At 70.0% G+C, this 57,671-nt stretch carries 46 protein-coding genes, 5 pseudogenes and 1 riboswitch (2 of these 52 running past the window's edge); of the genes and pseudogenes, 26 read left to right on the top strand and 25 right to left on the bottom strand.

The window, feature by feature from the left end:
- Positions 1 to 896, top strand: the 3' portion of a protein-coding gene (gene cbiE, locus ACZ58V_RS32810) for a precorrin-6y C5,15-methyltransferase (decarboxylating) subunit CbiE (protein WP_471294616.1). 376 nt of this gene lie to the left of the window's left edge; only the last 896 of its 1,272 coding nucleotides appear in the window; the start codon falls outside the window, past its left edge; it ends in the stop codon at positions 894 to 896.
- Positions 893 to 1,642 (top strand): precorrin-4 C(11)-methyltransferase, encoded by a 750-nt coding sequence (gene cobM / locus ACZ58V_RS32805; protein ID WP_471294614.1) that lies wholly within the window; start codon positions 893 to 895, stop codon positions 1,640 to 1,642. The genes cbiE and cobM overlap by 4 nt, the downstream gene beginning before the upstream one ends.
- A 34-nt stretch (positions 1,643 to 1,676) precedes the next feature.
- On the opposite strand, the gene ACZ58V_RS32800 is transcribed toward cobM, so the two are convergent.
- On the bottom strand, positions 1,677 to 2,795 hold the full coding sequence (locus ACZ58V_RS32800; RefSeq protein WP_471294611.1) for a cobalt-precorrin-5B (C(1))-methyltransferase: 1,119 nt from the start codon (positions 2,793 to 2,795) through the stop codon (positions 1,677 to 1,679).
- Between the two features lie 18 nt (positions 2,796 to 2,813).
- Between ACZ58V_RS32800 and ACZ58V_RS32795 the strand changes: the two genes are divergently transcribed.
- Together ACZ58V_RS32795 and nicT are read left to right on the top strand one after the other, a co-directional pair.
- Positions 2,814 to 3,569 carry a cobalt-precorrin-6A reductase gene (locus ACZ58V_RS32795; RefSeq protein WP_471294609.1) on the top strand — a complete coding sequence of 252 codons (756 nt, stop codon included), beginning with the start codon at positions 2,814 to 2,816 and terminating at the stop codon, positions 3,567 to 3,569.
- A gap of 110 nt (positions 3,570 to 3,679) precedes the next feature.
- Positions 3,680 to 4,804 carry a Nickel transporter NicT gene (nicT, locus tag ACZ58V_RS32790; RefSeq protein ID WP_468195760.1) on the top strand — a complete coding sequence of 375 codons (1,125 nt, stop codon included), beginning with the start codon at positions 3,680 to 3,682 and terminating at the stop codon, positions 4,802 to 4,804.
- Positions 4,805 to 4,820: 16 nt separating this feature from the next.
- Here nicT and ACZ58V_RS32785 read toward each other — a convergent pair whose 3' ends face one another.
- From ACZ58V_RS32785 to cobG, 3 genes are read right to left on the bottom strand one after another with little or no spacing between them, the layout of a single operon-like run.
- A complete protein-coding gene (locus ACZ58V_RS32785; protein WP_471294606.1) occupies positions 4,821 to 6,311 on the bottom strand; it encodes a precorrin-2 C(20)-methyltransferase in 1,491 nt (496 codons plus the stop codon).
- The gene (locus tag ACZ58V_RS32780; protein WP_468195755.1) at positions 6,308 to 6,979 is read right to left on the bottom strand and encodes a precorrin-8X methylmutase; all 672 of its coding nucleotides are present in this window, start codon (positions 6,977 to 6,979) and stop codon (positions 6,308 to 6,310) included. The genes ACZ58V_RS32785 and ACZ58V_RS32780 overlap by 4 nt, the downstream gene beginning before the upstream one ends.
- A 5-nt stretch (positions 6,980 to 6,984) precedes the next feature.
- Positions 6,985 to 8,271: a precorrin-3B synthase gene (gene cobG, locus ACZ58V_RS32775; RefSeq protein ID WP_471294603.1), complete on the bottom strand. Its 1,287-nt coding sequence runs from the start codon at positions 8,269 to 8,271 to the stop codon at positions 6,985 to 6,987.
- 100 nt (positions 8,272 to 8,371) lie between these two features.
- A riboswitch (cobalamin riboswitch) is annotated at positions 8,372 to 8,447 on the top strand.
- Positions 8,448 to 8,537: 90 nt separating this feature from the next.
- Here cobG and cobN point away from each other — a divergent pair.
- Entirely contained in the window at positions 8,538 to 12,131 is a 3,594-nt protein-coding gene (gene cobN / locus ACZ58V_RS32770; protein WP_471294600.1) for a cobaltochelatase subunit CobN, read from the top strand.
- A gap of 11 nt (positions 12,132 to 12,142) precedes the next feature.
- On the opposite strand, the gene ACZ58V_RS32765 is transcribed toward cobN, so the two are convergent.
- On the bottom strand, positions 12,143 to 14,113 hold the full coding sequence (locus ACZ58V_RS32765; protein WP_471294597.1) for a potassium transporter Kup: 1,971 nt from the start codon (positions 14,111 to 14,113) through the stop codon (positions 12,143 to 12,145).
- A 355-nt stretch (positions 14,114 to 14,468) separates the two neighbouring features.
- Between ACZ58V_RS32765 and ACZ58V_RS32760 the strand changes: the two genes are divergently transcribed.
- From ACZ58V_RS32760 to ACZ58V_RS32735, 6 genes and pseudogenes are all read left to right on the top strand, one after another.
- The gene (locus ACZ58V_RS32760) at positions 14,469 to 18,746 is read left to right on the top strand and encodes a HAMP domain-containing protein (protein WP_471294595.1); all 4,278 of its coding nucleotides are present in this window, start codon (positions 14,469 to 14,471) and stop codon (positions 18,744 to 18,746) included.
- Positions 18,747 to 18,813: 67 nt separating this feature from the next.
- Positions 18,814 to 21,282: a SpoIIE family protein phosphatase gene (locus tag ACZ58V_RS32755; RefSeq protein WP_471294593.1), complete on the top strand. Its 2,469-nt coding sequence runs from the start codon at positions 18,814 to 18,816 to the stop codon at positions 21,280 to 21,282.
- Positions 21,283 to 21,447: 165 nt separating this feature from the next.
- Positions 21,448 to 21,686: pseudogene (locus ACZ58V_RS32750) on the top strand (diaminopimelate decarboxylase); the annotation flags it as partial.
- Between the two features lie 288 nt (positions 21,687 to 21,974).
- The gene (locus ACZ58V_RS32745; protein WP_468195741.1) at positions 21,975 to 23,000 is read left to right on the top strand and encodes a magnesium and cobalt transport protein CorA; all 1,026 of its coding nucleotides are present in this window, start codon (positions 21,975 to 21,977) and stop codon (positions 22,998 to 23,000) included.
- A gap of 64 nt (positions 23,001 to 23,064) precedes the next feature.
- Positions 23,065 to 24,162, top strand: a complete 1,098-nt coding sequence (locus tag ACZ58V_RS32740; RefSeq protein WP_468195739.1) for a magnesium and cobalt transport protein CorA — start codon at positions 23,065 to 23,067, stop codon at positions 24,160 to 24,162.
- A 56-nt stretch (positions 24,163 to 24,218) separates the two neighbouring features.
- On the top strand, positions 24,219 to 24,926 hold the full coding sequence (locus tag ACZ58V_RS32735) for a 2-phosphosulfolactate phosphatase (RefSeq protein ID WP_471294787.1): 708 nt from the start codon (positions 24,219 to 24,221) through the stop codon (positions 24,924 to 24,926).
- 24 nt (positions 24,927 to 24,950) lie between these two features.
- On the opposite strand, the pseudogene ACZ58V_RS32730 reads toward ACZ58V_RS32735, so the two are convergent.
- Positions 24,951 to 25,949: pseudogene (locus tag ACZ58V_RS32730) on the bottom strand (NADP-dependent oxidoreductase); the annotation flags it as partial.
- A gap of 64 nt (positions 25,950 to 26,013) precedes the next feature.
- Positions 26,014 to 26,649 carry a TetR family transcriptional regulator gene (locus ACZ58V_RS32725; protein ID WP_471294591.1) on the bottom strand — a complete coding sequence of 212 codons (636 nt, stop codon included), beginning with the start codon at positions 26,647 to 26,649 and terminating at the stop codon, positions 26,014 to 26,016.
- 141 nt (positions 26,650 to 26,790) lie between these two features.
- Between ACZ58V_RS32725 and ACZ58V_RS32720 the strand changes: the two genes are divergently transcribed.
- Both ACZ58V_RS32720 and ACZ58V_RS32715 read left to right on the top strand, forming a co-directional pair.
- Positions 26,791 to 27,642: an alpha/beta fold hydrolase gene (locus ACZ58V_RS32720; RefSeq protein ID WP_468195732.1), complete on the top strand. Its 852-nt coding sequence runs from the start codon at positions 26,791 to 26,793 to the stop codon at positions 27,640 to 27,642.
- Between the two features lie 159 nt (positions 27,643 to 27,801).
- Entirely contained in the window at positions 27,802 to 28,668 is an 867-nt protein-coding gene (locus ACZ58V_RS32715) for an alpha/beta fold hydrolase (protein WP_468195729.1), read from the top strand.
- Between the two features lie 79 nt (positions 28,669 to 28,747).
- On the opposite strand, the gene ACZ58V_RS32710 is transcribed toward ACZ58V_RS32715, so the two are convergent.
- Both ACZ58V_RS32710 and ACZ58V_RS32705 read right to left on the bottom strand, forming a co-directional pair.
- Positions 28,748 to 29,320, bottom strand: coding sequence for a TetR/AcrR family transcriptional regulator (locus tag ACZ58V_RS32710; protein WP_468195727.1), 573 nt, complete (start codon positions 29,318 to 29,320; stop codon positions 28,748 to 28,750).
- Between the two features lie 134 nt (positions 29,321 to 29,454).
- Positions 29,455 to 29,922 (bottom strand): winged helix-turn-helix transcriptional regulator, encoded by a 468-nt coding sequence (locus tag ACZ58V_RS32705; protein ID WP_471294587.1) that lies wholly within the window; start codon positions 29,920 to 29,922, stop codon positions 29,455 to 29,457.
- A 93-nt stretch (positions 29,923 to 30,015) separates the two neighbouring features.
- On the opposite strand from ACZ58V_RS32705, the gene ACZ58V_RS32700 reads away from it, so the two are divergent.
- On the top strand, positions 30,016 to 30,513 hold the full coding sequence (locus ACZ58V_RS32700; RefSeq protein WP_468195723.1) for a PaaI family thioesterase: 498 nt from the start codon (positions 30,016 to 30,018) through the stop codon (positions 30,511 to 30,513).
- 57 nt (positions 30,514 to 30,570) lie between these two features.
- Here the strand turns inward: ACZ58V_RS32700 and ACZ58V_RS32695 are convergent, their stop codons facing one another.
- On the bottom strand, positions 30,571 to 31,626 hold the full coding sequence (locus ACZ58V_RS32695) for an alkene reductase (RefSeq protein WP_471294584.1): 1,056 nt from the start codon (positions 31,624 to 31,626) through the stop codon (positions 30,571 to 30,573).
- Between the two features lie 342 nt (positions 31,627 to 31,968).
- Between ACZ58V_RS32695 and ACZ58V_RS32690 the strand changes: the two genes are divergently transcribed.
- A complete protein-coding gene (locus ACZ58V_RS32690) occupies positions 31,969 to 32,814 on the top strand; it encodes an LLM class flavin-dependent oxidoreductase (protein ID WP_471294582.1) in 846 nt (281 codons plus the stop codon).
- A gap of 54 nt (positions 32,815 to 32,868) precedes the next feature.
- Here ACZ58V_RS32690 and ACZ58V_RS32685 read toward each other — a convergent pair whose 3' ends face one another.
- The 11 genes and pseudogenes from ACZ58V_RS32685 to ACZ58V_RS32635 all read right to left on the bottom strand — a co-directional run.
- A complete protein-coding gene (locus tag ACZ58V_RS32685) occupies positions 32,869 to 34,635 on the bottom strand; it encodes a hydroxysqualene dehydroxylase (protein WP_471294579.1) in 1,767 nt (588 codons plus the stop codon).
- A gap of 255 nt (positions 34,636 to 34,890) precedes the next feature.
- The gene (locus ACZ58V_RS32680) at positions 34,891 to 35,997 is read right to left on the bottom strand and encodes an ABC transporter substrate-binding protein (RefSeq protein ID WP_471294577.1); all 1,107 of its coding nucleotides are present in this window, start codon (positions 35,995 to 35,997) and stop codon (positions 34,891 to 34,893) included.
- Between the two features lie 199 nt (positions 35,998 to 36,196).
- The gene (locus ACZ58V_RS32675) at positions 36,197 to 37,096 is read right to left on the bottom strand and encodes a TauD/TfdA dioxygenase family protein (RefSeq protein WP_468195714.1); all 900 of its coding nucleotides are present in this window, start codon (positions 37,094 to 37,096) and stop codon (positions 36,197 to 36,199) included.
- Positions 37,097 to 37,149: 53 nt separating this feature from the next.
- Positions 37,150 to 37,518, bottom strand: coding sequence for a 4Fe-4S dicluster domain-containing protein (locus tag ACZ58V_RS32670; RefSeq protein WP_468195712.1), 369 nt, complete (start codon positions 37,516 to 37,518; stop codon positions 37,150 to 37,152).
- A complete protein-coding gene (locus ACZ58V_RS32665; protein WP_471294573.1) occupies positions 37,515 to 39,119 on the bottom strand; it encodes an FAD-dependent oxidoreductase in 1,605 nt (534 codons plus the stop codon). Before ACZ58V_RS32665 ends, ACZ58V_RS32670 begins: the two co-directional genes overlap by 4 nt.
- Positions 39,116 to 40,471, bottom strand: a complete 1,356-nt coding sequence (locus tag ACZ58V_RS32660; RefSeq protein ID WP_471294571.1) for an LLM class flavin-dependent oxidoreductase — start codon at positions 40,469 to 40,471, stop codon at positions 39,116 to 39,118. The genes ACZ58V_RS32665 and ACZ58V_RS32660 overlap by 4 nt, the downstream gene beginning before the upstream one ends.
- Positions 40,472 to 40,524: 53 nt before the next feature.
- A complete protein-coding gene (locus ACZ58V_RS32655; protein ID WP_471294569.1) occupies positions 40,525 to 41,439 on the bottom strand; it encodes an ABC transporter permease in 915 nt (304 codons plus the stop codon).
- Positions 41,436 to 42,272 carry an ABC transporter ATP-binding protein gene (locus tag ACZ58V_RS32650; protein ID WP_468195704.1) on the bottom strand — a complete coding sequence of 279 codons (837 nt, stop codon included), beginning with the start codon at positions 42,270 to 42,272 and terminating at the stop codon, positions 41,436 to 41,438. Before ACZ58V_RS32650 ends, ACZ58V_RS32655 begins: the two co-directional genes overlap by 4 nt.
- Positions 42,273 to 42,278: 6 nt before the next feature.
- Complete coding sequence (locus ACZ58V_RS32645) at positions 42,279 to 43,295, bottom strand: ABC transporter substrate-binding protein (protein WP_468195701.1); 1,017 nt, start codon at positions 43,293 to 43,295, stop codon at positions 42,279 to 42,281.
- A 184-nt stretch (positions 43,296 to 43,479) separates the two neighbouring features.
- Complete coding sequence (locus ACZ58V_RS32640) at positions 43,480 to 43,563, bottom strand: putative leader peptide (RefSeq protein WP_471294784.1); 84 nt, start codon at positions 43,561 to 43,563, stop codon at positions 43,480 to 43,482.
- A gap of 156 nt (positions 43,564 to 43,719) precedes the next feature.
- Positions 43,720 to 43,923: pseudogene (locus tag ACZ58V_RS32635) on the bottom strand (acyl-CoA dehydrogenase family protein); the annotation flags it as partial.
- Between ACZ58V_RS32635 and ACZ58V_RS32630 the strand changes: the two are divergent.
- The gene (locus tag ACZ58V_RS32630) at positions 43,874 to 44,233 is read left to right on the top strand and encodes a hypothetical protein (RefSeq protein ID WP_471294566.1); all 360 of its coding nucleotides are present in this window, start codon (positions 43,874 to 43,876) and stop codon (positions 44,231 to 44,233) included. The pseudogene ACZ58V_RS32635 and the gene ACZ58V_RS32630 sit on opposite strands and share 50 nt — an antisense overlap.
- An 85-nt stretch (positions 44,234 to 44,318) precedes the next feature.
- On the opposite strand, the gene ACZ58V_RS32625 is transcribed toward ACZ58V_RS32630, so the two are convergent.
- A complete protein-coding gene (locus ACZ58V_RS32625; RefSeq protein WP_471294564.1) occupies positions 44,319 to 45,215 on the bottom strand; it encodes a helix-turn-helix transcriptional regulator in 897 nt (298 codons plus the stop codon).
- 191 nt (positions 45,216 to 45,406) lie between these two features.
- On the opposite strand from ACZ58V_RS32625, the gene ACZ58V_RS32620 reads away from it, so the two are divergent.
- From ACZ58V_RS32620 to ACZ58V_RS32580, 9 genes and pseudogenes are all read left to right on the top strand, one after another.
- Positions 45,407 to 46,168, top strand: coding sequence for a nuclear transport factor 2 family protein (locus tag ACZ58V_RS32620; protein ID WP_468195694.1), 762 nt, complete (start codon positions 45,407 to 45,409; stop codon positions 46,166 to 46,168).
- Positions 46,169 to 46,198: 30 nt separating this feature from the next.
- Entirely contained in the window at positions 46,199 to 46,522 is a 324-nt protein-coding gene (locus ACZ58V_RS32615) for a MoaF-related domain-containing protein (RefSeq protein WP_471294562.1), read from the top strand.
- Positions 46,523 to 46,648: 126 nt separating this feature from the next.
- Positions 46,649 to 46,852, top strand: a complete 204-nt coding sequence (locus ACZ58V_RS32610; protein WP_468195690.1) for a hypothetical protein — start codon at positions 46,649 to 46,651, stop codon at positions 46,850 to 46,852.
- On the top strand, positions 46,849 to 47,229 hold the full coding sequence (locus ACZ58V_RS32605) for a nuclear transport factor 2 family protein (protein ID WP_471294559.1): 381 nt from the start codon (positions 46,849 to 46,851) through the stop codon (positions 47,227 to 47,229). The genes ACZ58V_RS32610 and ACZ58V_RS32605 overlap by 4 nt, the downstream gene beginning before the upstream one ends.
- A 214-nt stretch (positions 47,230 to 47,443) precedes the next feature.
- A complete protein-coding gene (locus ACZ58V_RS32600) occupies positions 47,444 to 52,669 on the top strand; it encodes a family 43 glycosylhydrolase (RefSeq protein WP_471294557.1) in 5,226 nt (1,741 codons plus the stop codon).
- Positions 52,670 to 52,914: 245 nt separating this feature from the next.
- Positions 52,915 to 53,052: pseudogene (locus tag ACZ58V_RS32595) on the top strand (DeoR family transcriptional regulator); the annotation flags it as partial.
- Complete coding sequence (locus ACZ58V_RS32590) at positions 53,027 to 53,179, top strand: hypothetical protein (protein ID WP_471294792.1); 153 nt, start codon at positions 53,027 to 53,029, stop codon at positions 53,177 to 53,179. The pseudogene ACZ58V_RS32595 and the gene ACZ58V_RS32590, both read left to right, overlap by 26 nt.
- Before the next feature lie 97 nt (positions 53,180 to 53,276).
- On the top strand, positions 53,277 to 53,666 hold the full coding sequence (locus ACZ58V_RS32585; protein ID WP_468195682.1) for a hypothetical protein: 390 nt from the start codon (positions 53,277 to 53,279) through the stop codon (positions 53,664 to 53,666).
- 280 nt (positions 53,667 to 53,946) lie between these two features.
- Complete coding sequence (locus ACZ58V_RS32580; RefSeq protein ID WP_471294555.1) at positions 53,947 to 54,558, top strand: DUF6086 family protein; 612 nt, start codon at positions 53,947 to 53,949, stop codon at positions 54,556 to 54,558.
- Here the strand turns inward: ACZ58V_RS32580 and ACZ58V_RS32575 are convergent.
- Both ACZ58V_RS32575 and ACZ58V_RS32570 read right to left on the bottom strand, forming a co-directional pair.
- Positions 54,528 to 54,875, bottom strand: coding sequence for a hypothetical protein (locus ACZ58V_RS32575; protein WP_471294553.1), 348 nt, complete (start codon positions 54,873 to 54,875; stop codon positions 54,528 to 54,530). The genes ACZ58V_RS32580 and ACZ58V_RS32575 overlap by 31 nt on opposite strands.
- 544 nt (positions 54,876 to 55,419) lie before the next feature.
- A pseudogene (locus tag ACZ58V_RS32570) lies at positions 55,420 to 55,947 on the bottom strand (transposase family protein); the annotation flags it as partial.
- Between the two features lie 128 nt (positions 55,948 to 56,075).
- Here ACZ58V_RS32570 and ACZ58V_RS32565 point away from each other — a divergent pair.
- Entirely contained in the window at positions 56,076 to 57,014 is a 939-nt protein-coding gene (locus tag ACZ58V_RS32565) for a hypothetical protein (protein WP_468195678.1), read from the top strand.
- Between the two features lie 41 nt (positions 57,015 to 57,055).
- On the opposite strand, the gene ACZ58V_RS32560 is transcribed toward ACZ58V_RS32565, so the two are convergent.
- Positions 57,056 to 57,671, bottom strand: the 3' portion of a protein-coding gene (locus tag ACZ58V_RS32560; RefSeq protein ID WP_468195675.1) for a hypothetical protein. 86 nt of this gene lie beyond the right edge of the window; only the last 616 of its 702 coding nucleotides appear in the window; its start codon lies off the right edge, out of view; the stop codon is at positions 57,056 to 57,058.

Raw genomic sequence — 57,671 nt, 5'->3', positions numbered from 1 at the left:
CGCTGGAGGACGTCGAGGTCGTCACACTCGTCGGCCGGCCCGCCGCCCGTCTCGCCGCCGCCCTGCACGACGGTCGGCGGATCCTCGTCCTCAGCGCGGGCGCCGACACACCCGGCGAGGTCGCCGCCCTCCTGCGGGACCGGGGATTCGGCGCGAGCCGGATGCGGGTCCTGGAACAACTCGGCGGCGCGAAGGAGCACACGACCGCCGAGGCCACAGCGGACGACTGGCCGGACGCGCGGCCACCCGGCGACCCCCTCAACATCGTCGCCGTCACCTGCCACCGCGCCCCGGACGCCCCGCGCCTCGGAGCGGTGCCCGGCCTCCCGGACGACGCCTACGAGCACGACGGGCAGCTCACCAAGCGGCACGTGCGCGCCGTCACGCTCGGCACGCTCGCCCCCGCCCCCGGGGAACTGCTGTGGGACATCGGAGGCGGCTCGGGCTCGATCGCCATCGAGTGGATGCGCACCCACCCCTCATGCCGCGCGGTCACCGTCGAGCGGGACCCGGTGCGCGCCGCACGCATCACCCGCAACGCCGAGCGCCTCGGCGTGCCCGGCCTGCGGGTCGTCACGGGCGCCGCGCCCGCGGTCCTGGCCGAACTGCCCCCGCCCGACGCCGTGTTCATCGGCGGCGGCCTCACCGCGCCCGGCCTCCTCGACGCCTGCTGGGACGCCCTGCCGGCCGGTGGGCGGCTGGTCGCCAACACCGTGACACTGGAGTCCGAGGCGCTCCTCGCCGACGCCCACCGCCGGCACGGCGGCGAGCTGGTCCGGCTCGCGGTGGCGCACGCCGTGCCCGTGGGCGGATTCACCGGGTGGCGGCAGGCGATGCCGGTGACCCAGTGGGCCGCACAGAAGACCCTCGACACCCCTTCGGGAGCCAACAGATGACCGTGTACTTCATCGGCGCCGGACCCGGTGCCGCCGATCTGATCACCGTGCGCGGCGCCCGCACCCTCGGGGCCTGCCGGGTCTGCCTGTACGCGGGCAGTCTGGTCCCGCGCGAGCTGCTGGCCGAATGTCCGCCGGACGCCCGGCTGGTGGACACCGCGCAGCTCACCCTGGACGAGATCACCGCCGAGCTGGTCCGCGCCCACGAGGAGGGGCACGACGTGGCGCGCCTGCACTCCGGGGACCCGTCGGTGTTCAGCGCGGTCGCCGAGCAGATGCGACGCCTGGACGCGGCCGGAGTGCCCTACGAGGTGGTCCCGGGAGTCCCGGCCTTCGCCGCCGCGGCGGCGTCCCTGAAGCGGGAGCTGACCGTGCCGACCGTCGGCCAGACCGTGATCCTCACCCGCGTCGCCCAGCGTGCCACCGCCATGCCCGACGGGGAGGACCTGGCCACCCTCGGCCGCAGCGGCGCGCTGATCGTGCTGCACCTGGCCGCCGGCTACGTGGACCGTGTCGTCGACGAACTCCTCCCGCACTACGGCGCCGACTGCCCGGCCGCGGTCGTCGCCTACGCCTCCCGCCCGGACGAGGTGATCATCCGTGGCACCCTCGACGAGATCGCCGGGAAGACCAAGGAGGCCGGTGTGCTGCGCACGGCCGTGATCATGGTCGGGCGGACGCTGGGGGCGGAGGGGTTCCGGGACAGCCACCTCTACTCGGCGGAGCGGGAGCGTCACGTGTGCTGAGCGGCTCGGGTAGGCGCTTCCGGCGCCCGGCCCCTCAGGCCACGGAGCTGCGCCCCACCACCGTGCCCGCCCGGTCGATGCAGATCACGTCGACCGTGACCGGCGCACCGCGCAGCACGGCCAGTGCCTCGTCGCGAGCGGTCCTGGCGACCAGATCACCGAGCGGCACGCCGGCGGCCATGCACGACTGCAGAGCGGCCAGCCCGGTGTTGGCCTCGGCCACCTCGGCGCGCAACGCCTCGTCCGCGCCGCCCTGCCGGGCCAGTTCGGCGAGGAAACCCTTGTCGACCTGGGAGCGGGCGGAGTGCAGGTCGAGATGGCCGGCGGCGAGCTTGGACAGCTTGGCGAAGCCACCGCAGATCGTCAGCCGGTCGACGGGGTGGCGGCGGATGTACTTCAGCACGGCGCCCGCGAAGTCGCCCATGTCGAGCAGGGCGTCCTCGGGCAGCCCGTACTCGGCCACGACCGTCTTCTCCGACGTCGACCCGGTGCACCCGGCCACATGCGTACGGCCCGCGGCCCGCGCCACGTCCACACCCCGGCGGATGGAGTCGATCCACGCCGAGCAGGAGTACGGCACCACGACGCCGGTGGTGCCGAGGATGGACAGGCCGCCCAGGATGCCCAGCCGCGGATTCCACGTGGAGCGGGCGATCTCCTCGCCGTGGTCGACGGAGACGGTGATCTCGACGTCGCCGGTGCCACCGTGCCGGGCGGCGACCTCGGCCACGTGCTCGCGCATCAGCCGGCGGGGGACGGGGTTCACGGCAGGCTCGCCGACGGGCAGCGGCAGGCCGGGGCGGGTGATCGTCCCGACCCCGGGCCCCGCCTTGAAGACCACCCCGGCCCCGGCGGGCAGCCGCCGTACCGTGGCCCGGACCAGCGCGCCGTGCGTGACATCCGGGTCGTCGCCCGCGTCCTTGACGACGCCCGCCATCGCGAACCCCTCGCCCAGCTCCTCGGCCGCCAGCGCGAACGACGGTGTCTGCCCCTTGGGCAGGGTGATCGTCACCGGGTCGGGGTACTCCCCGGTCAGCAGCGCCGTGTACGCGGCCGTCGTGGCCGCCGTCGCACAGGCGCCGGTGGTCCACCCGTGCCGCAGGCCGGTGTGCTCCAGCTGGGCCCTGCGGCCACCCTTCACTTCGCTGCTCATGAACGGACCTGGACTTCCATGCACGTACTGATACTGGGCGGGACCACGGAAGCCCGCCGTCTCGCCGAACTGCTCCACGACACACCCGGCCTGACCGTGACCAGCTCCCTCGCCGGGCGGGTGGCCGGCCCCCGGCTGCCTCCGGGCGAGGTCCGGATCGGCGGCTTCGGCGGCGTGGAGGGGCTGACCGCGTGGCTCGCCGAGCACGCGGTGAACGCACTCATCGACGCCACCCACCCTTTCGCCGGGACGATCAGTTTCCACGCGGCACGTGCCGCCGCCACCGCCCATGTTCCCCTGCTCGCGGTACGGCGCCCCGGCTGGGTCCCGGTAGCCGGTGACGACTGGCGCGAGGTCGGCTCCCTGGAAGAGGCCGCGACGCTGCTGCCCACGCTCGGCCGCCGCGTGTTCCTCACCACCGGACGCATGGGCCTGGCCTCCTTCGCCGCCCTGGACGGCCTGTGGTTCCTCGTCCGATCCGTCGACGCGCCCGAGGCTCCCCACCCGCTCCGCATGGAGGTGCTGCTCGACCGCGGCCCCTTCACCCTCGACGGCGAGCGCGAGCTGCTGCGCCGCCATCGCGTCGACGTCGTCGTGACCAAGGACAGCGGGGGAGTCGCCACGGCACCGAAGCTCACCGCCGCGCGGGAAGCCGGGCTGCCGGTGGTCGTGGTCCGCCGGCCGCCGGTTCCCGAAGGGGTGCAGGTGGTGAGGGAGCCGGAGGAAGCGGTCCGGTGGATCAGGAGCCGGCGCACTTTCCCGGCTGCTGGCTGAAACCTGACGGGGCCTTTGCCGCCTTGGGCTTGTACCTGCAATTGCCTCGCAGAAGTCTGGAGGGCGCGACTGAGAACAGCCGACCGCCGACGAGTAAGGCCCACGCCTCCATGACCACCGCTCACGAATCCGTCCGCACCACGATGACCCGCAAGGAGTGGACGAGCCTCGGCGGAATGACCGCGTTCATCCTCGCGCTGCACGTCATCGGCTGGTTCACGCTCGTGGTGATCGTCGCCCCGGAGCACTACAGCCTGGGCGAGCGGACCTTCGGCATCGGGATCGGTGTCACGGCCTACACCCTGGGCATGCGGCACGCCTTCGACGCCGATCACATCGCCGCCATCGACAACACGACCCGCAAGCTGATGAGCGAGGGCCGACGCCCGCTGTCGGTCGGCTTCTGGTTCTCGCTCGGGCACTCCTCGATCGTCTTCGTGCTCGCCTTCCTGCTCTCCCTCGGCGTCAAGGCACTGTCGGGGCCGGTCGCGAACGACGACTCCGAACTGCACAGCGTCACCGGCTGGATCGGGACGACCGTCTCGGGAACCTTCCTCTACCTCATCGCGATCATCAACATCGTGATCATGGCGGGCATCTGGAAGGTCTTCCGCCGGATGCGCACCGGCGACTTCGACGAGGCCGCCCTGGAGGAACAGCTCGACAAGCGCGGCTTCATGAACCGGCTCCTGGGCCGCCTGACGAAGTCGATCACCAAGCCGTGGCAGATGTACCCCCTGGGCCTGCTCTTCGGTCTCGGCTTCGACACCGCGACGGAGATCGCACTGCTGGTCCTCGCCGGATCGGGCGCCGCGTCCGGCCTGCCCTGGTACGCGATCCTGTGCCTGCCGGTCCTGTTCGCGGCCGGCATGACGCTGCTCGACACCATCGACGGCTCGTTCATGAACTTCGCCTACGGATGGGCCTTCTCCAAGCCGGTGCGCAAGGTCTACTACAACCTCACCATCACCGGCCTGTCCGTCGCCGTGGCGCTGCTCATCGGCACGGTCGAACTGCTGGGCCTGATCGCCGAGCAGGCGGACCTGCACGGCCCGTTCTGGGACTGGGTGTCGGGCCTCGACCTGAACATCATCGGCTACGTCGTCGTCGGCCTGTTCGTCGTCACCTGGGCGGTGGCCCTGCTGGTGTGGAAGGTCGGACGGATCGAGGAGAAGTGGACGAAGGGCCTGGCCCAGCCCGCCCCGGCCCCCGCTTCGGTGGCCGAGGAGAGCTGAACCGGGCCCCACGTGCCTACGCCTCGGGATACCGGCGCGGAGTCCAGACGATCTCCTCGCCGTCCCCACGCCGGACGGCCCGCGTCTGCGAGGACCCGACCAGCAGGATCGTGCGCATGTCGACCTCGGCCGGGTCCAGATCGGCCAGCCGCACGATCCGGACCCGCTCACCGGAGCCGCCCACGTCCCGTGCCACCACCACCGGGGTGTCCGGCGCCCGGTGTTCCAGCAGCACTTCACGGGCCTTGCCCACCTGCCAGGTACGGCTGCGGGAACCGGGGTTGTACAGGGCCAGCACCAGGTCGGCCGAGGCGGCCGCGCTCAGCCGCTCGGCGATGACCTCCCACGGCTTGAGCCGGTCGGAGAGCGAGAGGGCGGCGTAGTCATGCCCGAGCGGGGCGCCCGCGCGGGCCGCCGCGGCGTTGGCGGCGGTCACACCCGGCAGCACCCGCACCGGCACGTCCGCGTACTCCTTCTGCGACGCGACCTCCAGAACGGCCGTCGCCATGGCGAAGACGCCCGGGTCGCCGCCCGAGACGACCGCGACCCGCCGCCCGCGCCGGGCCAGATCGAGGGCGAACTCGGCGCGCTCCGACTCGACCCGGTTGTCCGAGCCGTGCCGGACCTGCCCCGCCCGCTGCGGCACCCGGTCCAGATAGGTGGTGTAGCCGACCAGGTCGTCGGCGGCGGCCAGCGCACCCCGCGTCTCGGGCGTCAGCCACAGCGGACCGGCCGGCCCGGTCCCGACCACCACGACCTCGCCCCGTTCCCGGGCCTCGGGCCGCTCGGCGTCGACCTGACTGGGCAGCACGGCCACCGAGAAGTACGGCACCGACTCCGGGTCCACGTCCGCCAGTTCGGCGAGCCGCTCCCCGGCCATGGTGGCCCGCTCGACATAGCGGGCCTCGCCGAGCCGCCCCGAACTCTCCAGCGCGCCGCGCACCTTGGTGAAGGTCCGCCCCAGCTTCATCACCACGGCCACATCGGTCGCGGCGAGCCGTGCGGTCAGCTCCTCCTCGGGCAGCGTGCCCGGCAGGATCGTCAGCACCTCCTCGCCCTCGGCGAGCGGGGTGCCCAGCCGGGCCGCGGCGGCGGACACGGACGTGACGCCGGGGATGACCTCGGTGTCGTAGCGGTCGGTGAGCCGCTTGTGCATGTGCATGTAGGAGCCGTAGAAGAGCGGGTCGCCCTCGGCGAGGACCGCGACCGTCCGTCCCGCGTCCAGGTGCGCGGCGAGCCGGGCCGACGCCTCGGTGTAGAACTCCTCCATCGCGCCCTTGTAGCCGCCGGGGTGGTCGGTGGTCTCGGTCGTGACCGGGTAGACCAGCCGCTCCTCGATGTGGTCGGCGCGGATGTGCTTCGCCGCGATCGAGCGCGCGATGGAACGACCGTGCCGCGCACTGTGGTACGCGATCACGTCCGCCTCGGCGATGGCCTCCACGGCCCGTACGGTCATCAGGGACGGGTCACCGGGGCCGAGCCCCACCCCGTACAGCTTGCCGCTCACTCTTCCTCACTCGCGATCGCGTTGAGCGCGGCGGCGGCGATGGCACTGCCCCCGCGACGGCCGCGCACGACCAGGTGCTCCAGGCCCGACGGGTGCGCGGCCAGAGCGTCCTTGGACTCGGCGGCCCCGACGAAACCGACCGGGACACCGATGACGGCGGCCGGCCGGGGCGCCCCCTCCTCGATCATCTCGAGCAGCCGGAACAGGGCGGTGGGCGCGTTGCCGACGGCGACCACCGAGCCCTCCAGCCGGTCCCGCCACAGCTCCATCGCGGCGGCGCTGCGCGTGGTGCCGAGCTTCGCCGCCAGCTCCGGCACGGACGGGTCGGAGAGCGTGCACAGCACGTCGTTGTCGGCGGGCAGCCGCTTGCGCGTCACGCCGCTGGCCACCATCTGCACGTCGGTGAAGATGGGCGCGCCGGCGCGCAGGGCCTCGCGGGCGCGGGCGACGACGGCCGGCGTGTAGGCCAGGTCCCGTACGAGGTCGACCATCCCGCAGGCGTGGATCATCCGGACCGTGACCTGGCTGACGTCGGCGGGCAGGGCCGCGAGGTCCGCCTCCGCGCGGATGGTGGCGAAGGACTGGCGGTAGATGGCCGGGCCGTCCTTCTCGTAGTCGTACGTGGTCACGGTGTTCTTCTCGCTGCCTTCGGTCGTCATGGTCGTCATAGGGGTCATGAGGTGATCGCCGCCAGGGCGGCGGCGAGTCGGGCGGGGACGTCCATCGAGGCGGTCCGGGGTTCCTGACCGCTCACGGCGGTGGAGAGCAGATAGCCGCCTCCCGGAGCGGCGACCACGTCGACGCGGTCGCCCCGGGGGTGTCCGCAGCGGCGTTCGCACCCGGACCAGTACAAGGGGAGGCCGCTCGGCCCGATCGCGTCGAGGGCCTCGGCCGCGTCGGTCCGTACGTCCGCCCGCGACTTGGCGCATCCGGGACTGCCGATACAGGCACCGACACGGAGCCAGGGGGAGCCGGGGCCGGTGACCAGGCCGGTGGCGGCGAGGCGGGCGAGGGATTCGTCCGGGTCCGTTCCGTGTGTGGGAAGAACCACACCGCGCCACGGGGTGAGACGCAACTCACCGGCGGCGACGTGCGTCAGTTCCCGCCACTGGTGTGCCGAGAGCCGTCCCAGAGGAACGTGCACGGAGAGGCCGGCACCGAGAGCGCCCGGGGGCGGGCCGGCCGTGCGGCCGGTCGCCCGGTCCCGCCGCTCGTGACGGACGCCCTCGGCCCGCAGCCGCCGGCCGACCGCATCGAGCAACTCGTCGCCGGAAAGGGACAGCTCATCCACGCGCCAGACGCGGTCCCCGCTCGTCCGCGCCGCCTCCAGGAAGACCTCCGCGGCCACCAGCGCGGCCCGGGCCGCTTCCTCGACACCGACGTGCAGCGCCTGCCCGGCCGCTCCGAGCGCGAGTTCCGCGCCGCCCTCCACTGTCGCCCGTACCGTCACATCGGCATCGAGTCCGGCCACGTCGCCGCGTCCGTCGTCGAGCGTGAACAGGAAGCGTCCTGACAGGGCCCGCGCCGCCTCGCTCGCGCACAGTGCCGCGTCGAGGGCCGTCAGCCAGGGGCGTACGTCCAGCACGCCCCGCCCGTCGAGACCGGACAGCGGCGAGGCCACGATGTTGCGCACCCGCTCGTGCCCGCGCGAGGGCAGCAGCCCGGCCGCGTCCAGCGACTCGGCCAGCTCCCCGGCGCATCCGTCGGGCAGACCCCGCAGTTGCGCGTTGCCGCGCGAGGTCAGATGCAGGTCTCCGTCGCCCAGCCGTTCGGCCACGTCCACGAGCGTCTCCGCCTGCGGAACGGTCAGCACACCGCCGGGAATCCGCACGCGGGCCAGCGCTCCGTCGTCCGCCGCGTGCAGCCGCAGCGTCCCCGGACAGGCGTCACCGCGGTCGCGTGGGACCGCTGTGGCCTGGGTCGATGAGCGCTGGGCAGCCGTGGACATGGCGGCGAGCATACCTACCATCACACCTGGTGTATGCCGTGCCCTCTTCCCCTGGCACTTACTATGATCACGGCGGATCATCCGGTCCGCCATCGCCACGACGGCGACAGGGGAGGAAGCCCGGTGCGAGTCCGGCGCGGTCCCGCCACTGTGAGTCCGGCCCATGCGGCCGGGCGAGTCAGGAACTCCCTTCCCCGAGCGCTCGGCACCGCCCGAGCAGGGGAGACCCCATTTCGAACCACCCGGGGCGCGGACACCCCGAGGAAGGCCGACGCCGCATGATCCTTCTCCTGTCGACGTCCGACACCGATCTGCTCAGCGCCCGCGCGGCCGCGGGTCCGGTGCCCTATCGCTTCGCCAACCCCTCACGTCTCGCCCTCGACGACCTCCCCGGCCTCCTCGACGGGGCCGACCTGGTCGTGGTACGTCTCCTCGGCGGCATCCGGGCCTGGCAGGACGGCCTCGACCTGCTCCTGGCCGACGGCCGCCCGGTGGTCGTCCTCACCGGCGAGCAGGCCCCGGACGCCCAGTTGATGGAAGCCTCCACCGTCCCCGTCGGTATCGCCGCCGAGGCGCACGCCTACCTCGCCCACGGCGGCCCCGCCAACCTGGAGCAGCTCGCCCGCTTCCTCTCCGACACGGTCCTGCTGACCGGCCACGGCTTCGAGGCGCCGGCGGCGGCACCCACCTGGGGCCCGCTGGAGCGCACGCCCCGCGACGGCGCCGACGGTCCGACCGTCGCCGTGCTCTATTACCGGGCCCACCACATGAGCGGCAACACCGCCTTCGTCGCCGCCCTGTGCGACGCGGTCGAGGACGGGGGCGGCCGGGCCCTGCCCCTGTACGTCGCCTCCCTGCGCGCCCCCGAGCCCGAGCTGATCGAGGAGCTCCGCGCCGCCGACGTGATCATCACCACGGTCCTCGCCGCGGGCGGCACCAAGCCCGCCGCGGCATCGGCCGGCGGTGACGACGAGTCCTGGGACGCCGGCGCGCTCACCGAGTTGGACGTCCCGATCCTCCAGGCCCTGTGCCTCACGGGCTCGCGTGCCGCCTGGGAGGAGAACGACGAGGGCGTCTCCCCGCTCGACGCGGCCAGCCAGATCGCCGTCCCCGAGTTCGACGGCCGTCTCATCACCGTCCCGTTCTCCTTCAAGGAGATCGACGAGGACGGCCTGCCGGCCTACGTCGCCGACCCCGAGCGCGCGGCCCGCGTCGCCGGAATCGCCGTACGCCATGCCCGGCTCCGCCACATCCAACCGGCCGACAAGCGCCTCGCGCTGGTCCTCTCCGCCTACCCGACCAAGCACTCCCGCATCGGCAACGCGGTCGGCCTCGACACCCCCGCCAGCGCGGTGGCCCTGCTGCGGCGCCTGCGCGAGGAGGGCTACGACTTCGGCACGGACGCCGACGTGCCGGGCCTGGCCTCCGGCGACGGCGACGAGCTGATCCGCGCGCTGATCGAGGCGGGCGGCCACGACCAGGACTGGCTCACCGAGGAGCAGCTGGCCCGCAACCCGGTGCGCATCCCGGCGGCCGACTACCGCCGCTGGTACGCCACGCTCCCCGAGGAACTGCGCACGTCGGTGGAGGAACACTGGGGTCCGGCGCCGGGCGAGATGTTCGTCGACCGCAGCCGCAACCCGGAGGGCGACATCGTCCTCGCGGCCCTCCGCTTCGGTAACCTGCTGATCCTCATCCAGCCCCCGCGCGGCTTCGGCGAGAACCCCATCGCCATCTACCACGACCCGGACCTCCCGCCGTCCCACCACTACCTGGCCGCCTACCGCTGGATCGCCGCCCGCGCCGAGGACGGCGGCTTCGGCGCCGACGCGATGATCCACCTCGGCAAGCACGGCAACCTGGAGTGGCTGCCCGGCAAGAACGCCGGCCTGTCCGCCGCCTGCGGCCCCGACGCCGCCCTCGGCGACCTTCCCCTGATCTACCCGTTCCTGGTCAACGACCCCGGCGAGGGCACCCAGGCCAAGCGCCGCGTCCACGCCACCCTCGTCGACCACCTCGTCCCGCCCATGGCCCGCGCCGACTCCTACGGCGACATCGCGCGCCTGGAGCAACTGCTCGACGAGTACGCCCAGATCTCGTCCATGGACCCCGCCAAGCTCCCGGCGATCCGCGCCCAGATCTGGACCCTCATCCAGGCCGCGAAGCTCGACCACGACCTCGGCATGGACGACCGCCCCGACGACGACGGCTTCGACGACTTCCTGCTCCACGTCGACGGCTGGCTCTGCGAGGTCAAGGATGCCCAGATCCGCGACGGTCTGCACGTCCTCGGCAACCCGCCCACCGGCGCCGACCACGTCAACCTGGTCCTCGCCGTCCTGCGCGCCCGCCAGATCTGGGGCGGCACCACGGCACTGCCCGGCCTGCGCGAGGCGCTGGGCCTCGACGAGTCCGCCGCCACCCGTACGACCGCCGACGCGGCGGAGGAGAAGGCCCGCGCCCTGGTCCAGGCGATGGAAGACGCGGGCTGGGACCCGGCCGCCGTCCCCACCGGGCACGGCGAACAGGTCGCCGCCATCCTGGAGTTCGCGGCCCGCGAGGTCGTGCCGCGCCTCGCCGCGACCACCGCCGAGATCGACCACATGGTCCACGCGCTGGGCGGCGGCTTCGTCCCGGCGGGCCCGTCCGGCTCACCGCTGCGCGGCCTGGTCAACGTCCTGCCGACCGGCCGCAACTTCTACTCCGTCGACCCCAAGGCCGTCCCCTCCCGCCTCGCCTGGGAGACCGGCCAGGCCCTCGCGGACTCCCTGCTGGAGCGCTACCGCACCGACAACGGCGAATGGCCCACCTCCGTGGGGCTGTCGTTGTGGGGCACGAGCGCCATGCGCACGGCGGGCGACGATGTGGCCGAGGCCCTCGCCCTGCTCGGCATCCGCCCGGTCTGGGACGACGCCTCCCGCCGCGTGACCGGGCTGGAGCCCGTCCCCGCCGAGGAGCTGGGCCGCCCCCGCATCGACGTCACCCTGCGGATCTCGGGCTTCTTCCGGGACGCCTTCCCGCACACGATCGGACTGCTGGACGACGCCGTACGCCTGGCGGCGTCGCTGGACGAGCCGGCCTCGGTGAACCACGTCCGGGCCCATGTCAACGCCGACTTGGCCGAGCACGGCGACGAACGCCGCGCCACCACCCGCATCTTCGGCTCCCGCCCCGGCACCTACGGCGCCGGTCTGCTCCAGCTCATCGACTCCCGCGACTGGCGCACCGACGCCGACCTGGCCGAGGTGTACACGGTCTGGGGCGGCTACGCCTACGGCCGTGAACTCGACGGCCGTCCGGCCCGCGAGGAGATGGAGACGGCGTACAAGCGCATCGAGGTGGCCGCGAAGAACACGGACACGCGTGAGCACGACATCGCCGACTCCGACGACTACTTCCAGTACCACGGCGGCATGGTCGCCACGGTCCGCGCCCTGCGGGGCACGGCGCCCGAGGCGTACATCGGCGACTCGACCCGTCCCGAGACGGTCCGCACCCGCACCCTCGTCGAGGAGACCTCGCGCGTCTTCCGCGCCCGCGTGGTCAACCCCAAGTGGATCGAGGCGATGCGCCGCCACGGCTACAAGGGCGCCTTCGAACTGGCCGCCACGGTGGACTACTTGTTCGGCTACGACGCCACGACCGGCGTGATCGCCGACTGGATGTACGACAAGCTCACCGAGACGTACGTCCTGGACGAGACCAACCGCGAGTTCCTCCAGCAGGCCAATCCCTGGGCCCTGCACGGCATCGCCGAACGGCTGCTGGAGGCCGAGTCGCGGGGGATGTGGGAGAAGCCCGACCCGGCGGTGCTGGAGGGACTGCGGCAGGTGTACCTGGAGACGGAGGGGAACCTCGAGGGCGAGGACTGACGGCAGGCGCCCTACACCTCGATCTGCGAGCCCATGATGACCGTGCGGTCGCGGGGCAGGCCGAAGTACTCGGCGGCGTCGGCCGTGATGTAGGAGGTGGCGATGAACAGCCGCTTGCGCCAGGGCGCCATCGTCGGGGCCTCCCCGCGCCGCAGCTCGATCTTCGACAGGAAGTAGGACGCCTGGTCGAGCTGCAGCGGCCCTTCGGTGTCGGCCGGGTCGAGCAGGGCCAGGGTGCCGGGCACGTCCGGTGTCTCCATGTAGCCGAACCGGGCGGTGACGTGGATGATCCCGTCGTCGGCGTACCCGAGGTCGTCGACGGCGATCCGCTGGTCGGCCGGGACACGGGGCATGGGCTCGGTCCTGATGGCCAGGATCACGACATGGTCGTGCCGCATGTGGTTGTGCTCGACGTTGGCCACCATCGCCAGGGGCGCGGTCTCCTTCCCCCGGTTCAGGAAGACGGCCGTGCCGGGTGCCCGGACCGTCGGCTCCTGCCCCTCGCGGAGGTGTTCGATGAACTCGGGCAGCGGGCCTTCCCGGCGTGCCCGCTCCGCGGTGACGAGTTCCCGGCCGCGTTGCCAGGTCGTCATGACGGTGAACGCGGTGAGGCCGATCAGCAGCGGCAGCCACGCGCCGTGGACGAGCTTGGTCATGTTGGCCGCCACGAACAGCAGGTCCACGAAGAGGAGCACACCCGCGCCGACGGCGAGCAGCCAGCGGGGTGTGCCCCACTTGGCGCGGGCGACGTAGAAGAACAGCAGGGTGGTGATGGTGATGGTGCCGGTGACCGCCATGCCGAACGCGTAGGCCAGCGCCTCGGAGGCGCGGAAGGCGAAGACCAGCGTGAGGACCGAGACCATCAGGAGCCAGTTGATCCAGGGGACGTAGATCTGGCCGATGGTGGATTCGGAGGTGTGCGCGATGCGCAGCCGCGGCAGATAGCCCAACTGGGCCGCCTGGGAGGCGACCGAGTACGCGCCGGTGATGACCGCCTGGGAGGCGATCACGGTCGCGGCCGTGGCGAGCAGGACCATCGGCCAGCGTCCCCAGCCGGGCACGAGCAGGAAGAACGGGCTGCTGATGTTGTCCGCGTCGTCGAGGATCAGGGCGCCCTGACCCATGTAGCTGAGGACACAGGCAGGCAGCACGAGGAACAGCCAGCCCCGGGTGATCGCCCGGCGGCCGAAGTGCCCCATGTCCGCGTAGAGCGCCTCGGCGCCGGTGACCGCGAGGACGATCGCGGCCAGGGCGAAGAAGGCGGTACCCCAGTGGCCGAACAGGAAGCCCAACGCGTACGTCGGCGACAGCGCCTTGAGGATGTCCGGGTGGTCGGAGATGCCGACGACCCCGCACGCGCCGATGGCCAGGAACCAGGCGATCATGACCGGGCCGAACACCCGGCCCACCGCCGCGGTTCCCCTGCGCTGCACCAGGAACAGAAGCACGATGATCACCGCGGTGATGGGCACGACCGCGTCTTCCAGTGACGGCTGGACGACCTTGAGGCCCTCGACCGCGGACAGCACCGAGATCGCCGGTGTGATCATGCTGTCACCGAAGAACAGCGACGCACCGAAGATGCCGAGCGCGGCCAGTGCGGCGGCGGCCCGACGCCCACGCTGTGAACTCAGACGCCGCAGCAGGGTGATCAGCGCCATGATGCCGCCCTCGCCGTCGTTGTCGGCGCGCATGGCCAGCAGCACATAGGTGACCGTGACGATGATCATCACCGACCAGAACACCAGGGACACCACCCCGTACACGTTGTCCGTGCTGACCGGAACCGGGTGCGGGTCGCTCGGGTTGAACACCGTCTGGAGGGTGTAGATCGGGCTGGTCCCGATGTCGCCGAAGACCACGCCGAGAGCACCGATGACCACCGCGAGCCGCACCGAGTCGTGCGTGCTCGCCCGACGGGCCTCGAGTGCCGGCGACGCGGACTCGTCATCCGACGCGTTTCCCTGCCGGCGATCGGACATGGTGCTCCTCCTCGTGCGGGCGGTTGAGCCGCGGACCCGGGGCATCGGGGCGGACGATACCGATCCCCTGGAGCAACCGCCGGTAGGGGCGCCGCGTCGTTTCGCGCGGCGTCCGGCGGCGGTGACGGCCGGAGTCCCGGGGCCGGGCGAATCGCGGCCCGATCGATTACCGGAAGGCTTGGCAGTCGACCTTCGGCCGTTGTCGCGTGACAATACTTGCCGGAATCAAGTCGGGGCCGGCCGGGCCATACGATGTGACCGTTCGTAGCGGCCGGTGGGGGCGAGAATTCCGACAGTTGACGGCAGGTCTGCGTGTCGGAGCGAATGCCGCGGGGCGTTCGGGGAGAGGGAGAGCATGGACAAGGCGGGTACCGCGATCCAGGAGCCGAGCGCAGTGCCGGGGGAACCGGAGCTACGGCGGTTGCTGGCCGGGCTGACGGCGGTACGCGACGGCGACTTCGGCACCCGGCTGCCGGAAGAGGCCGGCGGCCTGCTCGGCGAGATCGCGTCCGTGTTCAACGGCATGGTCGACCAACTGTCGCTGTTCACCTCCGAGGTGACCCGTGTGGCACGCGAGGTCGGTACCGAGGGCACGCTGGGCGGCCAGGCCCAGGTACCCGGGGTTTCCGGAACCTGGGCCGATCTGACCGACTCCGTCAACGCCATGGCCGGCAACCTGACCACCCAGGTGCGTGACATCGCCCAGGTGGCCACCGCCGTGGCCAAGGGGGATCTGTCCCAGAAGATCGATGTCGACGCGCGCGGCGAGATTCTGGAGTTGAAGAACACCATCAACACGATGGTGGATCAGCTTTCGGCGTTCGCGGACGAGGTCACGCGTGTGGCGCGGGAGGTGGGGACCGAGGGCCGGCTCGGGGGGCAGGCGGACGTCAAGGGTGTGCGGGGTACCTGGCGTGACCTGACCGACTCGGTGAACTTCATGGCGGGGAACCTGACCGGTCAGGTGCGCTCCATCGCCCAGGTGGCCACCGCCGTCGCCAAGGGGGATCTGTCCCAGAAGATCACCGTCGACGCCCGGGGCGAGATTCTGGAGTTGAAGAACACCATCAACACGATGGTGGATCAGCTTTCGGCGTTCGCGGACGAGGTCACGCGTGTGGCGCGGGAGGTGGGGACCGAGGGCCGGCTCGGCGGGCAGGCCGACGTCAAGGGCGTGCGGGGCACGTGGCGTGACCTGACCGACTCGGTGAACTTCATGGCGGACAACCTGACCGCCCAGGTCCGCTCCATCGCCGAGGTGACCACGGCCGTCGCGCAGGGCGATCTGTCGCAGAAGATCCGCGTGGACGCGCGGGGCGAGATCCTGAAGCTGAAGGAGACCATCAACACGATGGTCGACCAGCTGTCGTCCTTCGCCGACGAGGTCACCAGGGTCTCCCGTGAGGTGGGCACCGAGGGCAACCTCGGCGGCCAGGCCACCGTGCGCGGGGTGTCGGGCACCTGGAAGGACCTCACCGACAACGTCAACGTGATGGCCTCCAACCTGACCGGGCAGGTCCGCTCCATCGCCCAGGTGGCCACGGCCGTGGCCCGCGGCGACCTGTCGCAGAAGATCACCGTGGAGGCCAAGGGCGAGGTCGCCGCGCTGGCGGGAACGATCAACACCATGGTCGACACCCTGTCCGCCTTCGCCGACGAGGTCACCCGCGTGGCCCGGGAGGTCGGCACCGAGGGACGCCTCGGAGGCCAGGCCCATGTCCCCAACGTCGCCGGCACGTGGAAGGACCTCACCGACAACGTCAACTCGATGGCGAACAACCTGACCGGGCAGGTCCGCAACATCGCGCTGGTGACCACGGCCGTCGCCAACGGCGACCTGTCCAAGAAGATCGACGTCGACGCGCGCGGCGAGATCCTGGAACTCAAGACCACGATCAACACGATGGTCGACCAGCTCTCGTCGTTCGCCGCCGAGGTCACCCGCGTGGCGCGGGAGGTGGGCAGCGAGGGCCGGCTCGGTGGTCAGGCCGAGGTCGAGGGTGTCTCGGGCACCTGGAAGCGGCTCACCGAGAACGTGAACGAACTGGCCGGCAACCTGACCCGGCAGGTACGGGCGATCGCCGAGGTGGCCAGTGCCGTCGCCGAGGGCGATCTCACCCGGTCGATCACGGTGGACGCCTCCGGCGAGGTGGCCGAACTCAAGGACAACATCAACGCGATGGTGGAGTCCCTGCGGGACACGACGCAGGCGAACCAGGAACAGGACTGGCTGAAGTCCAACCTGGCCCGGGTGTCCTCGCTCATGCAGGGGCACCGGGACCTGGACGTCGTCGCCGAGCTCATCATGGACGAGCTGACGCCGCTGGTCTCCGCGCAGTACGGGGCGTTCTACCTGGCCGAGGAGACCGGTACCGGCGTGGAGCTGCGGCTCATCGGCTCCTACGGCTATCCCGCCGACGGTGACCGCCTCGAGCGCATTCCCCTCGGCCACACCCTGATCGGCCAGGCGGCACGCAGCCGCCGCACCATCACCGTGGACGAGCTCCCGGCCGACTACGTGGCCATCTCGTCCGGGCTCGGCAGGACGACTCCGACTTCGTTGACGGTGCTGCCCCTCACCGTCGAGGAACAGGTGCTCGGCGTCATCGAGCTGGCCTCGGTCACCCGGTTCACCCAGATCCACCAGGACTTCCTTGAGCAGCTCAGGGAGACCATCGGCGTCAACGTCAACACCATCCTCGCCAACGCCCGCACCGACGAACTGCTCGGCGAGTCCCAGCGGCTGGCCGAGGAACTGCGCGTCCGCTCCGACGAGTTGCAGGTCCGCCAGGGCGAGCTGCAGCGGTCCAACGCGGAGCTGGAGGAGAAGGCCACCCTGCTGGCCACGCAGAACCGCGACATCGAGGCGAAGAACCTGCAGATCGAACAGGCCCGCCAAGAGCTGGAGGACCGGGCCAAGCAACTGTCGCTGGCCTCGAAGTACAAGTCGGAGTTCCTGGCCAACATGAGCCACGAACTGCGCACCCCGCTCAACAGCCTGCTCATCCTCGCCCAGCTGCTCGCCCAGAACCCCTCCCGGAACCTGACGCCGAAGCAGGTGGAGTACGCGGGCATCATCCACTCCGCCGGCTCCGACCTGCTGCAGCTCATCAACGACATCCTCGACCTGTCGAAGGTCGAGGCGGGGAAGATGGACATCGCCCCGGAACGCGTGCCGCTGCGCCGCCTCCTGGACTACGTCGAGGCCACCTTCCGGCCGATGACCACCCAGAAGGGCCTGACCTTCGCCATCACCAGGGCGCCGGGCGCGCCCGCCGACCTGGTCACGGACGACGCGCGGTTGCGCCAGGTGCTGCGCAATCTGCTGTCCAACGCGGTGAAGTTCACCGAGCGAGGCGGCGTCGAGCTGCGCATCGAGCCGGCGGCCGACGACGACGTACCCGACATCGTGCACCGCGGCGGCCCCGTGGTGGCCTTCCGCGTCGAGGACACGGGCATCGGCATTCCCGAGCAGCAGCTGGAGACCATCTTCGGCGCCTTCCAGCAGGCGGACGGCACCATGAGCCGCAAGTACGGCGGCACCGGTCTGGGCCTGTCCATCACCCGGGAGATCGCCCACCTGCTGGGCGGCGCGGTGACCGTGGACAGCAACCCGGGGCAGGGCAGCACCTTCACGCTCTATCTTCCGGTGGCGCGCGCCGACTTCGAGGAGCTCTCCGCCGCACCGCGGCTGGACGGCACACAGGACGACGACAGCGCCGTCGAGCCGGCCGAGGGCCGGCGCCCGGGTACGGCTCCCGCACTCCCGGTGCCGCACACGCGGCGGCTGCTGATCGTCGAGGAGCGCGTGCGCGGGCTGCTCTCCGTGGTCGCCGAGAGCGCCGTGGCCGATCTGGACCACAGCCGCGCCGCGCGGGACCAGCATGACGCCGTGGAGATCGTCACCGCCATGGACGCCCAGGAGGCGGCCTCCGCCCTGGCCGCCGGACCGTGCCACTGCGTCGTCCTCAGCATGGATCTGCCCGACGGCGAGGGCCCGCGGCTGCTCGAGGCCGTGGACGGTGACACCGCGCTGGCCACCGTTCCGGTCCTCGTCCACAACAACCACCGTCCGAGCGCGGCTCAGGAGGCCGCCCTGCAGGCCCGGGCGGACAACCGCCCCCTGGAGGTGCTGTCGAGCCTGGACGAGTTGAAGGAGCGGATCACCCTGCACCTGTCGGCCGAGCAGCCCGGGGACGTGGTGCCGCTCGTGCGGATGGAGGAGAGCCTGGGCACGGCGCCGGAGGTCGACATCACCCTGGCGGGACACACGGTGCTCGTCGTCGACGACGACGCCCGCAACCTCTTCGCCCTCAGCGGCATCCTCGAACTGCACGGCCTGCGGGTGCTGCACGCGGAGAACGGCCGCAAGAGCATCGACATCCTCACCGCGCACCCCGAGATCCGTCTCGTGCTGATGGACGTGATGATGCCGGAGATGGACGGATACGCCGCGACCGCCGAGATCAGGAAGATGCCCGAGTACCGGGGCCTGCCGATCGTCGCGGTCACCGCCAAGGCCATGCCGGGCGACCGGGAGAAGAGCCTGGCGGCCGGCGCCAGCGACTATGTGACGAAGCCCGTCGACGCGAACGACCTCATCGCCTGCGTGCGGCACTGGCTGTCCGCGTGACGCCGAAACCCACCGACATCACGACGCCTCCCACACGGTGTGCGGGTCAGAAGGAGCAAGCGTCCACGTGAGCAACACCGATCTGTCCGGGGACCCCTTCCGGGACGATGAGCCGCGACGGCACGGCGCCGCGGCGGGCCCGTCGGCCGCCGGGCCCGCCGAGGGTGACGGCATACCGGCCGCCGATCCGCCCGGCGGACCGCTGACCTCTCCGGTCGGCCGGCTGGCCGTCACGGTGGAACGCCTGCGCCACGAGGTGCAAGCGGCGCACGCCGCGGCCGATGGACGCGCCCTCATGGATCTCGCCAAGGGCGTGCTCGTCGAGCGGCTGCACTGCGGTCCCGCCGAAGCCGCCCGGCAACTGTCCGAACTCGCCGAACAGTCGGCGATGACCCCTCTCGAGCTGGCCGTCGACATCATCAACCAGGCGGCACGCGACCGCCTGACCGAGGTCGCGGTCGACTTCGCGACGGCGGTCCGGGTCACCCCGCACGAAATGCCACCCGCCGTGTCCGCGGCCGTACGGCTGCGCACGGCGGAGAGCAGTGCCCTGGCCGCCGAGGACACCCAGGCAGTCGCCGACTCCCTGCTGCAGCACGCGCTGGAACCGCTCGGGGCGACCGGCGTGGCGATCTGGGCGGCCGGCGCCGACGGTTCCCTGACACTCGTGGGCAGCTCCGGATTTCCCGAGGGCGAGGCAGAGCGCTGGCGCTACGTACCGCCGGGCGTGGCGACCGTCGCCCGTGCCGCGCTGACCGAACGCAGGCCCGAGTGGATCCGATCCCTGGCGGCCGGGCCTCCGTCCATCGGCCGCACCCACCACCCCGACGGGGGACGGGTCGCTGTCCCCACCGGGGTGGGCGGACGGATCCACGGCGTGCTCGAGATCTGCTGGCCGACCCCGCTGGTGGCGCAACCGCCCGCCGTCGTCCGCCAGTTTGAAGCACTAGCGGAACTGTGCGCCCACACCCTGGAGATCCACTCGCCCTCCTCCCTGACGCTCGACGGCTCTCCGCCCAGGACCGTCCTGGCGGAACTGGCGGACCTGGCCGACTCGCTGTACGACCCCGCGCTGGTGCTCATCCCCCAGGTGGACGACACCGGACATCTCACCGACTTCCGTATCCACCACGTCAACCAGCGCTTCCGCGACCCCGCGGGGCGCCCCCGCAGCACCGTCGACGGCGCGCTGCTGCTGGAGGCGTACCCCCTGGCAGCGGACGAGAGCGGCCTCTTCAGCCACCTGGAACGCGTCTACGCCACGGGCGAGCCGTTCCGGGCCGGGCACATGACACTCACCGCGCTCGTGGACCAGGTGCCGCTGTCCTCCGTCGCCGAGGTCAGCATGACCCGGCACGGCGACAGCGTGCTGCTGATCTGGCGGATCGAGGACGAGATGGCACGCCTGGCCAATCTCCTCGAGCACGCCCAACGCCTCGGCCGGATCGGCGGTTTCGAGGAGAACTTCGTCACGGGCGAGATCACCTGGAACAGTCAGCTGTTCACCCTCTACGGCAGGGCGGAGTCCGACGGGCCCGCCCCCGTCGAGGAACTGCGGGCCCACGCCCACCCGGACGACGCTGTCGCCATCGGCCGCTTCCTGCGGACCGTGCTGCACCACCGCAAGCCGGCGTCGGCGGCCTTCCGGCTGCTGCGCCCGGACGGGGTGACGCGCCACATCCGAGTGGTCGCCGAACCCGTCGTGGACATCGACGACAGCCTGCTCGCCGTGCGGGGCGCCTACCAGGACGTCTCGGCGCAGCACTGGACGGAGGTCGCCCTCGCCGCCACCCGCGACCAACTCGCCCACACCGAACAGCAGTCGGCGGAGCGGAACCGGCTGGCCCTGCAACTGCAACAGGCCATCATGCCCTCCACGGCGGCACCCCTGGACGCGCCGGGCCTGCGCACGGCCGTGCGCTACCGGCCCGCCGAGACCGATCACCTCGTGGGCGGCGACTGGTACGACGCCGTGGTCCTGCCCTCGAAGCACATCCTGCTGAGCGTCGGAGACGTCGCCGGGCACGGCATCGAGGCGGCCACCAGCATGGTCGTGCTCCGCAACGCCCTGCGCGGCCTTGCCGTCACCGGAGCGGGTCCGGCCCAACTGCTGTCCTGGCTGAACAGCGTCGCCCACCACCTCTCCGACTCGGTGACGGCGACCGCGGTCTGTGCGCTGTACGACCCCTTCCGCCGTGTCCTGCGCTGGGCCCGCGCCGGACATCTGCCGCCGGTTCTCGTACGGGACGGACAGGCGACGACCCTGCCCCTGCTGAAGGGGCTGCTGCTCGGCGCGGCGTCGGACATCACCTACCAGGAGGCCGAGATGCGGCTGGAGATCGGCGACACCCTGCTGATGTACACCGACGGACTGGTGGAACGCAGGGACCGCTCCATGGAGGAGTCCCTGAAGCACCTTCTGGTGACCGCCAGCGCCAAGAAGACCACCCTCGACCAGCGCCTCGACCATCTGCTCACCTACAGCAGATCCGACACGGACGACGACACCTGCATCATCAGCATCGAAGTCATGTAGATCGACGTCATGGGGGCGGCCTCAGACCGTCGTGGGCGAGCGGCGTTCCCAGAACGTGTGCCCCGCCAGCGTCGCTCCTGCGCGTAGGTCTCGGCGTGATCCCGGCCGGACCCCGTGCCCGTCCGGCCGGGACCAGGCGGGTGCGTGGCCCGTCCCTTCCGCACACCACGCGCACGACCGTCGGACTCACGCTTCGCGCCGCGCCTGATCGGCCGGCGCGCCAGCGCGTCCCCGGCCCTGGTGACCGTCGTCGGCCGGCACTGCGAGGCCGGTGACGTGATCGCCGCCGACGCCTCGGGGACCTCCTCGCCGTCCCTGTCACCGGCGCGTACCACCTGTCGATGGAGAGCGGCGACAACCGGGAGTCCCTGGACGACATCCGCAGTCGGGACGTGGGCCTGTAGCCCGCACCGCGTCCCCCGCACACCACCTGCGGGCGAGCCTTGGCCCAGCCCTCGCCCGGAGGCGTTCCAACCCCTTCTGCTCCCGTCCCGCCGCGAGTGACCAGCCCGGCAGCTCCCCTCACCCAGCGCCCCACAGCAGCCGGTAGCGGAGAGGGGTCGGCGACCGCCTTGGGCACCCCCCCCGCCGACCGTGCCGCCCGCTCCTCGTCCCCTGACGCCACTTGCGCGTCCATGCGAATATGGCAATCGCGGCACGCGCGACACCCGCGTCCCGCAAGGAGGTGAGCCATGACGGCCCACGACACGCCTCGGCAAGAGATCCCCGTCGTCGACTGTGCCCTGTACGAGGACGGGCGGCGCAGGCCCGGCCGGCTGCCTTTGGACGAGGCCATGGACGCCACGCGCACCACCCCTGGCGGGTTCGTCTGGATCGGCCTGCACGCCCCGACCGCCGGACAGCTCCAGATCGTCGCCCGGGCCTTCGGCCTGCACCCGCTCGCCGTCGAGGACGCCCTCAACGCCCACCAGCGGCCCAAGCTGGAGCGCTACGACGACACCCTCTTCCTCGTCCTGCGCACCGCGGTCTACCTGGAACACGAGGAGCTGACGCCCACCACCGACATCGTCGGCACCGGCGAGATCATGGCCTTCGTCGGCCGCGACTTCATCGTCGTCGTACGCCACGACCCCGCCCGGCACCTGAGTGGTGTCCGCACCGGCCTGGAAGCCGACCCCGAGCGTCTGGCCCACGGCCCGGTCGCGGTGCTGCACGCGATCGCGGACACGGTCGTCGACCAGTACCTCGACGTCGTCGCCGCCCTGGAGGCGGACGCCGACCAGGTCGAATTCGACGCCTTCTCCCCGGACGCCCGACACGACGTCGGCCGCGTCTACCAGCTCAAACGCGAGCTCCTCGAACTGCGTCGCACCGTAGCGCCGCTGGCCCAGCCCCTGGGTGATCTCGCCGAGCGCCGCGTCCCCGGCGTGGACCGGGAGCTGGCCGCGTACTTCCGTGACGTCGCCGACCACCTCGCCCAGGCCGCCGAACGGGTCACCGTGCTCACCGAACTCGTCGACAACGCCCTGTCCATGGCCCTCGCCCAGACGAGCGTCCAGCAGAACCACGACGTGCGCCGCATCAGCGCGGCCGCCGCCCTGATCGCCATCCCCGTCGCCATAGCGGCTGTCTACGGCATGAACTTCGACCACATGCCCGAGCTGGGATGGCTGCTCGGCTACCCGGCGACGCTGATCATCACCGTGGCCCTGGTCACCCTCGTCTACCTGGTCTTCCGCAAGAAGCGCTGGCTCTGACAACCGCCTTGTCGCCCTTTGGCACACTGTCCGGATCGGACGGTCCGGTGATGAAGGAGCCCGCATGTCAATGGTCGGCAACCTGCGCAAAGTCGCGAACCTGGCGCGGCGCAGTCGCCGCCGCGTGGACCTCAGCCACCCGGCCCGCTCGCCGCTCGGCTCGACGGTGGTCAACTGCGTCGTCTACCGCGACGGTCTCCGCGGGCCGGGAACGGACTCGGTGGAGGACGCCGTACGGCAGGTCCGCAAGCACCGGGGCAGTTTCGTCTGGCTGGGCCTGCACGAACCGGGCGAGGCGGAGATCGCCGGCGTCGCGGAACTGTTCGGCCTGCACCCGCTCGCCGTCGAGGACGCCGTCCACGCCCATCAGCGTCCCAAGGTCGAGCAGTACGGCGACGTCCTCTTCGCCGTCTTCAAGACCGTCACCTATGTCGAGCACGCGGAGCTGACCTCGACCAGCGAGGTCGTCAACACCGGCGAAATCATGGTCTTCACCGGCCCCGACTTCGTCGTCACGGTCCGCCATGGCCGCCACGGCTCCCTCGGTCCCCTGCGCGAGGACCTCGAAGCCGATCCCCGGCAGCTGGCCCATGGTCCCTCCGCCGTGCTGCACGCCATCGCCGACCATGTCGTCGACGACTACGTCAGGGTCGCCGACGCCGTCCAGATCGACATCGACCAGGTCGAGACCGACGTCTTCTCGCCGCGCAGTCCCCGCAACGCCGACGCCGGCCGCATCTACCAGCTCAAGCGGGAGCTCCTGGAACTGAAGCGGGCCGTCGTCCCGCTTGCCCGCCCCCTGGACCGGCTCGCCACCGAACCCCGCGGCTGCCTCGACAAGGAGATACAGACGTACTTCCGGGACGTCGCCGACCACCTCACCCGCGTCACCGAGCAGATCAACGCCTTCGACGCCCTGCTCGACTCCATCCTCCAGGCCCACCTCGCGCAGGTCACCGTCGCCCAGAACGAGGACATGCGCAAGATCACCGCCTGGGCCGCGATCATCGCCGTGCCCACCATGGTGTGCGGCGTCTACGGCATGAACTTCGACCACATGCCGGAACTGCGCTGGCGCTTCGGCTACCCCCTCGTCCTCGCCGTCATCGCCACCGCCTGCTTCGTCATCCACCGCGGCTTCAAGCGCAACGGTTGGCTGTAGACGGCCGGACGCACGAGGCAAGCTCGAACTGCTGCACGGTTCGTCAGAATGGAGCGATGGAACATCACTTCGTCGGCATCCCAGAGTTGACCGGCGTTCCCCGTGTCGCCGTCGTCATCGACGTCATGCGCGCCTTCACCGTGGCCGCCTGGGCCTTCTCGCGTGGCGTCGAGAGGATCGTCCTGGCCTCGACGGAGAGTGAGGCACTCGCCCTGAAGGAGAGCCGCTCCGGTTGGCTGGCTCTGAAGGACGGAGCTCCAGCAGCGGGCTTCGACGCGGTGAACTCACCTGGCTTGCTGCGGTCACGCGATTTCGCCGGTCGCACGCTGGTGCAGAAGACGACGGCAGGCACCGTGGGCGCGCTGGCCGTCGCGAACGCGCCGCTGGTCCTGTGCGCGAGCTTCGTGGTGGCCGGACCGACCGCGCGGTTCCTGCGGGCCAAGGATTCCGGTCCGGTGACCTTCGTTGTCACCGGCGAGCAAGGCCAGGCCGACGAGGACCTGGCCTGCGCCGAATACATTGGTCAATGCATGGCCGGAGACGGTGTCGAGGCGGCCCCGTATCTCCACCGCGCGAGGACGTCTCGTGCCGCGGCAGACCTCGCCGGCGGGCGGCGGAGCGGATACCACCCGGACGATGTCGATCTCTGCCTGGAAATCGACAGGTTCTCCTTCGCGATGGTGGCTCGCCGGGAAGAGTCTCTGACGGTGCTCCGTCCCGTCCCGGTGCCTGACATCCCGCCACCCGCCCGTGGCTCGGGGTGACTCTCGAATCCATTTTCTCCAGGTCATCTTGACGACGACTTTGCCGGCCTTCGCGCGCCCTGCCTCCACGTACTCCAGCGCTTCATGGGCCGACTCGAACGGGAACACGGTGTCCACGACGGGTCGGATCCGGCCGGCCTCGACGAGAGCAGTGATCTCGCGCAGCTCGTCCCCGCTGGCCTTCATGAACAGGAACGAGTAGGTCACGTTGCGGCGCCGGGCGCGTCGTCGGGTCCGGAAACTCAGCGCGTACATCACCAGCCGGATGATCGGATTCGCTCCCAGCTCCCTGGCGAAAGCGGCGTCGGGAGGACCCGCGACGCTGATGACCTTCCCGCCGGGCTTGAGCACGGCCAGGGACTTCGCGAGCGTCTCACCGCCGAGCGAGTCCAGGACGACGTCGTAGTCGTGCAGCACCGTCTCGAACGCCTGCTTCTTGCAGTCGACGACAACGTCCGCGCCCAGACGCTTGACCAGGTCGACATTGGCCGTGCTCGTAGTGGTCGCCACGTGCGCCCCCAGATGCTTCGCCAGCTGGATGGCGATGGTGCCCAGGCCACCGGAGCCGGCGTGGACGAGGACCTTCTGGCCCGGCCGGACATCGGCCCGCTCGACCAGCACCTGCCAGGTGGTCAGGGCGACCAGCGGAAGGGACGCGGCCTCCTCCATGGTCAGCGTGGTCGGCTTGGCGGCCACGTCGTTCTGGTGCACCGCGATGAGTTCGGGGAAGGTGCCGATCCGGTCCTTGTCGGGCCTCGCGTAGACCTCGTCGCCCACCGCGAACCGCGTGACGGACGCGCCCACTTCGACCACCACTCCGGCCAGGTCGTTGCCCAGGACGAAGGGGACCTTGTACGGCAGGATCGTCTTCATCCCCCCGTCCCGGATCATCCGGTCGAGCGGGTTGAGGCTCGCGGCCCGGATCCGGACCAGTACATCGTCAGGGCCCACCTTCGGATCTGGCACGTCGCCGGCACGCACGCCGTCCTTGTCGCCGCAGCGCTCCACCGTGAAGGCTCTCATGGTCGTCTCCGCATCTCGTCCGCAAGCGGACCGGGTGAGGTGCGTCGACGTTATTGAATTATGGTCATAATGCCATGAGGTCGGTCGGCGGGTCGCAAGTGGATCCGCCCCTCTCGGGCTCATGCTCGACGTCCAGCAGGCTGAAGGCGTTGCGGATGCCCTGTTCGAGCAGTTCGTCGGCGAGCTGCCTGTCGGTGAGGGCTCGGGAGAGCTGGAGCGTGCCGGCCATCATGGCGTAGGCGCTGAGCGCCTTGGTGCGGACCGAGAGCGGATCGTCGGGTGCCAGGCGGGCGGCGATGCCGTCGATGACCGTCAGTACGCCGTCGGTGTACGCCTGCCTGGTCGGCTCGGTGCAGCGCCGGAGTTCGTCGAGCAGGGCGGCGGAGGGGCAGCCGTCGTCGGGGCTGTCGCGGTGCTGGGCGGACAGGTACCACCGGACGATCTGCTCGAGCCCGGCGCGGCCGGGTGTCGCCTGTGCGGCGATGGTCGCGTTCTGTGTCCGCAGCTGGTCGGCGACCGCGGTGGCCACGAGATCGTCCTTTGATTCGAAGTGGGTGTAGAGGGCGCCGTTGGTCAGCCCCGCGTCCTTCATGAGTGCCGAGATGCCAGAGCCGTCGATGCCGTCCCGCTTGAGCCGGCGTCCGGCCGTCTCGATGATCCGCTGCCTGGTCGCCCGCTTGTGTTCTTGCCCGTATCGCACCGCGCACTCCTTCGCTCGCCGGAGCGGTCGCTTGTGGCCCGCCGCCCTCCATGCATAATATTATGAACGTAATGCAATGGCGCAGGCATGCCGCGTACGGCGCCAACGGGCGTCGGTGATGAGAACTCCGAGAGGGGCATCGTGAGCACGTATCTGGCAGACAAGGCCGAGGATCACACCGTGGAGGGTCCCTCCGCGAGGTTCACCTATCGGCGGATGGGTCCGCGGGGCGGCGTCCCGCTGGTCCTCCTGAACCGCTTCCGCGGGACCATCGACTGGTGGGACCCGGAGTTCCTGGACCGTCTGGCCGCCGACCACGACGTGATCGTGTTCGACAACGTCGGCGTCGGCTACACCGACGGTGAGCCGCGCGACTCCCTCGAGGGATTCGCTCAGGGGGCCATCGAGTTCATCGACGCACTCGGCCTCGCGCGGGCCGACCTGCTCGGTTGGTCCCTGGGTGGCATCGTGGCCCAGCGTGTGGCCGTACGCCGCCCCGAGCTGGTACGCAGGCTCGTCGTGGCGGGCAGCGGCCCGGCCGGCTGGGTGCCCGACGCTCCGCCCTTCAGCGAGAAGGTCCTGGGCATCATGGCCAAGCCCGATGCCGACCTGGAGGACATGCTGTACCTCTTCTACCCCGAGACGGAGGCGGCCCGCGCCTCTGGGCGCGAGCACTTCGACCATGTCTCGACCCGGCTCGCGAACGGCGGCCCCGCGGTCTCCGAGACGGCGGCCCAGGGGATGCTCACCGCGGCGGCCACGCTCCTGGCGGCCCCCTTCGACCAGGTGGTGGCGGAACTGGCGGCCATCAAGCATCCCGTCCTGTATGCGAACGGTCTGGACGATGTGATGATCCCCGCCCACAACTCCTACGTCGCGGTCCAGCATCTCGACAACGCCACTCTCGTGCTCTACGCCGGCGCCGGCCACGCGTTCCTCTTCCAGTACGCCAAGGCCTTTACCCGGCAGGTGGCCGACTTCCTCGCCGCCTGACGACCCACGGGCGAGCGACGTCCTTTCGTCCGGCTCGCACGCTTGCGGGTCCATGGCATTACGGTCATACTTTAATCATCGACGTGATGCTGAGGGGCCGGACCGCTCCGGGTTCCGGCTCCTACGGGTCTTCGACCGTCACCAGAGAAGGGAACGGCCATGCCGGATTCACAGGAAGTACGAGGCGACGTGATCACGTCGTACAAGAGCGCACCGACCCGCACCGTCGCCGCCGGGGGAGTGGCCTTCGCCTATCGAGAGCTCGGCCCCCGGTCCGGCGTCCCGGTGGTCTTCCTCACCCACCTGGCGGCGGTTCTCGACAACTGGGATCCCCGGGTCGTCGACGGCATCGCCGCCAAGCGTCACGTCATCACGTTCGACAACAGAGGTGTCGGCGCTTCCAGCGGCTCGACGCCGCGCACCGTCCAGGCCATGGCGAAGGACGCCGTCACCTTCATACGGGCGCTCGGGCTCGAGCGCGTCGATCTCCATGGCTTCTCGATGGGCGGCATGATCGCCCAGGTGATCGCGCAGACCGACCCGGACCTCGTTCGTAAGCTGATCCTCACCGGTACCGGTCCCGCGGGCGGCGAGGGCATCAAGGACGTGACCCGGCTCTCCCACCTCGACACCGTCCGAGGGCTGCTCACCCTGCAGGATCCGAAGCAGTTCCTCTTCTTCACCCGCACCCCCCAGGGGCGCCGGGCGGGCAAGGACTTCCTGGGCCGACTGAAGGAGCGCACCCAGGACCGGGACAAGGCGATCTCTCTCGCGTCGTACGGAGCCCAGCTCAAGGCGATTCACCGTTGGGGGCTGGAGCGGCCCCAGGATCTCTCCGTCATTCACCAGCCCGTGCTCGTCGCGAACGGCGAGAGCGACAGGATGGTTCCGAGTCGGAACTCGGTCGACCTGGCGCGGCGCGTGCCGAACGGCGAGTTGGTGCTCTACCCCGACGCCGGCCACGGCGGCATCTTCCAGTTCCACCGCCAGTTCGTGGAGACGGCTCTCGAGTTCCTCGAGCGGTAGGAGGCGTGCGGCGCGGTCGTCACCTGGGCCGAGGCCGGCGTGGTGGGCGCCTCCGTGGGGCGGCTGTCGGCAGCTCCCCTCACCTCATGAACGCGAGGGCGTTCTCGATTCCCTGCTCAAGGACCTCATCGGCGAACTTCCGGTCGGACAGGGCACGGGACAGTTGCAGCGTCCCCACCATCATGGTGAAGAGCCCGATGGCCTTGGCCCGGGCGGACCCTGGGTCCTCCGGCGTCAGGCGGGCGGAGATCTCCTCCACGACGGCCCGCGCTCCGTCGGTGTAAGCCTGCTTGGTCCCCTCTTCGCAGCGGCCGATCTCGTCGAGCAGGGCGGCGGACGGGCATCCGAGGCCGGGGTGGTCCCGATGTTCGGGGGACAGATACTCGCGAATGAGGTCCTCGAGTCCCGGGCGGCCGGGCCGCAGAGTGCCGTACCTGGCGACCTGCGTGCGCAGTTCGTCGGTCACGACATGGGCGACGAGGTCGTCCTTGGAGGCGAAGTGGGCGTAGAACGCTCCGTTGGTGAGCCCCGCGTCCGACATCAGCGTGGAGATGCCCGAACCGTCGATGCCGTCCTGCTTGAACCGCTGGCCGGCCTTCTCGATGATCCGTTGCCGCGTCACCTGCTTGTGCTCCTTGGTGTAGCGCACCACGAGCTTCCTCCAATCGCTCCGTGAGGCCGTCGCCTCGCGTTCAAGCCCCGTCGATGGCCTGACGTACGTAATACTATAAGCGGCAGGTGAACGGGGCTGCCGATCTGTGAACCTGCAGGCTGGGTGTGGATGGTTCAGGGCCGGAGCCGAGCGCCAGGTCCCGGCCGGGCCGTGACCTCCCCAGGGGTGAGGGCGGAGTGCTCCGCGGAGCACTCGACGACGACGCGGACCGGAGCGTCGCAGTCGGTGTGGCGGACGTCCAGTACGGGACCTTCGGGGCCGAGGGCGTGCCTCTCGCCCCACTGGCTCAGCGCCATCAGGACGGGCCACAGGTCCCAGCCTTTGCGTGTCAGACGGTACTCGTTGCGGGAGCGGCTGCCCGGCTCCCGGTAGGGGGCGGTCTTCAGGACGCCGGCCGAGATCAGCTTCCGGAGGCGGTCGCTGAGGACGGCCTCCGACAGGCCGATGTGGCGGTGGAAGTCGTCGAAGCGGCGGACTCCGTTGACGGCGTCACGCAGGATCAGCAGCGTCCATTTCTCTCCGACCACGTCGAGCGTGCGCTGGACGGGGCAGTTCTCCGTGCTCGCCTCAAGCCACTCCATCCCGCCATCGTAGGGGCCTGGCTTCGTCATTGACAGTCAGGTGAGCGGGAGTCTAGCTTCATTTGAAAAAGTCAGAGGGGAAGGCGCTGGGCTGTGGGACGAACGCGTACGTATCAATGGGAAGATCCCGCGGTCCTGGCGGAGGCCGCCGGACGCATGGCCGGTATCGACTTCCTGCGCGAGTTGCAGGCCGGGCGGATGCCGGGGCCGCCCATCAGTCACACCCTCGACTTCACCCTGGACGAGGTGGAGCCCGGAAGGGCGGTCTTCTCGCTGACGCCGGGGGAGGAGCACTACAACCCGATCGGCAGCGTGCACGGCGGCGTCTTCGCCACTCTGCTCGACTCGGCGGCGGGTTGCGCCGTCCAGTCCACCCTCCCGCAGGGCATGGCGTACACCTCGCTCGACCTTACGGTGAAGTTCCTGCGGCGGATCACCGCGGACACGGGGGTGGTGCGCGCCATCGGCACGGTTGTCAGTCAGGGCCGTCAAACCGCCCTCGCTCAGGCGCAGTTGCTCGACGCGAAGGACCGCCTGCTCGCCCACGCCACCAGTAGCTGCATGCTCTTCCCGGTGCCTCCCTCGCGGTGAGCCGCAGCCGTGTTGAGACGCCCGAAGGGTGAGTCCCCGCGGGCGTCAGGCGCTTCGTCAGGCGGCGTGGGAGGGGTAGTCGGTGTAACCGGCCGCGCCACCGCCGTAGAAGGTGTTGGGGTCGGGGGCGTTCAGGGGTGCGCCGGAGCGTACGCGCTCGACGAGGTCGGGGTTGGCGAGGGCCATGGTGCCGACGGCGATGACGTCGGCCACGCCGTCTTCGATGTCCTTGGCGCGGGTGGCGAGGTCGGCGCCGGCCCGGTTGAGGATCAGCGTGGCCGGCCACAGCTCGCGGAGGGTGGAGAGGAGTTCCTCGTCGCCGCCGTGGCCTATGTGGAGGTAGGCGAGGTCGAGGGGTGCGAGGGCGCGCAGGAGGTGCGGGTAGAGCTCATGGGGGTCGCTCTCTTCGAGGTCGTTGAGCTGGAAGGGGTTGCCGGGGGAGATCCGGATGCCGGTGCGGCCGGCGCCGATCTCGTCGGCCACAGCCGTGGCGACCTCCACCGCGAAACGGATCCGGTTGTCGAGGGAACCGCCGTACTGGTTGGCGCTGGGGAAGAGGAACTGGTTGACCAGGTAGCCGTTGGCCCCGTGGATCTCGACGCCGTCGGCACCGGCCGCGATGGCTGCCGCGGCGGCGCGCCGGAAGTCGTCGACGGTCGCGGCGACCTCCGCGGTGGACAACTCGCGCGGCACCGGCATCTCCTGGAGTCCGGACGCGGTGAACGTGAGCCCCGCCGGCTTGATCGCGGAGGGGGCCACCGGCTGCCGGTGGTGGGGGGTGTTGTCCGGGTGGGCGATGCGCCCGGCGTGCATCAGCTGGATGACTGTACGGCCGTCCTCCTTGCGGACGGCGTCGGTGACCTTGCGCCAGCCGGCGATGTGTTCCTCGGTGTAGATGCCTGGGGTCGCCGGGTAGCCCTGGCCGTCGGCGGAGGGCTGGGTGCCCTCGGTGATGATCAGCGCGTGCGAGGCGCGCTGGGCGTAGTACTCGGCGTTCAGCTCGGTCGGTACGCCCTCCGGCGTGGACCGGCTGCGGGTCAGGGGGGCCATGGCCAGCCGGTGCGGCAGGGGGATCTCTCCGGCGACGGTCGGGTTCCACAAGGCGTTCAGCATGGGTGATTCCTCGGATGGATGAGTGGTGGATCGCTGAAGGGGCCGGGGTGGAGGCGGCCTCCTCTATAAAAGTATGGTCGTAATGCTATGGGGCGGGACGTGGGACCGCAAGCGGGCCCTCGGGTGGCTCGCGAAGCTTGCGGCGCCCGGTCGGCCGACCCGGAGACAGGCTGGCGGCTGGCCCTGATTGGTTTGCCCGACAGGTCAACTCGCCCTACGGTGGGGTCACTTCGACGAGACGTTCCCCAGAAGCACGCCGCAGAGCGGGAGCGTCCCACCTCGCTGAGGTGCCGGAGGGGCGGCAGCAGTCTTTGTCGACCCTTCCTTTCGGAGGCTTCCTTCATGAATGTCGGTATCGGCCTGCCCATCGGCGACCCTGCCACCTTGCTCACCTGGGCCCAGCGCGCCGACGCCGGGCCCTTCAGCACGCTCGGCCTGCTCGACCGGCTCGTCTACGACAACCCCGAACCCCTGGTCGCGCTCGCCGTCCTGGCGGGCGCCACCTCCCGTCTCCGCGTCCAGACGGAAGTGCTGCTCGCCCCGCTGCGCGACACCGCGCTGCTCGCCAAGCAGGCCGCCACCTTGGACCGGATGACCGGTGGCCGCCTGAGCCTCGGCCTGGGCATCGGCGGCCGGGACGACGACCATCAGGTCACGGGCGTCGACCTGCGCACCCGAGGCCGACGCCTCGACGAGCAGATGGCGGTGATGCGCCGCCTGTGGTCCGGCGAGCCGTACGGCGACGGTGTCGGACCGATCGGTCCTGAGCCCGCCCGGCCCGGCGGACCCGAGGTCCTCTTCGGCGGCTTCAAACCCGCCGCGATCGAACGCGTCGCGCGCTGGGGTGACGGCTTCCTCGCCGCCGCGGCGCCCTCCTGGGCAGGCGGACTGTTCGACACCGCCCGCAGGTTCTGGAAGGAGTACGACCGCGACGGCGAACCACGCCTCGTCGCCCAGGTCAACGTCGCCCTCGGCCCGGACGACGTGGTCCATGACGCCCGGACCGACATGCACGCGTACTACACCTTCACCGGCATGGCCGACCGGATGGTGGCCGGAATGCTCACCACGCCGGCCGAGATCCGCGACGCGATCGCCGGCTTCGCCGACCTCGGCGCCGACGAGGTCATCCTCTACTGCTACGGCCTCGACCCGAACCAGGTGGACCGCCTCGCGGATGTCCTGTGACGGTGGCGCCTGCTCGGCGGAGAGGTCGCTGCGCAGCCTCGACTCCAAGGACTTTCAGCCGACGTCGAAGACATTCGGCAGCCGGAGGAGGTAACGGGTGCGGTCGTGTCGCTTGAGTGCCTCCAACTCGGGGGCCCGGTACAAGGGGGTCACGGTGCACCGCTCGGCGGTCGAGCCGATTCGATCCAGCAGGGCGTTGACGGCCTGGCGGGCCGAGGAGTTGGCGCCCTCCATGGTGGCGAGATCGATGGGCACGGCCACGTAGTCGCCGGCCAGGAAGAGGTTGGGGATCTTCGTCGCCGATCGCGGGCGGTGGTGGAAGGTCCCCACCGGGTGGATGAGCAGCTGTTCCTCGTTGACAGGGTGCGGCGTGCCGAGTCCGTCCACGGCCGGATCGAGGAACCAGGAGTGCAGTACGGAGTCCTTCAGGACCGTACGGCCGCTGTCGTTGAGCGCCGCCTTCAACTGCGCCCACACCTCGCGGGCGACTTCGGTACGAGTGCATTGCTTGGCCGTCTTGCCGTACAGGATGCCGGGACTGTCCCACTCCGAGACGTCGACGGACAGGCAGTCCGCGACCGTGCCGTCGCCGAAGTCGGCGGGGAAGTCGTGGCCCGGCCAGTGCTGGGCCTGGGCGATCGCGGTCAGCGACCACGGGGAGTCGATGAGGTCGAGATGGCCGTGCAGGATCGGCGTACGTTCGGTCAGGTAGAACTGAATGCCGGTCATCCAGTCCGTCTCCAGCTGGTCACACTCGGCCAGTTGGGGATCGGCGGCGCGTACGGCGGAGTTCCATGTGCGGCGGGCGTGCTCGACCGGCATCGCCGAAATGTAGTGGTCGGCGGTGACGGTCCGGCGCGCGCCTGCGGGGTCCTCCACGACAGCCCCGGCGATCACACCCGAGTCCAGGGTCAGGTCCCGTACGGTCCAGCCGACGCGGAACTCGACGCCGAGGGACCTCAGGTACGTCACCCAGGGGTCGATCCAGGCCTCGTTGGTGGGCGCGTTGAGGATCCGGTCCAGCGGTCCGTCCGCGCCCCGCCCGAGGAGGTTGAAGGCGAAGGCCTCCAGCAGGGTGGCGACCGTACGGGTGCTGGCCTCCTCCGCCTTGGTGGCCACGATGTTGCGGGTGATGCCGACGGCGAGGATCCGCTGGTAGTCGTAGGACATCCGTCCGGCCCGTACGAACTCCCACCACGGCGTCCGCTCCCATACGTCGTCGCGGCGCTCGTCGCAGCTGGTGAGGAAGACCAGGAAGCGGTTGGCGAAGTAGAGAGCCTCGTGGAGGGGGAGGTTGAAGGCCGTGTCCAGGACCGAGGTGAAGGCGCGGCGGATCTCGTCGGGGGTGAGTTCGGCCGGGGTGTTGCCGGGCCAGGGCAGCGGGATCCGGATGTCCTCGCGGCCGCCCGACCGGGCGAACAGCATCTCCTTGGGGGTGACGAGGTTGTCGTGGACACCGCCTGGGTTGCCGGGGAACGGGATGCGCCGCATGGTGTCGGGCAGGTTGTGGTAAATGCCGGGGATGAAGCGGAAGCCGTGCTCTCCTGGCAGGGGGCGACGGCCGCCCGTGCCGCTGCCCGGTACGTCCATGCTGCGGGCCTTGCCCCCCAGCGCCTTGCGTTCGTAGACCGTGACCCGGAAGCCGCGTTCGGCGAGTTCGTGCGCGGCCGTGAGCCCGGCGACGCCCCCGCCCAGCACGGCCACGGTCTGCGGTGCCGCGCCGTTCTCGGCCGAAGCCCGCTCGGCGGCTCCGAGGGTGACGACGGCGCCGCCGGCGGCCGCGGCCGTGCCCAGGAACCCTCTGCGCGTGGTACCGCTCATCGCTACCCCTTACCGTCGGTAACATCGGGGCGCACGAGGATAGGGGCGAGGCGGCAATCCCGGAAGGCGGCCGACGCAACTTTGACTTGATGCCGCATCACTCGGCGACGGTCACACCACACGCTTCTTCGGGCAGGCGCCCGTGCATGGTGCCGCTGTGATCGGCGTAGTAGTTGTACACGCGCACGTGATCCTGGCCGGGAGAGGCGTAGCCGTGGCGCTGGACGGTGCGGTCATCAGGCCGGCCGGTTGTCGCTATTCGGCGCCGAGACCGGCGTCGTCGACCTCGTCCTTGCCTTCGGACGTGAGGACCTTGTTGAGCGGTGCCAGGTCGTAGATGTCCTTCAGATCGGGCTTCTCCAGCAGACCGGCCTTCACCGCGTGCTCCGCTTCGGTGTTCAGGGTGGGGGCCAGCGGGTCGTCGAGGAAGGTGATGGACTTCCAGGCCGGGTCGATGACGTCGGCGGGCAGGGCCTTGCCCGACAGCTTCGCCAGCGCGGCGTTGGCGGACGCCTTGGCCTTCTCCGGGTTGGCGTTGATCCACTCGTTGGTCTTCACGGAGCCGCGCAGCACCGCCTCGACGACGTCCGGGTGCTCCTTGAGGAACTGCTGCCGCACGATGATGTTCGTGATGACGAACTTCTTGTCGGGCCACAGGGTCGACTCGTCGAGCAGTACCTTGCCGCCCTCGGCGACCAGCTTGGACGCGGTCGGCTCCGGCACCCAGGCGCCGTCGACGGAACCGGACTTGTAGGCGTCCGGGGTGATCTTGTTGTCGGTGCGGACGACGGAGACGTCTCCCTTGCCGCTCTGCGCGTCGACCTTCCAGCCCTGCTCCGCGATCCAGTTGAGGAACGCGACGTCCTGGGTGTTGCCGAGCTGCGGCGTGGCGATCTTCTTGCCCTTGAGGTCGTCCACGGACTTCACCTTGTCCGGGTTGACGACGAGTTTCACGCCCCCGGAGGCGGAACCGCTGATGATCCGCAGGTTCTTGCCGTTCGACTTGGTGTAGCCGTTGATCGCGGGGGAGGGGCCGATCCAGCCGATGTCGATGGAGCCGCCGTTCAGCGCCTCGATCTCGGAGGGGCCGGCGTTGAACGTCGAGGGCTTGATCGTGGTGCCGCCGAGTTCCTTCTGGAGGAGACCCTCCTGGACGCCCACCAGAGCGGTGCCGTGCGTGAGGTTGGGGAAGTAGCCGATCTTCACCTCGCCGGCGGAGAGCTTCTTGGCGTCCGCCGCGACCCCGCTCTGCCGGTCGTCGTCAGTGTTCTCGGAACCGTAGCCGCAGGCGGTGAGCAGGAGGGGGAGCGCGGCTATGGCGGCGAGGGTGCGCAGGGTGGTGAGCGGTCTTCCGGCAGACACGAAGGTGTCCTCTCAGGGATGGGTGATCAGGGAGCTGTGAAGGGGTGACAAGGGCTGACGGGCTTGATTCCTAGCTTTCCTATCTGGTTGCTGGGGATAGTGGCAGAAGGTCGCGTCCGCCCCAAGAGGTTGTTCGAATGATGGACGCATCGGGCGGGCGGCCGGGAGGGGACTCGCCCCTCCCGGCCGCCCGGGTGGTTCAGGAGGCCGCGGGTGTGTAGTGGGAGGCGTCGTCTCCCTCGACGACGTGGCTGAGGGTGCCGTCGATGCCGGCGGGGATGTCGCCCGCGACGGTGACGCGGTGGAGGAGGCGGGGCAGGTCGCCGTAGTCGTCGGGGGCGTAGTGCTGGGTGATGCGGTTGTCGAACAGGACCACGTCGCCGGGTGTCCAGGTGACGCGCACGATGTTCTCCGGGCGGGTGATGTAGGCCTGGAAGATGCGCAGCAGGTCGCGGGAGTCGGACGGGCCGAGGCCGACGATGCTCTGGGCGAAGCCGCCGATGAACAGGGCCCGTTCCCCGGTCTCGGGGTGGACGCGGACGACCGGGTGGGCGGTGCGGTACTTGCGGGAGACGAACCGCTTGCGGTGTTCGGCGGCCTTGTCGTTCTTGGGGGCGGCGTAGTCGTAGTCGTTGGTGTGGACGGCCCACAGCTTGTCGGCCAGCTCGCGCAGCGGCTCGGGCAGGTCCCGGTAGGCGGCGGCAGAGTTGGCGATGAGGGTGTTGCCGCCGTAGGGCGGGACCACGATGCTGCGCAGCGTGGACGCCTTGGGGGGTGTGCGCACGAAGGTGACGTCCGTGTGCCAGCGGTTGGCGCGGATGCCTTCGTCGCCGTCGACGGGCAGGATCTGGGGCTGGCCTTCGACGGAGGGCACGGTGGGGTGGGCGGTGGTGAGTTCGCCGAAGAGGGAGGCGAATCGGAGCTGGCCGGCGTCGTCGAGGTTCTGGTCGCGGAAGACGAGTGCCTTGTGTTCCAGGAGGGCGGAGTTGATCTCGGTGACGATGGCGGCGTCGAGGTCGCCGGAGAGGTCCACGCCGAGGATCTCGGCGCCGATGCGGCCGCCGATCCTGCGGATGTCGAAGCCGGTGCTGGTGGTCATGTGCGGGTCTTCCTTTCGGGCAGCGGGTGGAGAGGTGACGCGTCGGAAAGTCGTCAGGACGTGATCGGCGGGGAGGATTTCTTGGATCCCGGCGGTCCGAGGGAAGGGCCGACGGCCCGGAGCGCACCGGGCGTGCGGCCTTGCCCCCAGCCGATGTGCCGGCGGTAGCTGCCGAGCAGGCCGGCGCGGTCCAGGTTCTCCTCGTCCCGCGTGGTGGGGTCGTCGGACAGCGGGCTGGTCAGGGGCGCGACGTACAGCGCGTCGGCCGGGCAGTTCGCCTCGCACTGGAAGCAGGTCTGGCAGTCGTCGCGGCGGGCCAGCACCGGGATGCCGTCCTCGCCCCGGTCGAAGACGTTGGTCGGACAGACCTTGATGCACTTGTCGCAGGTGATGCAGCGCTCCGCCGAGACCAGTTCGATCACGAGGCCACCTCCAGCGGTGCCGCCGGTGCGGCCGCCAGGGGCTCGGTGCGGGTCCACACCCGGTCGAGGCCACCCGTCACGATGCGGTGACGCTGCTCGGGGTCCTGTGCCGGGTGGTCGAGCCGCTTGGCCATACCGCGGGTTTCCGTGCGCGCCAGCGCCGAGGCGTACATCCAGCGGGCATGCGCCGCCATCGCCGCGGCCTGCCTCGCCCGTACGGTGTCCCCGCTCCCGGCGTGCAGGGCGGCACGCGACTCCTCCCACACCCTGTCGAGCACCTTCAGCGACGCGGTGAGCCGGTCGCCGTGGCGCAGATAGTTCTTCTCGTACGGGAGCACCTCGTCCTGGACCGCGGCGACGATCGCACGGAAGCCGTCGGCCGGACCGGGGGTCCCGGTGGGGCGGAGCCCCGCCCCGCCCGCTGCCACCAGGCGCCTCGTACCGGCGCGCACTCCGAGGGTGCGGGCATGGCGGGTCGCGCCCCGGCCTGCCCAGGTGCCGGAGGCGATGGCCCAGGCGGCGTTGTGGCTGCCGCCGCCGGTGAAGCCGCCGCAGATCAGCTCGCGGGTCGCCGCGTCGCCGGCCGCGTACAGCCCGGGCACGGTGGTGGAGCAGTCGTCGCCGGTGATGCGGATCCCGCCGGTGCCGCGCACGGTGCCCTCGGCGAGGAGCGTGACGGCGAACAGCTGGGTGAACGGGTCGATACCGAGCCGGTCGAACGGGAGGAAGAAGTTGGGCTGGGCCAGCCGCATGGCCTTCTGGGCCGCGGCGTCCGCCCGGTCCAGGCGGCAGTACACCTTCTCGCTGAGCAGTGCCTTCGCGATCACGGACCGGCCGCCCTGGCTGGCCGCGCCCTCCAGGACCGTGCCGTCCGCGTGGTAGAAGGTCGCGAAGGAGTAGAACGCGGTCTTGGTGACGGAGGTCCCCTCGGGCGCGATGCCGTACGCGTTGGAGAACTCCATTCCGGACAGCTCCGCGCCCGCCTCGGCGGCGAACAGCGCTCCGTCGCCGGTGTTGACGTTGCAGCCGAGCGCACCGCTGAGGAACGCGCAGCCGCCGGTGGCCAGGACGACCGCCCCGGCGCGCACCCGGTACGGCTCCCCGGCCTGGCGCCGGTGACCCCTGGCCCCGGCGACCGCCCCGGAGGGATCGGTGAGCAGCTCGGTGACCGGGCTGTGGTCGAGGACGCGTGCCCCGGCGCGCTGGACGCGGATCCGCATCCTGCGCATGTACTCCGGTCCCTGCAGGCCGTTCCTGAGCTGCTTTCCGTCCGGCCCTGTGGGGAACGGGTAGCGTCCGGCCGCCGCCAACTCGTTCACGCCCGCGTACGTCTGGTCCAGCACCCGGGTCATCCAGCGCCGGTCGGCCAGATATCCACCCAGGGCCTCTCTGCTCGCCATGGCCGCCTCCCGCGCCGCCGGCTCCGGGGGGACGTACCAGACACCGGTTCCGGCGGAGGCGGTGGCGCCGCTGGTGCCGCAGTAGCCCTTGTCGGCGAGGACGACATCCGCTCCGTCCTGAGCCGCCTTGAGCGCGGCCCAGGTGGCTGCCGGGCCGCCGCCGATCACCAGGACGTCGGTGGTGAGTTCCAGCCCGGTCATACGGACCGCCCTTCTCCCGCGGTCGCCGCGGCCAGCCGGTTGGCGGGGCGGGGCAGGCCGTAGTGCTCGCGCAGGGTGCGGCCGGTGTACTCGGTGCGGAACAGGCCGCGCCGCTGCAGGATCGGTACGACGTGGTCGACGAAGTCCTCCAGGCCGCCCGGCAGATGGGGCGGCATGATGTTGAATCCGTCCGCGGCGCCCTGGGTGAACCACTCCTCGAGCTGGTCGGCCACCTGCTCCGGGGTGCCGGCGAACACCCGGTGGCCACGGCCGGCACCGAGGCGGGCGATGAGCTCGCGCAAGGTGAGGCCGTCGCGGCGGGCGAGTTCGGCGACGAGCGTGAAACGGCTCTTGTTGCCGTTGATGTCCCGCTCCTCGGGCAGCTCGGGCAGCGGCCCGTCCAGCGGCAGCCCGGTCAGATCGGTGCCGAGCATCGCGGACAGCTGGGCGAGCCCGTACTCGGGCACCTGCAGCTCCGTCAGCTCCCGTTCCAGCGTGCGGGCTTCGGCCTCCGTCGAGCCGATGACCGGGGCGATGCCCGGAAGCACCAGCAGCTGGTCCTCGGTGCGGCCGTGGCGGACGAGCCGTGTCTTGAGGTCCTTGTAGAAGGCCTGGCCGTCGGCGAGCGTCTGCTGGGCGGTGAAGACGGCCTCGGCGTACCGGGCGGCGAACTCCTTGCCGTCCTCCGACGAGCCTGCCTGCACCAGCAGCGGGTAACCCTGCGGTGTGCGGGGGACGTTCAGCGGGCCCTGGACCCCGAAGTACTCCCCGCGGTGGTTGATCTCCCGCACCTTGGCGGTGTCGGCGTAGACGCCGCCCTCCCGGTCGAGCAGGATCGCGTCGTCCTCCCAGCTGTCCCACAACTGGGTGGCCACGTCGACGAACTCCCGTGCCCGCTCGTAGCGCAGCGCGTGCTCCAGGTGCTCGTCCTGCCCGAAGTTGCGGGCCTCGTTCACGGTGCCGGAGGTGACGATGTTCCAGCCGGCCCGGCCTCCGCTGATGTGGTCCAGGGAGGCGAACTTGCGGGCGGTGTGGAAGGGCTCGTTGAAGGTGGTGGAGACGGTGGCGATCAGGCCGACGTGTTCGGTGACCGCCGCCAGAGCCGACAGCAGGGTGAGCGGTTCGAAGCCACCCAGGACGTTGTGTCTGACCTTCCCCCACAGGGCGAGGCCGTCGGCGAGGAAGACGGAGTCGAACAGGCCGCGCTCGGCGGTCAGAGCGAGCTGCTGGAAGTAGCGCAGATCGGTGACCCGTTCGGGCTGGGTACGCGGGTGGCGCCAGGCGGCGTCGTGGTGGCCGGCGTTCATCAGGAAGGCGTTGAGATGCAGGTATCGCGGGCTGGTCGCGGTCATGAGGTTCCTCGGATCGGGGAGGTGAGACACAGGAACGGGAGGGCGGGCCGAGGTCAGCCGTCAGCCGGGAGGCGCCAGGAGCTGAGCCGTCGTTCCACTGCCACCAGGAGTTGGTTGAAGGCCACTCCGACGGCCGAGATGGTGACGATGCCGGCGTACATCTGCGGGATGGCGAAGTTGTACTGCGAGGCGTTGATCAGATAGCCCAGACCCGCCTTGGCGCCGATCATCTCGGCGGCGACGAGTACGAGGATGGAGACCGCTCCGGCCAGTCGGATGCCGGTGAAGACGACCGGTACCGCGGAGGGCAGGATGACCTTCTGGAACAGCCTGGGCGCGGACAGGTCCATCGACTTCGCCAGCTTCAGCAGCGTCGGGTCGACGCCCCGGACCGCGCTGATGGTGTTGAGCAGGATGGGCCAGGTGCAGGCGTAGAGCACGATGGAGATCTTCGAGGTCTCGCCGATGCCGAGCAGGAGCACGAAGACCGGCAGCAGGGCCAGTGCCGCGGTGTTGCGGAAGACCTCCAGCAGCGGGCCGAGGAGGTCGGCCACCGGCCGGTACCAGCCGATCAGCAGGCCGAGGGGCACGGCGACGAGCACGGCGAGGCCGAATCCGCTGAAGGAGCGGACCAGGCTGGCGCGGGCGTTGTCGGCGAGCTGGCCGTCGGTGGCCAGTTCCCACCAGGCACGGGCGACCTCGCTGAACGGCGGCAGGAACGTCCGGTCGACCAGCCCGAGGCGCGGCGCGGTCTCCCAGAGCAGGAGCAGGGCCACGATCGCCGCGGACTTGGTGGCCCCGCTCACCAGCAGATCAGGCAGCCGGCGAGCCAGCCTGCGGGCCCGGGCCGTCGTGACGGGGACCCGGCGCGGCCGCGGAGGCGACGCCTTGGGGGAGGGGACCGCGGCGAGCTCGAGGGTGCCGGACGTGGTGCTCTTGTCGGTGACCGTTCCGGTGGTGGGGCTCATGCGGCAGCCGCCTCCTTCTCCAATTGCTGGGCCCTGGCGACCTCGTCGTGCAGCAGTGACCAGATCTCGTGGCGGTGGCGTGCGAATTCGGGACTGGAGCGCAGGTCGTCCGTGGCGTCACGGGAGCCGAGAGCGACCGGCACGATCTGCTTGACGCGGCCCGGCCTGGACGTCATGACGGCGACGCGCTGCCCCAGGTAGACGGCCTCGTCGATGCCGTGCGTGATGAAGACGACGGTCTTGCCGGTGCGCTGCCAGATGCGCAGCAGCTCGTCCTGGAGCGACTCGCGGGTCTGGGCGTCCAGCGCGGCGAACGGCTCGTCCATCAGCAGCACATCGGGGTCGTAGGCGAGGCTGCGGGCGATCGCCACGCGCTGGCGCATCCCGCCCGACAGCTCGTGCGGATGGCGGTCCTCGAACCCGGTGAGGCCGACGAGATCCAGGAACTCCCTCGCGCGCTGGGCGCGTTGGCGTCGCGGGACGCCCGTGGCTTCCAGGCCGAACTCGACGTTGCCCTGCGCGGTGCGCCAGGGCAGCAGCGCGTACTGCTGGAAGACGATGCCGCGGTCCAGGCCCGGCCCGGTGACGGGTCGCCCGTCCAGCAGGATGCGTCCGCCGGTGGGCTGGGTGAGGCCGCCGAGGAGATCCAGCAAGGTCGACTTTCCGCAGCCGCTCGGGCCGACGAGGACGACGAATTCTCCGGCCGCTATCTGCAGATCGATTCCGTCGAGTGCGGTGAACCGGGTTTCCTCGCCCGCTCCCGCCCGCTTCTTGACGGTGAATTCCTTCGTTACGTTCTCGAACTCGATCTTGGGTGTGGTGGATTCCGGCATAGGGGGTCAGCTCCCGCTGGCGTTGAACTCGTTGGTGTAGAGGTCCGACAACGTGACCTGCCCCTTCTTGATGTCACCGCGCTCGGCCAGCCAGTCGATCCACAGCTTGAGCTCTTTGCCGGTGATGCGGCCCGCCTTCTCGGCGACGCCGAAGGACTGCCAGTACTTGAGGGGTGCGGGGTCCTCGTTTCGGCCGCGCTTCTTCACGATGTCCGTCATCCGGGCGACGACTTCCTCGCGTGGAGTGGAACGGGCCCATTCGATGGCTTTTCCGACACCGGTGACGAAGATGCGGGCGGTGTCGGGGTTCTGCTTGAGGAAGCGGTCGGTCATCACGTAGGTGCCGGCGCTGAAGGCGCCGAGCAGCTGGTAGTCGGTGAACAGCGGGCGGATGCCTCCGGTGGCGAGGGCCTTGTCGCGCAGGAGTCCGCCGAGTACGGCCACGTCGATCTGCTTCTGACGCAGGGTCTGCTCGGTGTTGACCGGCGGGACGACCAGGGGCTCGGCCTTGCCGATGTCCGACTGGGACAGGCCTCCCCGCTGCAGGTAGATGTCGAGCATGGCCTCGGAGTGGGCTCCGAGGGTGTTCATCCCGATCTTCTTGCCGATGAGGTCGCGGGCCGAGCGGATGGGGCTGTCCTCGAGGACGTAGAAGCCGTTGTAGGCGTACTTGTCGGCGCCGTAGTAGCTGATGACGGCCTTGATGGGGGCCTTGTTCGCGGCCAGTTTGACGACCGCGCCGTTGAACGCGCCGCCGAAGTCGATCTGGCCGGTCGCCGCGGACTGGATGTCCTGCGGTCCGCTGATGGTGTTGCCGACCCAGTCCAGCTTCACGTCCTCCAGATAGCCGAGGTCCTCGGCCAGCTCCGGCAGAGTGACCTGGCCCGCCCAGCCCTGATAGCGCAGCGTCTTGGTCCCGCCCTTGCCGGACGAGGCTCCAGCGGTCGTGCCGCAGCTCACGGCCACCGCCGAAAGACCGAGCAGGGAAAGGAATTGGCGTCTGGTCGATGCCGTCGTGGCCATGAAAGGATCCTGTTCAAGGGAATGAGGAAACGGACGTGCCGAGAACATGGGAAACCGCGGCGAACAGCGGGAATGAGACCTCGCCAGAGAGAACTGCGAGGATCGCGGCGTTCTACGGCAGCATCAGTGCGACATGACAGCCGACTGTGAAAGGGAGCGCGGGAGAGCGGTGCCCGTCAGGGGCTCAGATACCGACGGCACAGATGGCGCTGGCCTGGCGTCGCAAATCGACGTGCAGGCGAGCGGAAAGGTTCTCGGAATGGCTCACAGCCAAGAGAGTTGCAGCGAAAACCAGCCACGTCAATGTCGCTTGCGCACACGTCTCATGTTCGCAACTGTCCGACACGTGAGTGAAGTACGGCGTTCACAATCGCCTGGCCGTGCCGCGACGCGATCAATACCGCCGTGTCGGCACACCGGTTTGTCAGACGGGCAGGGTGAACGGAGGGTGCGCCCCGTTGAGGAAATAGTCCCCGACATCCCGGAGCCGGTGAGTGACGGGCTCGTACAGGGTGTGGGTCCGGGCATTGCGCCAGAAGCGGTCGAAGCCCAGCCGTGCGGACGCGGAGCGCACGCCGATGATGTCGAGGGCGCGGGCGGTGGTCTCCTGCGCGGCCTTGGACGTGCTGCACGGACGGTCGTGGTCGGGCGCGGGCACCGTCGCCCGGGTCGACGTCAGCACCGACGGCGGGGCGAACTGGCGGCCCGCCCGCCTGCGCGACCGCCCCCGCAGCGGTACCTGGACCCGCTGGTCCCTCGACTGGCTGCCCGACGCACCCGGCGCCACCCACCTGCCGCCCGCGCCACGGACACGGCCGGCCGTGCCCAGCCGGACATCGCGGTGCCCAACACACGGGGCTACTGTTCGACGCGGTGGTGCGGCATCCGGTCAGCGTGGTGTGACGGACGGCCGTCCTGGGCAAAGCAGCCTGCCCTGACCACATTTTGACCTGCTGTCAGGTGCCCTGCTCGTCTGCCGACGTATGACTGACGGGGTGGCCTTCCGTCGCCGCAGGACGCGTTTCACTTCGCGGTGTGCCCGCGGACCGTGTCGCGGAATGCGATCGGGGTCTGGCCGGTGCGGTGGTGGAAGTACTTGCTGAAGTGGGTCGCGCTGGAGAAGCCGAGGCGGTCGGCGATGCGGGCGGCGCTCTGGTTGCTGTGGGCCAGAAGGCGCTTGGCCTCCAGGACGACGCGGCGGTCGATGAACTCCTTGGCGCCCAGGCCGGCGGCGGTGAGTGTGGCGCGGGAGAGGGAGCGGGTCGAGTAGCCGAGCGATTCGGCGTAGTCCTCCACCCGGCGGGTGCGCGCGAAGTCCTTTTCCACGGCATCGCGGAAGCGCAGGTAGGTGGCGTCGGGTTCGGGCGCGGGGCTGCCGGCGGGTGCGGTGAGGTGCGCCAGCCGCAGGACGAGGACCGCGAGCAGGTGGCGCAGGGCTGCGGTGTGGATCTCAAGGGGCAGGTGTCCGAGGGCGTGGAACTCGGTGGCGAGGTGGTCGGCGGCCAGCCGCAGGGCCGCTTCGTCGTCGGGCAGCGGGCGGCGCAGGATCGGGGCGTGCGGGTCTTCTGTGTGAGCGCCGTGCGTGGTGACGGGGTCGAGGAAGTCCTGGCGGAACAGGATCAGGGTGCCGTCGGCGTTGGCGAGGTTGCCCCACTGCTGGACCTGCCCGGGGCGTACCCAGAGCCAGGAGCCGGGGTCGAGGGCGTAGGCGGTGAAGTCGACCGTGTGCCGCAGGGTCCCGCCGGTGAGGGTGATCAGGTGGTGGAAGTCCGGGCGCTGGGGAAGTACGAGCCGCTCGGCGGGGACCCGCTGGCGCAGGTCGGCGAGAGACAGCACCTCCACGCCGGCGGGCGTGCCGGCGGGCGCGGCGAAGGGGATCTCTGGGATGCCGCGATCGGCGTCGTGTCGCTTTCTGACCATAGCGAGTCGCCAGCGTATCCGATCCGACCTGTTCAGCACCCATAGCGTGAAGGTGTCGCCGCGTTCGAAGTCGAGCCGGTGTCGGAAAGCAGTAAGGGAGGTGGAGTGTCTTGCCTTCGGTGGAGTTCGCCTTGGGTGGGCCGGCCGGGCGACCACACCTTCCAAGCCCTCGCCTCGCAAGGAGAACCGCCATGAGCAACGCCAAGAACACCGTCCTGACCGCAGCCGCCGAGCTGTTCGGACAGAAGGACCCGAGCGGGGTGGACCGCTGGGTCGCCGCCGACTACCGCCAGCACAGCGCCTTGGCCGCCGACGGCCCCGAGGCCCTGCGCCGGCTGGTCGCCGGCCTGCCGGAGGGCTTCCGATACGAGGGCGCCCGTGTGATCGCCGACGGCGACCTGGTCGCCCTGCACGGCACGTACCACGGATTCGGCCCCGACCCGCTGGTCGCCTTCGACATCTTCCGCGTCGACGCCGACGGCAAGCTCGCCGAGCACTGGGACGCCCTGACCCCGCTGGTCAAGGACACCGCCTCCGGCCGCTCCCAGACCGACGGCCCCACCGAGCCCGCCGACCTGGACAGGACCGAGGCGAACCGCGCCCTGGTGGAGGAGTTCGCCGAGAAGGTCCTCAAGGGCGCCGACTACTCCGTACTGACCGACTACATCTCGACCGAGACCTATCACCAGCACAACCCGGAAGCGGCCGACGGCCTCGACGGCTTCGGCGCCGCCGCCGCGAAGTGGGCCGAGCAGGGCAAGAACCTCGTCTACAAGACCGTCCACAAGGTCATCGCCGAGGGCGACTTCGTCCTGCTCCAGTCCGAGGGCGAGTTCGGCGTTCCCGCCGCCTACTACGACCTCTTCCGCGTCCAGGGCGGAAGGATCGTCGGGCACTGGGACGTCGTCGTCCCCGTGCCCGCCGAACTCCCGCACTCCAACGGCCTGTTCTGACACCGGACCGGTACCGGGAAGGGAAACGCGATGAGTGAGCTCACCCACGCCGGGAAGACCTTCGTCTTCCGTGTCGACAACGGGGTCGTCTTCCGCAACACCTACGCAGCCGACGGCACCACCCTGCACCACGAGACCCTGGAAGGCCCCGGCAAGGGCGCTGAGGAGACCGTCACCCTCCACACCGCCGAGGTGGCCCCCGGCCTGTTCATGCTCGGCTGGGTCGAGACGTCCGGCATGACGATCACTCATCTCATGGACCTCAACAGGCACACCGTCCACGCCTTCTGGACCTATGAGGCAGGCGACGGCCGCGTCGCCGAACTCCACACCGGAACCCTCGAACCCGTCTGAAGCCGCTGACCACGCCGCCGTGCCCCACGGGTCAACAGGTGAGGGCACCACGGCGTGCCGTGCGCCGGACGAATCCCCCACGACTCCCCTACGACCCGTCACGTGCCCCACCGCCGGAGGACAACCGTGTACGCGACCGCACTGCCGATCGCCGCCTACCGCGCCGCCGTCGCCTTGGACGAGCCGTTCCGGCCCGCCATCGGCCATGATCCGGGCCAGCGGTCCGCCGACCTCACCGGTCGGTCCCTGCCCGTCCCCGTCGGCGCCGACCGGCTGCTCGACGTACTCACCGCGCCGCACCCGGCGCTCGACCCTACGGTGGCACCATGAGCGACCCCGAGAAGAACAAGGCCACGGCCCAAGCGTTCTACGACCTGATGTTCAACCAGTGCCGCCCGGCCGAGGCCATCGACCGGTTCGTCGGCGACACCTACATCCAGCACAACCCGCACGTCGCCGACGGCAAGCAGGCGTTCATCGCCTACTTCGAACGGATGGCCGCCGAGTATCCCGGCAAGCGCGTCGAATTGCAGCGGGCCTTCGCCGAAGGCGACCACGTCATCCTGCACTGCCACCAGATCTGGCCCGACGAGGAGTACGCGGGCATCGACATCTTCCGTTTCGACGCGGGCGGCAAGATCGTCGAACACTGGGACGTCCTCCAGGTCATCCCGCCCACCTCCAAGAACGACAACACCATGTTCTAGCGCCACCGCTAGCGGGGCGGACGCGTTCGACCTGTCGGACATTGTTCGAAACCTATTGACGCTGCCCTGGGCGTCGGCTGAGACTCTCGCAACACACTCGTCACCCGCGTGTAACGGCAGGCCCACGGCAAGGACTTGCCGTCGCCTCGTCGGTTCCTCGTTTCCGCGTTCTGCCTTGCCCGTCATCAGCCATGCCTCAGCAGGGAACCTCGACATGACGCACGTCGCACGATGCGCACGACCTCACAGCCGCGCGAGACGTTGGGCGGTCCATCTCGCCGGACTGACCGCCGCGTCGATGCTGCTCACCCTCGCCGGACCCGCCGCTCCCGCGCAAGCGGAACCGGCGGCCCCGGCGGCCGAAGCCGCGGACATCACCGACGGCCTGGCCCTGTGGTACAAGCTCGACGCACGCTCCGGCGGCACCACGACCGACGCCTCCGGCCACGGCCGCGACGGCACGGTCAGCGGCACCGCCGACTGGTCGGCATCCGGTCAGGGGCTCGCCTTCAACGGGTCCGACACCTACATCAAGGTGCCGGACGACGTCATGAAGGGCATGGACTCGATCACCGTCTCGATGGACGTACTGATCGACTCCGCCCAGAGCACGCCCTACTTCCTCTACGGCTTCGGCAACACCAGCGCGGGCACCGGCAACGGCTACCTGTTCACCACCGGCAACTCCTTCCGCACCTCCGTCGCGACGGGCAACTGGTCGACCGAGCAGACCACCAAGCCGTCCGACTCCCACAACCTGACCCGCGGGGTGTGGAAGCACATCACCTACGCCCAGACCGGCTCCACGGGCGTGCTCTACGAGGACGGCGTCGAGGTCGGCCGCAACACCTCGGTCACCACCACACCCGGCGCCATCGGCTCCGGCACCACCAAGGCCAACTACATCGGCAAGTCCGTCTACGACGGCGACAAGCTCTTCAAGGGCCGGATACGCGACTTCCGTGTGTACGACCGGGCACTGGACGGCTCGGAGGTCGAGCAGCTCTCCCTCCCCGTCGCCACACAGGGCGTCGCCGACGACAAGGACGCCCTCAGCCTCGGTGACACCAGCGGCGTCACCTCCGACCTGGACCTGCCGAAGGTCGGCCCGGCCGGCGGCTCCTCCATCAGCTGGGACAGCGACAACCCGTCCGTGGTGTCCGACACCGGCCGGGTGACCCGTCCCGAGGCCGGCTCACCGGACGGCCACGCCACGCTCACGGCGACCCTGAAGAAGGGCACCGTGACCGGCACCAAGACCTTCGACATCGCGGTCCGGCCCGCGCTCGACGACGACGCCGCCACCCGCGAGGCCGCCGATGCGCTCACGGTCCACAACCTCGACGACGTCCGAGGCAACCTCACCCTGCCCAAGAACGGCAAGTACGGCACGGCCGTCACCTGGTCCTCCGCGAAGCCGGACGTCCTCTCCGCGGGCGGCGAGGTCCACCGCCCCGCGCACGGCGACGGCACCACCACCGTCGAGCTGACCGCGACCGTCACCAAGGGCGAGGCGAAGGCCACCCGCGTCATGACGGCCAAGGTGCCCGAACTCCCCGCCGAGGCGGCCCTCAAGGGCTACATGTTCAGCTACTTCACCGGCGAGGGCACCTCGGACGGCGAACAGCTCTACGCAGCCCTCAGCAAGGGCAACGACCCGCTGCACTGGCGCGAACTGAACGACGGCAAGCCGGTCCTCACCTCCACGCTCGGCGAGAAGGGCCTGCGCGACCCGTTCATCATCCGCTCCCCGGAGGGCGACAAGTTCTACCAGATCGCCACCGACCTCAGGATCTACGGCAACGGCGACTGGGACGCCTCCCAGCGCACCGGCAGCAAGTCCATCATGGTCTGGGAGTCCACCGACCTGGTGCACTGGACCAACCAGCGCCTGGTCAAGGTCTCACCCGACAGCGCGGGCAACACCTGGGCGCCGGAGGCGTTCTACGACGCCGAGCGCGGCGAGTACGTCGTGTTCTGGGCGTCGAAGCTGTACGACAACGCCGACCACTCCGGCGACACGTACAACCGCATGATGTACGCCACCACCCGTGACTTCTACACCTTCAGCGAACCCAAGGTCTGGATCGACCGGGGCTACTCGGTCATCGACTCCACGATGATCCGGCACGACGGCACGTACTACCGCCTGTCCAAGGACGAGCGGAACAACAGCTCCTCGACCCCCAACAGCAAGTTCATCTTCGAGGAGAAGAGCGACTCGATCCTGACCCCGTCCTGGACCGCCGTCGCCGAGGGCATCGGCAAGGGCGCGATGAACGCCGCCGAGGGGCCGCTGGTGTTCAAGTCCAACACCGAGGAGAAGTGGTACGCGTTCCTCGACGAGTTCGGCGGCCGCGGCTACATCCCCTTCGAGACGACAGACCTGGACTCCGGCACCTGGACCCCCTCCACCGGCTACGACCTGCCCGCCAAGCCCCGCCACGGCACCGTGCTCCCGGTCACCCAGGCCGAGTACGACCGGCTGCTGCGCGCCTACCAGCCCGACCAGGTCGTGAAGAGCATCGAGGACGTGTCGGTGAAGACGCGGGTCGGCTCCGCCCCGGTCCTGCCGGCCACGGTCGTCGCCGAGTACGCCGACGGCGCCAAGCGGCCCGTCTCCGTCGACTGGGCGGACGTACCGGCGTCGTCGTACGCGCGGCCCGGCACCTTCACGGTGACCGGCAGCCTGCCGAACGGCGCCGCTATCCCGGTCCGGGCCCAGGTCACCGTGTCGGAGCAGGGATCCGACATCCCGGCCGATCTGCTCCTGCACTACGGCTTCGACGAGACGAGCGGCAGCATCGCCCGTGACTCCAGCGGGCACGGCTACCACGGCACCTACGCCCGCACACCCGGCTTCGGCACCGGTGTCGAGGGCGGCTCGTTCAAGATGTCCGGCGACTCCGACTCGCCGTACGTGAAGATCCCGAACGGTGTGCTGAAGAACGCCGACAGCGTTACGGTGTCGACGTACGCCAAGTGGAAGGGCGGCAGCGGCTTCCAGTGGCTGTTCGGGCTCGGGCCCGACAGCGACAAGTACCTGTTCGCCACTCCGTCCAACGGCGGCTCCAGCCTCTACTCGGCCATCACGAAGGCGAGTTGGTCGGCGGAGTCGAAGCTGACGGCCGGCTCGCAGCTCACGCCCGGACAGTGGCGGCACGTCACGGTGACCCTGGACGGCGCCACCGGCACGATGGTCCTCTACGCCGACGGCGTCGAGGCGGCCCGCACGACGACCACCATCAAACCGTCCGAGCTGTACGACGCGGCCAAGGACTACAGCGGCTACATCGGCCGCTCCCTGTACGCGGCCGACCCCTACTTCGGCGGCGAGGTCGACGACTTCCGCATCTACGACCGTGCCCTCACCGGCGCCGAGGTCATGGAACTCAGCGGCAACACCACGGGCATCGCCAAGGCGACGCACCCGCGGCTCAAGGTCGACGCGCTTATCGACAACGAGGGTGGCACGATCACCCTGCCGATGAAGACGGGCACCGACCTCACCGCGCTGGCACCGGAGTTCACGCTTGCCGAGGGCGCGACGATCAGCCCCGCCTCCGGCAGCGTGCGGGACTTCACCAAGCCCGTGACGTACGAGGTCACCGGGTCGGACGGCAAGAAGCGCACCTGGAAGGTCTCGGCGCTGATCATGAAGACCCCGGTCCTGCCGGGTCTGAACGCCGACCCGAGCATCGTGCGCTTCGGTGACACCTTCTACATCTACCCGACGACCGACGGCTTCGAGGGCTGGAGCGGCACGCAGTTCAAGGCCTACTCCTCCACGGACCTGGTCCACTGGAAGGACCACGGCGTCATCCTCGACCTGGGGCCGGACGTCAGCTGGGCGGACAGCCGGGCCTGGGCGCCGGCGATGACGGAGAAGGACGGGAAGTACTACTTCTACTTCTGCGCCGACGCCAACATCGGCGTCGCGGTGTCCGACTCGCCCACCGGACCGTTCAAGGACGCCCTGGGCAAGCCGCTGCTGAAGGCCGGTGACTTCCGCGGCCAGATGATCGACCCGGCGGTCTTCACCGACGACGACGGCAAGCAGTACCTCTACTGGGGCAACGGCCGCGCCTACGTCGTCCCGCTCGGCGACGACATGACCTCCATCGACACCTCGAAGGTCACGGACATCACCCCGAGCGGCTACAACGAGGGCACCTTCGTCATCAAGCGCAAGGGCACCTACTACTTCATGTGGTCGGAGAACGACACCCGGGACGAGAACTACCGCGTCGCCTACGCGACCGGCCCCTCGCCCACCGGCCCCTGGACCAAGCAGGGCGTGATCCTGGAGAAGGACCTCTCCCTGGGCATCAGGGGCCCGGGCCACCACTCCGTCGTGCACGTCCCGAACACCGACGACTGGTACATCGCCTACCACCGCTTCGCCATCCCCGGCGGTGACGGCACCCACCGCGAAACAACCATCGACAAGCTGGAGTTCGACTCCGACGGCTTGATCAAGAAGGTCGTCCCGACCCTCGGCGGCATCGACCCGGTCACCGTCGTCCACGCCGGGCCGGACGCCGGCGGCACCGAGGGTGAGGCGATCACGCTCGCCGGCACCGTCTCCGGGGCCGGCACCCCCAAGTGGACCGTGCGGGACGGCGCCCCGTGTACCGTCAAGGACCCCGCAGCAGCCCGCACGACCCTCACCTGCACCGACGACGGCACCTTCCAGGTCACCCTGACCGGCGGACGCGGCACCGACACCGCGACCGTCAAGGTCTCCAACGCCGCCCCGACGATCACCTCCGCCAAGGGCCCCGGCTCGCCCCTCCCGGTGGGCAGGGCCGCCGTCGTCACCGCGTCCTTCGATGACCCGGGCACAGCCGACAGCCACACCTGCACGGTCGACTGGAAGGACGGCAGCCGGCCGACGACCGGCACGGCCACGGCCTCCGGCTGCCGCGCCGCACACGTCTACGACGACGCGGGCATCCACCGCCCGGTCGTCACGGTCACCGACGATGACAAGGGCACGGACACCACCACCCTCGCGGAGCTGATCGTCTACGACCGTGCCGCCGGGCCCGCCGCCGGCGCCGGAACGATCACCTCGCCGACGGGTGCCTACCCGTCCAAGCCGGGGCTGACCGGAAAGGCGGCGTTCACCCTGGGCGCCCACTACCGAAAGGGAGCCACTGTCCCCACCGGGAAGGCCACGCTCGTCTTCGGCTCCGCCCGGCTCGCCTTCCGCTCGACCGGCTCCGACTGGCTCGTGGTGAACGGTTCCCAGGCCGTCTACCAGGGCACCGGCACGGTGGGCGGCAAGAGCGGCTACTCCTTCAGAGTCACCGCCACCGACGACCCGGACACCTTCCGCATCAAGATCTGGAAGAAGTCCACCGGCGATGTCCTCTACGACAACAAGACCGGTGCCAGGATGAAGGGCATCGTCACCATCGGAAATCACCGGCGATAGCTCCGTCTTCAAAGATCACCGGCCGGTGGGTTCATGGCGGCTTGATGGCACGCCATGAACCCACCGGCCGCGCGGGCGGTCCATTCCTCCGCGCCAGTTCTGCTGGCTGGTGCGGGCAACTCGCAGGGCCGGCGGGCAGACACCGGCCACAGCACGACCTGGCGGGCGCGGATGCCCGGGTAGTCATCAACTGCGGTTGGAAGACAGCGGATTGCGCCAGTCGGCAGCGTGTAGTGTCCCGTTGCGTGCTGGCTGAACGACGACACCAACTCATCCTGCGGGCCCTGCGTTCCGGCGGCACGACTTCCGTGGCCGAACTCGCCGATCGGCTTGACTCCAGTGCGGCGACCATCCGCCGTGACCTCCTCGAACTGGAGGCAGATCGGTGACAAGGTGATGCTCCTGGCCGACCAGAGCAAGCTTCCGGGAACCGGCATGGTGAAGATCTGCGGGCCCGAGGACCTGGACGCGCTTGTCACCAACGCACCAGAAGACGAGAGACCTGTATGACCTTGCGCGAGGCCGGCGTGGTCATCGTCCGCACACATCCGTGGGCTCCCCCACATCCGTCCGGAACCACGGCCTGCGAAGAGCGAGGATCCCCGCCATGCGATACGCACGACATGTCAAAGGGGCCCTGACCGTCATCGCCGCCACCGCGGCCTGCCACACCCTCATGTCCGCCGGCTACGCGTGGGCCCGCGACAGCGCGGCCGCAAGCGGGGACACGCTGTTCTCCGGCGCCTTCGAGTTCCTCCTCACTACGGCCGCTTCCTGGGCTCTGATGCCTCTTCTGCTGTGGGCCGGCATGCGTGTGATGGGGGAGGCCGGCAACACCCTGCTGATGGTCGTCGGCGGGCTGGTCTGGGCAGGGGTCTCCGGGTACTTCACCGACGACATCGACCGCGCGGGCGGCCACATACCGACCCTGGCCCTGGCTGCGTACGTTCTTCTCGGTACGGGGCTGGCCGGGGCCGGCCCGAGCGATCGCAACTGAGTCTCCCCGTGATGACCGGCGGCATCCGGCGACTGCCGTTCGCCTTGCGGGTACGGCATGGGCGGAGACCCATGCGCATTGCCTGGCACAACGTCCCTGAGACGTCGTCTGACCGCCCGGACACTGACCGAGTCGATCGCGCACCGGGACCAATCCAGCTCGCCTTACCACGCCCGTGCCAGAGCAACGAGCCATGGCCCCCAAGGCACCGTTCCCCCAGGTGCCGACCGCCCGCTGATCTTCTGCCCTGTGCCGGGGCGGCTGGGCAGGGGGAGCGACGATGAGCATGTACTTCGACATAGGTGACAAGACGCTGTGGAGCCCCTCGAACGGTGCCGGCCGCCTCTTCGTACGGCAGGTCGAGGTCTTCGAGGCGGAGCTCAAGCTGCCCTCGGGAATCGGTCACGAACAATGGGGCGACCCGGACACACTCGAGGTCGATCCCGCCGCGTACGCGGAGTTCGCACGCGGCTTGGTCGCCTGGCACTGGCGGACGGGACACTCCGTGATCCTCACACCCCCGAGGGGTTCGTGGCGACGGCGGTCGCGCTTGCGCGGCGCGCCGGAATCGAGGTGGAGATGCCATATCCAGGGCTCGGCCATGTCTCCGGTGGCGTCCAGCCCGACGTGCAGGTTCCCAGCAACCCTCGGACCGCGTCAGCCGCTGTCTTCACCGCGTTGGACACCCGGGCGCGAGAGATGGACCGCTGGATGTCCCGCTGAGACGGTGCGCCCAGGGCCACCCCTCGCCGACCCGACAGCCTGGACCGGCTTGCGGTTCGCTTGTCGGGGTGTTCCTTGGGGTGTCCCCGCACGGCACCGGCCTGGATTTCGATCCGCTCCAGCCGTAACCGGGGGAGTTCAGCAGAGAGCGGTGACGTTGCCGCAGTAGATCCAGCCGTAGACGGTCTTGGGATGGCCGTTGCCGAACGTGTACTCGACGTAGTACCAGAGGTTGTTGCTGTCGTTGTAAGCGCTGTGGTTCCAGTACACCGTGTCGCCTGCGTTCGTCCGCTGCACGACGGCGCACGTAGCCGCGTAGCACTTCCTGATCGGGGCTGCGCTCAGCGTGGTGGTCGGAGTCCACGCGGCAGCAGAAACCTCGCCGGTGCCCGAGTTGCTCTTGTCAGCTGCCGCGGGCGTGGCCGCAAGGCCGGTGGCGAGTGCCGCGGTGGCTGCCGCGAGTGCGAGCGTGCCTCGGATTCGCATGAGTTTCCTCCCTCGTCGGTGGTCCGAGCGTGAGGTGGGGCGGGCGGAGGGGCAAGAGGTTCGGGTGTCCGGAGGTGTCCGGGACAGCCGCAGGCCGCTGACCTGCGATGTCCGGGTGGTGTCCGGACCCGGTATGTCCCACCCCCTGCGACAGCCGCTCGAACCTGCGGCCCGCGGCGAAGTGCGGGATTCGGGGGGCCGACTCGCCAAAGCCCAGTTCAAGCCCCCGATGGAGAGCGCCGAAGCGCGGCAGGACGCCTCCTGCTCGGTTCGGATCGATCCCGTTCGCACCCCTGCCCACTCCACTGCACATTCCTTTGGAAAATCTGGTGCTTGGTCATCTCTGCAGGTCAGAGGCATGATGATCAGGTCCAGGTCAGCAAATGGTCAGCAAGAGGGATGACTGAGTACTGCACCGCTGACCCTCGGTCCGTCGCTGACACCCCAAGGGGCGGATCTGCTCTTGTTCGGAAGGTTTCATTCGTGGCACGCCAGCTCGCCCGCGGCATGGGTTCATTTTTCAAGGACTGAGCCTTTTCCATCCTCACGTTGAGGCGTAGTGAAGGACGAGGACGGCCTTCACGAAGTCGGTGCTCCGGTTGGTGCCGCAGCGGAGCTTCCGCAGGAGGCGCCAGCCCTTCAAGACGGCCATGGCCTGCTCGCCGACGCCCCGGATCTTGGCGTGGCTGTTGTTGCGCCGTCGCTTCCAGCGCTTGAGCCGACGGCCCCGGAAGGGGACTCGGATGTGCCGTCCGGCGCCTTGGTACGCCTTGTCCGCCCAGCACTTCAGTGCCGCGGCGGCGAGTGCGTCGACGATCCCGCGCTAGCGGGCAGCGGTCAGGTCTTGGGGGGAGCCGGGCAGGGCCGGGGAAGCCCACAGCAGTCGGCCGAATGTGAGGACCTGAACGTTCATGCCGTGCCGTTTGTGTTTGCCCGAGTAGTACGGGGTTTCGACGGTGATCTTGTCGATCGGCAGCAGTGTGCCGTCCAGGATGACGCACGCCTTGGCTGTGGCGGTCTTCATGGCCTCGGCCAGGGTCGGGGCGGGGGCGGCCAGGACCTCGATGGCCTCACGCCGGGCCGCGCCCGCGACCTGACCGGTCGCTTCGGGATGCCCAACTGCCCAGTGCCGTCAAAGCGGTGGCGCGCCGACAGAAGCAGAATGTAACCTCCTCTCCAATCCAGAGAAGAGGAGTCGCCGTGGCGACGCGGGTTGACTTTAATTTCGGTGACGACGGAAGCCAGGAGAGCGTCGTGATCTCCTCCGACCAGCTCGCCCGAGTGGTGCGCGCCGCACTGCAAGACAAGGTGCTGCTGTCGGAGCAGGCCGCGCCTCATGACCTGTGGCGGGACATCGAAGCCGTGACCAGACTGCTGGAGGGCCTGGAGGATTGGCGGGAGAGGGCCATCGTGGCGGTCGACGAAAGCGGCACCGTGGACCGGAGCGCCCTCGGCATCGCCGCGGGCATGGGCGCGGCAAAGCTGTACGACCTGCTGGAACGGCACGGCCGGCCACGCAATCAGACACGGCTGACCCAGGTGGAGGTGCTGGAGAGCCGGGTGACCGGCGAGGACGGAGAGTGGGACCCGGCCCGCGTCGTCGCCACCATGAACAGCTACGGCTGGGAGACCGACGACAAGCGGGCCCGCGCACTGCTGCGGGCGCTGACCGAGCAGGAGGTGCTGGAAAAGATTCCGAACCGAGGCGGACGCGCCGTCTACCAGGTCGTCAGCCCTCGGGACTGGCTGTACTGCCTGGACCCGGAGCGCGACACGATCGAGAACGGCCCCTCCACCCCAGCGCGGGTCGCGAGGCTGGCGCGCGAAGACTCCGGTCCGACCGAGTGGTGGCTCGGGAAGCCGCTGAAGCGGATGAGGGACGGCGACCGGCTGTGGATCTACTTCGGCGGGGTCGAAGGAAAGATCGCGGCGATGGCGCATGTGAAGTCGTCGCCGCGACCGGCGCCGATCGGTTCGCAAAAGCCGTACGAGTTCGACGCCGAACTGGACCTGAAGGCGACCACGGCTCTGTCCAAGTCGCCGGTACGGCTTGAGGAGATGGATCAGAGGCACCCGCAGGCATGCGGGGAGATGCGGGCGGCGGACGTGAAGCTGGCCGAAGCGCGTGCCAACCTCTGACCGCCCTTCCCGCTGGGCGCGCACCGCATCGCCGTGCGTGCTCAGCTCTTGAGGGCTTGCTCGATCCGCTCGAAGTTCTCAGGGCTGAAGTTGCCCCGGCTGATCTGCACGCTCCGGTTTTGTTTCGGCGTCACCACATTCGGATACGACGCCAGCTCGGGCACGGCGATCTTCCAGGTGGCCGCGATGCGCCCGAGGACGATCACCGCGTCACGGGACATGGCGCGGCGCACCAGGTAGAAGGCGAAGGACTGGGAGGGCAGTGTGTACGGGATCGGCCGCCACGATTGCGAATGGTAGCCGTGGAACTGCACGGCAAGGATCTGCCGGGCGAGTTCGTCGTGACTGTGCCCCTGCTTCGTCAGGCCGTTCAGGGTCCGGGACCACCACCGGAGTCCTGGATGGTCCTTGTCGGGGTGCGTCAGGAAGTGGTTGGGGGTCCCGCCGGCGTTCGCGATGTGTTGCAGGGTTCGCTCGGTCACGCCGGGCCGGGCGTAGGCGGCCGGGTCTGCGTCGCTCACGCCTGGGTTGGCCAGCAGCATGACCAGGGGCGCGTCGTGCAGGCCAATGAACGGTTCCGGCGGGAGCGTCAGGTTGAGCTGGTACGGCGCGTGCGAGGGGTGGACTTGGGTGTCGGCGAGGGCTTGCAAGTGCGGC

Source organism: Streptomyces sp. NPDC040589 (assembly GCF_055594445.1).
This window is presented reverse-complemented; position numbering and strand designations above follow the sequence as displayed.

Bases quoted from the DNA above. Each gene is read 5' to 3' on its own strand.
- ACZ58V_RS32760 (WP_471294595.1), top strand. From the start codon at position 14,469: ATGGACAAGGCGGGTACCGCGATCCAGGAGCCGAGCGCAGTGCCGGGG.
- ACZ58V_RS32580 (WP_471294555.1), top strand. From the start codon at position 53,947: ATGAGCATGTACTTCGACATAGGTGACAAGACGCTGTGGAGCCCCTCG.
- ACZ58V_RS32740 (WP_468195739.1), top strand. From the start codon at position 23,065: ATGTCAATGGTCGGCAACCTGCGCAAAGTCGCGAACCTGGCGCGGCGC.
- ACZ58V_RS32630 (WP_471294566.1), top strand. From the start codon at position 43,874: ATGATGTCGAGGGCGCGGGCGGTGGTCTCCTGCGCGGCCTTGGACGTG.
- cobG (WP_471294603.1), bottom strand. From the start codon at position 8,271: ATGCTCGCCGCCATGTCCACGGCTGCCCAGCGCTCATCGACCCAGGCC.
- ACZ58V_RS32705 (WP_471294587.1), bottom strand. From the start codon at position 29,922: ATGGAGTGGCTTGAGGCGAGCACGGAGAACTGCCCCGTCCAGCGCACG.
- cobN (WP_471294600.1), top strand. From the start codon at position 8,538: ATGATCCTTCTCCTGTCGACGTCCGACACCGATCTGCTCAGCGCCCGC.
- ACZ58V_RS32695 (WP_471294584.1), bottom strand. From the start codon at position 31,626: ATGCTGAACGCCTTGTGGAACCCGACCGTCGCCGGAGAGATCCCCCTG.
- ACZ58V_RS32585 (WP_468195682.1), top strand. From the start codon at position 53,277: ATGCGATACGCACGACATGTCAAAGGGGCCCTGACCGTCATCGCCGCC.
- ACZ58V_RS32735 (WP_471294787.1), top strand. From the start codon at position 24,219: ATGGAACATCACTTCGTCGGCATCCCAGAGTTGACCGGCGTTCCCCGT.
- nicT (WP_468195760.1), top strand. From the start codon at position 3,680: ATGACCACCGCTCACGAATCCGTCCGCACCACGATGACCCGCAAGGAG.
- ACZ58V_RS32615 (WP_471294562.1), top strand. From the start codon at position 46,199: ATGAGTGAGCTCACCCACGCCGGGAAGACCTTCGTCTTCCGTGTCGAC.
- ACZ58V_RS32715 (WP_468195729.1), top strand. From the start codon at position 27,802: ATGCCGGATTCACAGGAAGTACGAGGCGACGTGATCACGTCGTACAAG.
- ACZ58V_RS32575 (WP_471294553.1), bottom strand. From the start codon at position 54,875: ATGCGAATCCGAGGCACGCTCGCACTCGCGGCAGCCACCGCGGCACTC.
- ACZ58V_RS32685 (WP_471294579.1), bottom strand. From the start codon at position 34,635: ATGAGCGGTACCACGCGCAGAGGGTTCCTGGGCACGGCCGCGGCCGCC.
- ACZ58V_RS32625 (WP_471294564.1), bottom strand. From the start codon at position 45,215: ATGGTCAGAAAGCGACACGACGCCGATCGCGGCATCCCAGAGATCCCC.
- cobM (WP_471294614.1), top strand. From the start codon at position 893: ATGACCGTGTACTTCATCGGCGCCGGACCCGGTGCCGCCGATCTGATC.
- ACZ58V_RS32675 (WP_468195714.1), bottom strand. From the start codon at position 37,096: ATGACCACCAGCACCGGCTTCGACATCCGCAGGATCGGCGGCCGCATC.
- ACZ58V_RS32795 (WP_471294609.1), top strand. From the start codon at position 2,814: ATGCACGTACTGATACTGGGCGGGACCACGGAAGCCCGCCGTCTCGCC.
- ACZ58V_RS32620 (WP_468195694.1), top strand. From the start codon at position 45,407: ATGAGCAACGCCAAGAACACCGTCCTGACCGCAGCCGCCGAGCTGTTC.
- ACZ58V_RS32665 (WP_471294573.1), bottom strand. From the start codon at position 39,119: ATGACCGGGCTGGAACTCACCACCGACGTCCTGGTGATCGGCGGCGGC.
- ACZ58V_RS32745 (WP_468195741.1), top strand. From the start codon at position 21,975: ATGACGGCCCACGACACGCCTCGGCAAGAGATCCCCGTCGTCGACTGT.
- ACZ58V_RS32800 (WP_471294611.1), bottom strand. From the start codon at position 2,795: ATGAGCAGCGAAGTGAAGGGTGGCCGCAGGGCCCAGCTGGAGCACACC.
- ACZ58V_RS32650 (WP_468195704.1), bottom strand. From the start codon at position 42,272: ATGCCGGAATCCACCACACCCAAGATCGAGTTCGAGAACGTAACGAAG.
- ACZ58V_RS32655 (WP_471294569.1), bottom strand. From the start codon at position 41,439: ATGAGCCCCACCACCGGAACGGTCACCGACAAGAGCACCACGTCCGGC.
- ACZ58V_RS32690 (WP_471294582.1), top strand. From the start codon at position 31,969: ATGAATGTCGGTATCGGCCTGCCCATCGGCGACCCTGCCACCTTGCTC.
- ACZ58V_RS32765 (WP_471294597.1), bottom strand. From the start codon at position 14,113: ATGTCCGATCGCCGGCAGGGAAACGCGTCGGATGACGAGTCCGCGTCG.
- ACZ58V_RS32645 (WP_468195701.1), bottom strand. From the start codon at position 43,295: ATGGCCACGACGGCATCGACCAGACGCCAATTCCTTTCCCTGCTCGGT.
- ACZ58V_RS32780 (WP_468195755.1), bottom strand. From the start codon at position 6,979: ATGACGACCATGACGACCGAAGGCAGCGAGAAGAACACCGTGACCACG.
- ACZ58V_RS32605 (WP_471294559.1), top strand. From the start codon at position 46,849: ATGAGCGACCCCGAGAAGAACAAGGCCACGGCCCAAGCGTTCTACGAC.
- ACZ58V_RS32600 (WP_471294557.1), top strand. From the start codon at position 47,444: ATGACGCACGTCGCACGATGCGCACGACCTCACAGCCGCGCGAGACGT.
- ACZ58V_RS32660 (WP_471294571.1), bottom strand. From the start codon at position 40,471: ATGACCGCGACCAGCCCGCGATACCTGCATCTCAACGCCTTCCTGATG.